General features: G+C 69.0%; 49 protein-coding genes (1 of these 49 cut by a window edge). 24 read left to right on the forward strand and 25 right to left on the reverse strand.

All coding sequences use genetic code 11. The features are described from left to right. Positions 1-62 precede the first annotated feature (62 nt). The 4 genes from BW39_RS14145 to BW39_RS14160 all read right to left on the reverse strand — a co-directional run bounded on the left by BW39_RS14145 (position 63) and on the right by BW39_RS14160 (position 4,161). Complete coding sequence (locus tag BW39_RS14145; protein ID WP_013804448.1) at positions 63-878, reverse strand: carbohydrate ABC transporter permease; 816 nt, start codon at positions 876-878, stop codon at positions 63-65. Between the two features lie 75 nt (positions 879-953). Next, entirely contained in the window at positions 954-1,844 is an 891-nt protein-coding gene (locus BW39_RS14150; RefSeq protein ID WP_043822477.1) for a carbohydrate ABC transporter permease, read from the reverse strand. A 156-nt stretch (positions 1,845-2,000) separates the two neighbouring features. Then, a complete protein-coding gene (locus BW39_RS14155) occupies positions 2,001-3,080 on the reverse strand; it encodes an ABC transporter ATP-binding protein (RefSeq protein WP_043822478.1) in 1,080 nt (359 codons plus the stop codon). Position 3,081: 1 nt separating this feature from the next. Continuing rightward, positions 3,082-4,161, reverse strand: coding sequence for an ABC transporter ATP-binding protein (locus BW39_RS14160; protein WP_043822480.1), 1,080 nt, complete (start codon positions 4,159-4,161; stop codon positions 3,082-3,084). Positions 4,162-4,431: 270 nt separating this feature from the next. On the opposite strand from BW39_RS14160, the gene BW39_RS14165 reads away from it, so the two are divergent. The 3 genes from BW39_RS14165 to BW39_RS14175 all read left to right on the forward strand — a co-directional run bounded on the left by BW39_RS14165 (position 4,432) and on the right by BW39_RS14175 (position 7,940). After that, on the forward strand, positions 4,432-5,196 hold the full coding sequence (locus tag BW39_RS14165; protein WP_012202956.1) for a DeoR/GlpR family DNA-binding transcription regulator: 765 nt from the start codon (positions 4,432-4,434) through the stop codon (positions 5,194-5,196). Between the two features lie 73 nt (positions 5,197-5,269). Then, on the forward strand, positions 5,270-6,766 hold the full coding sequence (gene glpK / locus BW39_RS14170; protein WP_012202955.1) for a glycerol kinase GlpK: 1,497 nt from the start codon (positions 5,270-5,272) through the stop codon (positions 6,764-6,766). Continuing rightward, positions 6,735-7,940, forward strand: coding sequence for an esterase-like activity of phytase family protein (locus BW39_RS14175; protein WP_200871516.1), 1,206 nt, complete (start codon positions 6,735-6,737; stop codon positions 7,938-7,940). Before glpK ends, BW39_RS14175 begins: the two co-directional genes overlap by 32 nt. A gap of 7 nt (positions 7,941-7,947) precedes the next feature. Here BW39_RS14175 and BW39_RS14180 read toward each other — a convergent pair whose 3' ends face one another. Beyond that, complete coding sequence (locus BW39_RS14180; RefSeq protein WP_043822541.1) at positions 7,948-8,643, reverse strand: GntR family transcriptional regulator; 696 nt, start codon at positions 8,641-8,643, stop codon at positions 7,948-7,950. 95 nt (positions 8,644-8,738) lie between these two features. On the opposite strand from BW39_RS14180, the gene BW39_RS14185 reads away from it, so the two are divergent. From BW39_RS14185 to BW39_RS31695, 6 genes are all read left to right on the forward strand, one after another. Continuing rightward, positions 8,739-10,436, forward strand: coding sequence for a thiamine pyrophosphate-binding protein (locus BW39_RS14185; RefSeq protein ID WP_043822482.1), 1,698 nt, complete (start codon positions 8,739-8,741; stop codon positions 10,434-10,436). 65 nt (positions 10,437-10,501) lie between these two features. Beyond that, positions 10,502-11,482, forward strand: a complete 981-nt coding sequence (locus BW39_RS14190; RefSeq protein WP_043822484.1) for a tripartite tricarboxylate transporter substrate binding protein — start codon at positions 10,502-10,504, stop codon at positions 11,480-11,482. A 40-nt stretch (positions 11,483-11,522) separates the two neighbouring features. Next, a complete protein-coding gene (locus BW39_RS14195) occupies positions 11,523-12,314 on the forward strand; it encodes a VOC family protein (RefSeq protein ID WP_043822486.1) in 792 nt (263 codons plus the stop codon). Positions 12,315-12,346: 32 nt separating this feature from the next. Then, complete coding sequence (gene proC, locus BW39_RS14200) at positions 12,347-13,186, forward strand: pyrroline-5-carboxylate reductase (protein WP_043822489.1); 840 nt, start codon at positions 12,347-12,349, stop codon at positions 13,184-13,186. Between the two features lie 424 nt (positions 13,187-13,610). Next, positions 13,611-15,473 carry an IPTL-CTERM sorting domain-containing protein gene (locus BW39_RS14205; protein WP_043822491.1) on the forward strand — a complete coding sequence of 621 codons (1,863 nt, stop codon included), beginning with the start codon at positions 13,611-13,613 and terminating at the stop codon, positions 15,471-15,473. Positions 15,474-15,706: 233 nt separating this feature from the next. Further along, positions 15,707-18,553, forward strand: a complete 2,847-nt coding sequence (locus BW39_RS31695; protein WP_043822494.1) for an IPTL-CTERM sorting domain-containing protein — start codon at positions 15,707-15,709, stop codon at positions 18,551-18,553. Here BW39_RS31695 and ubiA read toward each other — a convergent pair. The 6 genes from ubiA to recG form a co-directional block, all read right to left on the reverse strand. Further along, positions 18,486-19,355 (reverse strand): 4-hydroxybenzoate octaprenyltransferase, encoded by an 870-nt coding sequence (gene ubiA / locus BW39_RS14215; RefSeq protein WP_043822543.1) that lies wholly within the window; start codon positions 19,353-19,355, stop codon positions 18,486-18,488. The genes BW39_RS31695 and ubiA overlap by 68 nt on opposite strands. A 126-nt stretch (positions 19,356-19,481) precedes the next feature. Continuing rightward, entirely contained in the window at positions 19,482-20,279 is a 798-nt protein-coding gene (locus BW39_RS14220) for a phosphatase PAP2 family protein (protein ID WP_043822497.1), read from the reverse strand. Positions 20,280-20,338: 59 nt separating this feature from the next. Beyond that, positions 20,339-20,944, reverse strand: a complete 606-nt coding sequence (locus BW39_RS14225) for a Dps family protein (protein ID WP_043822499.1) — start codon at positions 20,942-20,944, stop codon at positions 20,339-20,341. A 120-nt stretch (positions 20,945-21,064) separates the two neighbouring features. Then, entirely contained in the window at positions 21,065-22,030 is a 966-nt protein-coding gene (locus BW39_RS14230; protein WP_013804463.1) for a LysR substrate-binding domain-containing protein, read from the reverse strand. A 226-nt stretch (positions 22,031-22,256) separates the two neighbouring features. After that, positions 22,257-23,030 (reverse strand): MHYT domain-containing protein, encoded by a 774-nt coding sequence (locus BW39_RS14235; protein ID WP_013804464.1) that lies wholly within the window; start codon positions 23,028-23,030, stop codon positions 22,257-22,259. Between the two features lie 335 nt (positions 23,031-23,365). Next, on the reverse strand, positions 23,366-25,600 hold the full coding sequence (recG, locus tag BW39_RS14240; protein WP_043822500.1) for an ATP-dependent DNA helicase RecG: 2,235 nt from the start codon (positions 25,598-25,600) through the stop codon (positions 23,366-23,368). 194 nt (positions 25,601-25,794) lie between these two features. Here recG and BW39_RS14245 point away from each other — a divergent pair, with 194 nt between their 5' ends. Beyond that, positions 25,795-27,054: an HD-GYP domain-containing protein gene (locus tag BW39_RS14245; RefSeq protein ID WP_013804466.1), complete on the forward strand. Its 1,260-nt coding sequence runs from the start codon at positions 25,795-25,797 to the stop codon at positions 27,052-27,054. A 98-nt stretch (positions 27,055-27,152) separates the two neighbouring features. Further along, positions 27,153-28,250: a tRNA preQ1(34) S-adenosylmethionine ribosyltransferase-isomerase QueA gene (queA, locus tag BW39_RS14250; protein WP_013804467.1), complete on the forward strand. Its 1,098-nt coding sequence runs from the start codon at positions 27,153-27,155 to the stop codon at positions 28,248-28,250. A gap of 187 nt (positions 28,251-28,437) precedes the next feature. Here queA and BW39_RS14255 read toward each other — a convergent pair whose 3' ends face one another. The 9 genes from BW39_RS14255 to hpf all read right to left on the reverse strand — a co-directional run bounded on the left by BW39_RS14255 (position 28,438) and on the right by hpf (position 38,429). Beyond that, the gene (locus BW39_RS14255) at positions 28,438-29,196 is read right to left on the reverse strand and encodes an iron ABC transporter ATP-binding protein (RefSeq protein ID WP_043822502.1); all 759 of its coding nucleotides are present in this window, start codon (positions 29,194-29,196) and stop codon (positions 28,438-28,440) included. Then, complete coding sequence (locus BW39_RS14260; RefSeq protein ID WP_043822503.1) at positions 29,193-30,191, reverse strand: iron chelate uptake ABC transporter family permease subunit; 999 nt, start codon at positions 30,189-30,191, stop codon at positions 29,193-29,195. Before BW39_RS14260 ends, BW39_RS14255 begins: the two co-directional genes overlap by 4 nt. Then, positions 30,188-31,171, reverse strand: coding sequence for an ABC transporter permease (locus tag BW39_RS14265; RefSeq protein WP_043780677.1), 984 nt, complete (start codon positions 31,169-31,171; stop codon positions 30,188-30,190). Before BW39_RS14265 ends, BW39_RS14260 begins: the two co-directional genes overlap by 4 nt. Before the next feature lie 46 nt (positions 31,172-31,217). Next, a complete protein-coding gene (locus tag BW39_RS14270) occupies positions 31,218-32,228 on the reverse strand; it encodes a siderophore ABC transporter substrate-binding protein (protein WP_043822504.1) in 1,011 nt (336 codons plus the stop codon). A gap of 14 nt (positions 32,229-32,242) precedes the next feature. Further along, entirely contained in the window at positions 32,243-34,009 is a 1,767-nt protein-coding gene (locus tag BW39_RS14275) for an enterochelin esterase domain-containing protein (protein WP_043822506.1), read from the reverse strand. Between the two features lie 4 nt (positions 34,010-34,013). Next, the gene (locus BW39_RS14280) at positions 34,014-36,203 is read right to left on the reverse strand and encodes a TonB-dependent receptor (RefSeq protein WP_043822508.1); all 2,190 of its coding nucleotides are present in this window, start codon (positions 36,201-36,203) and stop codon (positions 34,014-34,016) included. Positions 36,204-36,443: 240 nt separating this feature from the next. Next, positions 36,444-37,400 (reverse strand): HPr(Ser) kinase/phosphatase, encoded by a 957-nt coding sequence (gene hprK, locus BW39_RS14285; protein WP_012202934.1) that lies wholly within the window; start codon positions 37,398-37,400, stop codon positions 36,444-36,446. Between the two features lie 40 nt (positions 37,401-37,440). Next, entirely contained in the window at positions 37,441-37,914 is a 474-nt protein-coding gene (locus BW39_RS14290; RefSeq protein ID WP_013804474.1) for a PTS sugar transporter subunit IIA, read from the reverse strand. A gap of 155 nt (positions 37,915-38,069) precedes the next feature. Further along, positions 38,070-38,429, reverse strand: coding sequence for a ribosome hibernation-promoting factor, HPF/YfiA family (gene hpf, locus BW39_RS14295; RefSeq protein WP_012202932.1), 360 nt, complete (start codon positions 38,427-38,429; stop codon positions 38,070-38,072). Between the two features lie 364 nt (positions 38,430-38,793). Here hpf and BW39_RS14300 point away from each other — a divergent pair, with 364 nt between their 5' ends. Both BW39_RS14300 and BW39_RS14305 read left to right on the forward strand, forming a co-directional pair. Continuing rightward, complete coding sequence (locus tag BW39_RS14300; protein ID WP_012202931.1) at positions 38,794-39,717, forward strand: phosphoribosylaminoimidazolesuccinocarboxamide synthase; 924 nt, start codon at positions 38,794-38,796, stop codon at positions 39,715-39,717. A 159-nt stretch (positions 39,718-39,876) separates the two neighbouring features. Further along, entirely contained in the window at positions 39,877-40,461 is a 585-nt protein-coding gene (locus BW39_RS14305; RefSeq protein WP_012202930.1) for a DJ-1/PfpI family protein, read from the forward strand. Positions 40,462-40,490: 29 nt separating this feature from the next. Here BW39_RS14305 and BW39_RS14310 read toward each other — a convergent pair whose 3' ends face one another. Next, a complete protein-coding gene (locus tag BW39_RS14310; protein ID WP_012202929.1) occupies positions 40,491-41,351 on the reverse strand; it encodes a DMT family transporter in 861 nt (286 codons plus the stop codon). A 94-nt stretch (positions 41,352-41,445) separates the two neighbouring features. Between BW39_RS14310 and BW39_RS14315 the strand changes: the two genes are divergently transcribed. Next, entirely contained in the window at positions 41,446-42,342 is an 897-nt protein-coding gene (locus BW39_RS14315) for a LysR family transcriptional regulator (RefSeq protein WP_043822509.1), read from the forward strand. A 3-nt stretch (positions 42,343-42,345) separates the two neighbouring features. On the opposite strand, the gene BW39_RS14320 is transcribed toward BW39_RS14315, so the two are convergent. Then, a complete protein-coding gene (locus BW39_RS14320) occupies positions 42,346-43,257 on the reverse strand; it encodes a LysR substrate-binding domain-containing protein (RefSeq protein WP_043822511.1) in 912 nt (303 codons plus the stop codon). A gap of 96 nt (positions 43,258-43,353) precedes the next feature. Here BW39_RS14320 and BW39_RS14325 point away from each other — a divergent pair, with 96 nt between their 5' ends. Continuing rightward, positions 43,354-44,160 (forward strand): aminotransferase class IV family protein, encoded by an 807-nt coding sequence (locus BW39_RS14325; RefSeq protein WP_043822544.1) that lies wholly within the window; start codon positions 43,354-43,356, stop codon positions 44,158-44,160. Between the two features lie 63 nt (positions 44,161-44,223). On the opposite strand, the gene trxA is transcribed toward BW39_RS14325, so the two are convergent. After that, positions 44,224-45,180 (reverse strand): thioredoxin, encoded by a 957-nt coding sequence (trxA, locus tag BW39_RS14330; RefSeq protein WP_043822514.1) that lies wholly within the window; start codon positions 45,178-45,180, stop codon positions 44,224-44,226. Positions 45,181-45,455: 275 nt separating this feature from the next. Here trxA and BW39_RS14335 point away from each other — a divergent pair, with 275 nt between their 5' ends. From BW39_RS14335 to BW39_RS14355, 5 genes are all read left to right on the forward strand, one after another. Beyond that, the gene (locus tag BW39_RS14335; protein WP_043822516.1) at positions 45,456-46,442 is read left to right on the forward strand and encodes an ABC transporter ATP-binding protein; all 987 of its coding nucleotides are present in this window, start codon (positions 45,456-45,458) and stop codon (positions 46,440-46,442) included. Continuing rightward, positions 46,439-47,827, forward strand: coding sequence for a hypothetical protein (locus tag BW39_RS14340; RefSeq protein ID WP_043822519.1), 1,389 nt, complete (start codon positions 46,439-46,441; stop codon positions 47,825-47,827). The genes BW39_RS14335 and BW39_RS14340 overlap by 4 nt, the downstream gene beginning before the upstream one ends. An 83-nt stretch (positions 47,828-47,910) precedes the next feature. After that, the gene (gene purE / locus BW39_RS14345) at positions 47,911-48,408 is read left to right on the forward strand and encodes a 5-(carboxyamino)imidazole ribonucleotide mutase (protein WP_012202922.1); all 498 of its coding nucleotides are present in this window, start codon (positions 47,911-47,913) and stop codon (positions 48,406-48,408) included. Next, complete coding sequence (locus BW39_RS14350) at positions 48,405-49,568, forward strand: 5-(carboxyamino)imidazole ribonucleotide synthase (RefSeq protein WP_043822521.1); 1,164 nt, start codon at positions 48,405-48,407, stop codon at positions 49,566-49,568. Before purE ends, BW39_RS14350 begins: the two co-directional genes overlap by 4 nt. 11 nt (positions 49,569-49,579) lie before the next feature. Continuing rightward, positions 49,580-50,578: an L-threonylcarbamoyladenylate synthase gene (locus BW39_RS14355; RefSeq protein ID WP_043822523.1), complete on the forward strand. Its 999-nt coding sequence runs from the start codon at positions 49,580-49,582 to the stop codon at positions 50,576-50,578. A 15-nt stretch (positions 50,579-50,593) separates the two neighbouring features. Here the strand turns inward: BW39_RS14355 and BW39_RS14360 are convergent, their stop codons facing one another. After that, positions 50,594-51,490, reverse strand: coding sequence for a MurR/RpiR family transcriptional regulator (locus tag BW39_RS14360; protein WP_034389901.1), 897 nt, complete (start codon positions 51,488-51,490; stop codon positions 50,594-50,596). A gap of 100 nt (positions 51,491-51,590) precedes the next feature. On the opposite strand from BW39_RS14360, the gene BW39_RS14365 reads away from it, so the two are divergent. Genes BW39_RS14365 through BW39_RS14380 form a run of 4 tightly spaced genes read left to right on the forward strand, consistent with a single transcriptional unit; the run spans position 51,591 to position 56,451 of the window. Continuing rightward, positions 51,591-53,564 carry a bifunctional 5-dehydro-2-deoxygluconokinase/5-dehydro-2-deoxyphosphogluconate aldolase gene (locus BW39_RS14365; RefSeq protein WP_043822524.1) on the forward strand — a complete coding sequence of 658 codons (1,974 nt, stop codon included), beginning with the start codon at positions 51,591-51,593 and terminating at the stop codon, positions 53,562-53,564. Next, a complete protein-coding gene (gene iolB / locus BW39_RS14370; protein WP_043822526.1) occupies positions 53,561-54,364 on the forward strand; it encodes a 5-deoxy-glucuronate isomerase in 804 nt (267 codons plus the stop codon). Before BW39_RS14365 ends, iolB begins: the two co-directional genes overlap by 4 nt. A gap of 44 nt (positions 54,365-54,408) precedes the next feature. Then, positions 54,409-55,428, forward strand: a complete 1,020-nt coding sequence (locus BW39_RS14375; protein WP_081816209.1) for a Bug family tripartite tricarboxylate transporter substrate binding protein — start codon at positions 54,409-54,411, stop codon at positions 55,426-55,428. 42 nt (positions 55,429-55,470) lie between these two features. Next, positions 55,471-56,451, forward strand: a complete 981-nt coding sequence (locus BW39_RS14380; protein ID WP_043822529.1) for a tripartite tricarboxylate transporter substrate binding protein — start codon at positions 55,471-55,473, stop codon at positions 56,449-56,451. Between the two features lie 13 nt (positions 56,452-56,464). Here BW39_RS14380 and BW39_RS14385 read toward each other — a convergent pair whose 3' ends face one another. After that, on the reverse strand, positions 56,465-56,872 hold the end of the coding sequence (locus tag BW39_RS14385; RefSeq protein WP_043822545.1) for a LysR family transcriptional regulator. It continues 567 nt past the right edge of the window; the window shows 408 of its 975 coding nt (coding positions 568-975); its start codon lies off the right edge, out of view; its stop codon occupies positions 56,465-56,467.

Here is a 56,872-nt window from a genome sequence, read left to right on the forward strand (position 1 = left end):
TCCCCCTCCCCCGCGGAAGCGGGTAGAGAGGGGGAAGCGGCGTAAGCCGCTCAGGGGGTGCCTCAAACCCTTCCCATGGCGAACCCCTTGGCGATGTAATGCCGCACGAACCAGATCACGATGGCGCCCGGCACGATGGTCAGCACGCCGGCCGCCGCCAGCGTCGCCCAGTCCATGCCCGAGGCCGAGACGGTGCGCGTCATGGTCGCCACGATGGGCTTGGCGTTCACGCTAGTCAGCGTGCGCGCCAGCAGCAGCTCCACCCAGCTGAACATGAAGCAGAAGAAGGCCGCCACGCCCACGCCGGCCTTGATCAGCGGCAGGAAGATGGTGAGGAAAAAGCGCGGGAAGGAGTAGCCGTCGATATAGGCCGTCTCGTCGATCTCGCGCGGGATGCCGCTCATGAAGCCCTCCAGGATCCAGACGGCCAGCGGCACGTTGAACAGCAGGTGGGCCAGGGCCACGGCGATGTGCGTGTCCATCAGGCCTACCGTGGTGTAGAGCTGGAAGAAGGGCAGCAGAAAGACGGCCGGCGGCGTCATGCGGTTGGTCAGCAGCCAGAAGAACACATGCTTGTCGCCCAGGAACTGGTAGCGCGAGAACGCATAGGCCGCCGGCAGCGCCACCGTGAGCGAGATCACGGTGTTGATGGCCACGTAGATCAGGCTGTTGATGTAGCCCGAATACCAGGAGGCGTCGGTGAAGATGGTTTGGTAGTTGGCCCAGGTGAAATGCTGGGGCCACAGCGAGAAGCTCGACAGGATCTCCTCGTTGGTCTTGAAGCTCATGTTGACCATCCAGTAGATGGGCAGCACGGCGAACAGCAGGTAGGCGACGAGGAACAGCGTGCGCTTGTGGAAACGGCGGTCTTCAGTCATGTCCGGCCTCCCGCAGGGCCGCCCCAAGGGAGGCCGAGCCCCCTCGGGGGGCAGTGAACGAAGGGAGCGTGGGGGTCATTCTCTTGCCCCTTCCTTGTCTGCCGTGCCCACGCGCTGCATCCAGTTGTAGAGGATGAAGCACAGCAGCAGGATGATGAGGAAATAGATCAGCGAGAAGGCAGCCGCCGGCCCCAGGTCGAACTGGCCCACGGCCTTTTGCGTGAGGTACTGCGACAGGAAGGTGGTCGCATTGCCAGGGCCTCCGCCCGTGAGCACGAAGGGCTCGGTGTAGATCATGAAGCTGTCCATGAAGCGCAGCAGCACGGCGATCATCAGCACGCCGCGCATCTTGGGCAGCTGGATGTAGCGGAACACCGCGAACTTGCTTGCGCCGTCGATGCGCGCGGCCTGGTAGTAGGCGTCGGGAATGGAGCGCAGGCCCGCGTAGCACAGCAGGGCCACCAGCGGCGTCCAGTGCCAGACATCCATGACCAGCACGGTGAGCCAGGCATGGGTGGCATTGCCCGTGTAGTTGTAGTCCACGCCCAGCGCGTTGAGCGCCGCGCCCAGCAGTCCGATGTCGGCGCGGCCGTAGATCTGCCAGATGGTGCCGACCACGTTCCACGGAATCAGCAGCGACAGCGAGACCACGACCAGCACGGCCGAGGCCTTCCAGCCCTGGGCCGGCATGGACAGGGCCAGGGCGATGCCCAGCGGGATCTCCACCAGCAGCACGGCCAGCGAAAAGCCGATCTGGCGCAGCAGGGCCGAGTGCAGTTCCTCGTCGCGCATGACCTGGGCAAACCATTCCGTGCCCACGAACACGCGCCGGTCGGGACTGATGATGTCCTGCACCGAGTAGTTCACCACCGTCATCAGCGGGATGATGGCCGAGAAGGCCACGCAGATGATGACCGGCAGGATCAGCAGCCAGGCCTTCTGGTTGACGGGCTTGATTGAACTCATCTCAGGCACCCCTCAAGCTAATGCACAAACCGCGGCCTACGAGACCGGAGCTACCCAGCTCAGGGACACCGAGCAAGGGCCGCCCCGCCGCAAGGGTGTCGTCCCCCTCCCGCGTCGCGAGAGAGGGGGAAGCGGCGCAGCCGCTCAGGGGGTGCCTCATACCAACTCCTCGTTGACGTAGTAGCAGGTGTGGGGGCCCTGCAGCTGTACCCATACCGTTTCACCCACGGCGGGCAGGAAGGCATCGGCGCCGCAGCGCAGCTTGAGCAGCCGCTCGCCCAGGCGCGCCACCAGCAGCTGGTGCGTGCCCACGTCCTGCACGCGCTCCACCGTGCAGGCCACGGCGCCGGGCGCGTCGGCCGAGGCCAGTGCCAGGTACTCGGGGCGTATGCCCAGGCTCAGCGGCAGGCCGGGCGCCACGCCGGCCAGCGCTTCGGGCAGGGGCAGGTACTGGCCCTCGGCCAGCAGCCGGCCGCCGTCCTGCTGCAGCGGCACGAAGTTCATGCCCGGCGAGCCGATGAAGTGGCCGACGAAGGCGTGGCTGGGCCGCTCGAAAAGCTGGGCGGGCGTGCCCACCTGCACGGCGCGCCCGCGCGTCATGACCACAACGTGCTCGGCAAAGGTCAGGGCCTCCACCTGGTCGTGCGTCACATAGATCAGCGTGAGCCGCAGTTCATGGTGGATCTGCTTGAGCTTGCGGCGCAGCTGCCACTTGAGCTGGGGGTCGATCACCGTGAGCGGCTCGTCGAACAGCACGGCCGACACATCGGGCCGCACCAGGCCCCGGCCCAGCGAGATCTTCTGCTTGGCATCGGCCGACAGGCCGGCCGCGCGCTGGTCGAGCTGGCCGCTCATCTCCAGCATCTCGGCGATCTGGCCGACCCGCGCGCGGATGCGCTCCTCGGGCATGCGGCGGTTCTTCAGCGGAAAGGCCAGGTTCTCGGCCACGGTCATGGTGTCGTAGATCACCGGGAACTGGAACACCTGGGCGATGTTGCGTTCCTGAGGCGTGGCGCGCGTCATGTCGCGGCCGTCGAACAGCACCTTGCCCTGCGAGGGGACCAGCAGGCCCGACATGATGTTGAGCATGGTGGTCTTGCCGCAGCCCGAGGGGCCGAGCAGCGCATAGGCGCCGCCGTCCTCGAAGACCATGCTCAGCGGCAGCAGCGCGTAGTCGCTGTCCTGCTGCGGGTTCGGCTTGTAGGAGTGGGCCAGATCGAGTTCTATGCGGGCCATCTCATCGTCCTCCGGGCCGCGCCGGCGCCAGCAGCAGCGCGCCGTCCGTGCCGAACACGTAGGCATGGGCCGGGTCCAGGTGCAGCGTGACCGCGCTGCCCAGGTCCAGGTGGTGCACGCCCGTGACCTGGGCCACCAGCTCGCCCCAGGGCGTGGTGGCATGCACGAAGGTGTCGGAGCCCGAAATCTCGGCCAGCTCCACCACGCCCTGCAGTGCCAGATCGCCGGGCCGGGACTGCAGGCGCAGGGCGCTGGCGCGCAGGCCCAGGGTCAGTTGGCCGGACGCGGCCAGGTCCGCAGGCAGCGCCACGGGCAGCCGCGCGCCGCCCGGCAGTTGCAGCCCGCCCTCCACGGCACTGGCCGCGATCAGGTTCATGGGCGGATCGCTGAAGGCGCGCGCCACGCGCAGCGAATTCGGCTGATGGAAGACCTCGGCCGTGAGGCCGTACTGCAGCAGTTCGCCCTCATGCAGCACCGCCGTGTAACCACCCAGCAGCAGCGCCTCGCCGGGCTCGGTGGTGGCATAGACCACGGTGGAGTCGCCCGTGGCGAACAGCTGGGTCAGTTCCTCGCGCAGTTCCTCGCGCAGCTTGTAGTCGAGGTTGACCAGGGGCTCGTCCAGCAGCATCAGCGGAGCGCCCTTGGCCAGGGCGCGCGCCAGCGCCACACGCTGCTGCTGGCCGCCCGACAGCTCGGCCGGGTAGCGGTCCAGGAACATCTCGATGTGCAGCCGCTCGGCCAGGGCGCGCACGCGCTGCGCCACGTCGCGGTCGCCGCGCAGCTTGAGCGGCGAGGCGATGTTGTCCGCCACCGTGAGCGAGGGATAGTTGATGAACTGCTGGTAGACCATGGCCACGTTGCGCTCGCGCACGGGCATGCCGGTCACATCGACGCCATCAGCGCGCACACGGCCTTCGGTGGGCACGTCCAGGCCGGCCATGATGCGCATCAGGCTGGTCTTACCGGCCTGCGTGGCACCCAGCAGCACGGTCACCGCGCCGCTTTCCAGTTCAAGGTGCATGGGGTGCAGCCAGGTCTGGCCGCCCACGCGTTTGCTGATTCTCTCCAACACCAGTTCCACGACCGCCCTCACTGACGAGGCCGCCTCGGGGGCAGCGATTGAACAAGGAGAAACATCTCGCTCAAGGCGGCGATTGCGCGCCATCCGAAAGCAAGAACGTGATCATTTTTGTTCTTTCCAGATCGCAGCCCATCAACACATACCCTAGGTGCTGTTCTTTTTTCTTCGTTTTAAAGTTCCCCAACCCACGGCCGGCCAGGGGCAAATGCGCTATAAACCGGTCGCCCCGCCTTGTTTGCCTGAGAACGCACCAGATCTGGAATCGCCGCCGTGAACACCAATCCCCGACAACTACAGCTGCTCGACGAAGTGCGCAGCCGCCAGTCCACTTCGGTGGAGCAGCTGGCCGAGATCCTGGGCGTGACCCTGCAGACCGTGCGCCGCGACATACAGAAGCTGGCCGATGCGGGCCTGATGGTGCGCTTTCACGGCGGCGTGCGCGTGCCCAGCGCCACAGTGGAGAACCTGGGCCACACCCAGCGCCAGGTGCTGCATGCCGAAGGCAAGTCGCGCATTGCGCGCGCCGTGGCCGAGGCCATTCCCAACGGCTGCTCGCTGATCCTGAACATCGGCACCACCACCGAGGCCGTGGCCCAGGCCCTGCTCAAGCACCGGGGCCTGCGCGTGATCACCAACAACCTCAACGTGGCGGCCATCCTCAGCTCCAACGCGGACTGCGAAGTCATCGTGGCCGGCGGCGTGGTGCGCACGCGCGACCGGGGCATCGTGGGCGAGGCGGCCGTGGACTTCATACGCCAGTTCAAGGTGGACATCGCCCTGATCGGCATCTCGGCCATCGAGCCCGATGGCAGCCTGCGCGACTTCGACATGCGCGAGGTCAAGGTGGCCCAGACCATCATTGCCCAGTCGCGCGAGGTCTGGCTGGCCGCAGACCACAGCAAGTTCCACCGCCAGGCCATGGTGGAGCTGGCACGCCTGGACCAGATCGACCGCCTGTTCACCGATACCGCGCCCCCCGCTCCGTTCGATGCCCTTCTGCGCGAAGCCGAAGTGCAATGCGTTGTGGCGCAATAAGTTTTCCGCAGCCGCTGCGCCACCGCCCGCACAGGACACGCGCACCGGCCCTGCTTTTCCTGGATACCGCACCATGACCTATCTGCTTGCCCTGGACCAGGGCACCTCCAGCTCGCGCAGCATCGTCTTCGACACCCAGGGCCGCATCGTGGCCTCGGCCCAGCTGGAGCTGCCGCAGATCTATCCCCGGCCCGGCTGGGTCGAGCACGATCCGCGCGAGATCTGGCGCACCCAGCTGGCCACGGCGCGCGAGGCCCTGGCCAAGGCCGGGCTGGCGGCGGCCGACATCCGCGCCCTGGGCATCACCAACCAGCGCGAGACCACCGTGGTCTGGAACCGCGCCACGGGCCAGCCCATACACCACGCCATCGTCTGGCAGGACCGCCGCGCCGAGCCGCTGTGCGCCCAGCTGCGCGAGGCCGGCCATGCCGACACCATCCAGCGCAAGACCGGCCTGTTGATCGACGCCTATTTCTCGGGCACCAAGCTGCGCTGGATCCTGGACAACGTCAACGGCGCGCGCGCCGCCGCCGAGCGCGGCGAGCTGGCCTTCGGCACCGTGGACAGCTGGCTGATCTGGCAACTCACGGGCGGACGCCGCCATGTGACCGATGTCTCCAACGCCAGCCGCACCATGCTGTTCAACGTCCACACCAACCAGTGGGACGACGATCTGCTGGCGCTGCTGGAGATTCCGCGCGCGCTGATGCCCGAGGTGCTGCCTTCCGCCGCCGATTTCGGCCGCACGGCAGCCGAGGTGCTGGGCGGCGAGATCGCCATCGGCGGCGTGGCCGGCGACCAGCAAAGCGCCCTCTTCGGCCAGGCCTGCTTTTCCGCCGGCATGGCCAAGAACACCTATGGCACGGGCTGCTTCATGCTCATGCACACGGGCGGCGTGTTCCAGACCTCTGCCAACGGCCTGCTGACCACCGCTGCGGCACAGCCCACCGCTGCGCCGGCCTATGCGCTGGAAGGCAGCGTCTTCGTGGGCGGCGCTGTGGTCCAGTGGCTGCGCGACGGGCTGCGCGCCATCGAGCACAGCGGCCAGGTGCAGCAACTGGCCGAGAGCGTGCCCGATTCGGGCGGCGTGATGATGGTGCCGGCCTTCACCGGACTGGGCGCCCCCTACTGGAAGCCCGATGCGCGCGGCACCATCACGGGCCTGACGCGCGGCACCACCATCGCCCACATCGCGCGGGCCGCGCTTGAATCCATCGCCTTCCAGAGCGCCGCCCTGCTGCTGGCCATGAGCCGCGACGCGGTGGCCAGCGGCGGCGCGCCGGTGAGCGAACTGCGCGTGGACGGCGGCGCCTGCGTCAACAACCTGCTCATGCAGTTCCAGGCCGACCTGCTGGGCATTCCCGTCGTGCGCCCGGCCTGCGTGGAGACCACGGCCCTGGGCGCTGCCTACCTGGCGGGCCTGTCCTCGGGCGTATACCAGAGCACCGAGGAACTGTCGGCGCTGTGGAAGGCCGAGCGCCGCTTCGTGCCCACGCTGGACAAGCACCGCGCCGACGAGCTGATGGCACGCTGGGAGCATGCGGTGGCCCAGACCGCGCTGGCGGCCTGACAACGGGCTCACGGCCTTGTTCAGGGCGGCCAGCCTGGTGCTTTCCGGCCTGCTGCTGGCCGGCTGCGCCGCGCCGCCCCAGGCCCTGCCGGCCCCGCAGTCCACGGCATGCGCGCGCCTGCAATGGCTGGGCAGCACCACGATTGCGCGCGAGGAGCCCATCCATGGCGCCACCACCGGCGGCATCTCGGGTCTGGACTATGACGCCCGGCGCGGCGACTTCGTGGCCATCAGCGATGACCGCTCGGCGCGCGGCCCCGCGCGCTGGATGCGCCTGCGCATAGAGCAGCTGGACGCCGGCCAGCGTGCCGGCCCCAACCCCTGGCAGGCGCAGGTCACCGAAGTGCACCCGCTGCTGGATGCCGAGGGCCGCTGGCTGCGCCCGCGCCATGCCGCGCCCGCCACCCAGCCCGTGCCCGACCCCGAAGCCATCCGCCTGCTGCCGGACGGCGGCCTGCTGTGGACCGATGAAGGCGACCCGGGCCGGGGCTTTGGCACCTCGCTGGTGAAAGCCGATGCGCAGGGCCGCCAGCTTGCGCGCTGGTTCCATCCCTTCAAGGACGAGGCCGGCGTGCCGGGCCTGCGCGCGAATTTCGGCTTCGAAGGGCTGGCCGTGACGCCGGACGGCCAACAGGCCTGGCTGGCCCTGGAGGCGCCGCTGCGCCAGGATGGGCCGCGCGCCAGCGCCGGCTCGGCAGGCGCGCCCGTGCGCATCAGCCTGGTCAGCCTGGACGACGGCCGGCTGCTGCGCCAGATCGCCTACCAGCCCGATGCCGTGCCGGCCGCCAGCTGGGCCCTGCCCCAACGCGAGGTCAACGGCATCAGCGAGATTCTGCTGGACGGTCCCGACCATCTGCTGGTGCTGGAGCGCTCCTACAGCCCGGGCCACGGTTTTGGCGCGCGGCTATACCGCATCAGCCTGGAGGCACCTGACACGCTGGCCCTGGCCAGTTTCGCGCAAACGCCGCGACAAGTGGCCGTCAAGCAACTGGTGGCCGATCTGTCCACCGTGCAGCCCGGCCGGATGGACAACATGGAAGCCATGTCCTGGGGCCCGCCGCTGCCCGACGGCACCCGCGTGCTGGTGTTCGCCAGCGACGACAACTTCAACCCGGCGCAGGCCAACCAGATCCTGGTCACCGCCTACCGACCCTCGCCGCCCTGCGCACCCTGAAGGCGCTTCAGGGCGTGGCCTGAACCTGCTCCTGCGGCAGGTAGATGCGCGTCAGCCCGCGCGCAATGGCCTCCACGATCTGCTCGCGCCGCAGGCCGATGTGCTCGGCCATCAGGCGTTCGCTGGCCTGGGCGTCGCGCGCGCGCAGGGCCTGCAGGATTTCCAGGTGCTCGTGCTGGGTGGAGGCGCGCCCCACGCTCTCCATGTCGATCCACCGGATGAAGCGGATGCGCTCGTTCAGGCTAGCCAGCATGCGCCGCAGCTCGGCGTTGCCGGCCATGTCGGCAATGCGCAGATGGAATCCCTCGTCCAGGTCCACCAGTTGCCGGATCGGCGTATCGGAGGCCACGCGCTGGCTCTGCTGCAGGTAGGCCAGGGCCTCGTCGAGCTGGGCATCGGTGGCGCGCTCCACGGCCAGGCGCACGCATTCGCGCTCCACGGCCACGCGGGCCTCGTACAGGTCCAGCGACTCCTTCACGTCCAGTTCGCGCCGCATGTAGCCGCGGCTGGCCGGCAGCAAAAAGCCATCGGCCACCAGCCGCGTCAGTGCCTCGCGCACGGGCGTGCGGCTCACGCCCAGGCGCAGCGCCAGTTCGCTCTCGCTCAGGCGCTCGCCCGGCTTGAATTCGTAGGAGATGGCCATGTCACGCAGCGTGCTGTAGACGCTGGAGCCCCGTTCATGGCGGATGTTGGAGATTTTCATGGCGCCATTGTGCCCTTTGGCGCTGCGCATTCTTTTAAGTATACTGAAATGGATTCTTAAAAACCCCGCCCCCAACCTGCCTGGAGACTCCCGACATGACCACCGCTTTCAATGGCGCCGACGCCATGGTCCGCATGCTGCAGCTCAACGGCGTCAAGCACATCTTCGGCCTGTGCGGCGACACCAGCCTGCCCTTCTACGACGCCATGGCGCGGCTGGACCACGGCATGGACCACATCCTCACGCGGGACGAGCGCAGCGCCGGCTACATGGCCGACGCCTATGCACGCGTCACCGGCAAGGTGGGCGTGTGCGAAGGCCCCAGCGGCGGCGGTGCCACCTACCTGCTGCCCGGCCTGGCCGAGGCAAATGAGTCCTCGGTGCCCGTGCTGGGCATCACCTCGGACGTTTCCGTGGGCGCACGCGGCAAGTTCCCGCTGACCGAACTGGACCAGCAGGCGCTGTACAGGCCCCTGACCAAGTGGAATACCACCATCGACCGCGTGGACCAGATTCCGCACGCCGTGCGCAGCGCCTTTCGCGCCATGACCACGGGCCGGCCCGGCGCCACCCATATCTGCCTGCCCTATGACGTGCAAAAGCACACGCTGGATCCCGCCGATGTCTGGGCCCAGCCAGGGCATGACCACTATCCGGCCTACCGGTCCGCGCCCGATCCGGCGGCCGTGGCCGAGGCTGCCGACCGCCTGGTGGCGGCACGCTGCCCCGTGCTGATCTGCGGCGGCGGCGTGCTCATCGCGGGCGCCAGCGCCGCACTGGATGCGCTGACCACCCTGCTCAATGCGCCCGTGTGCTCCAGCGTCAGCGGCCAGGGCAGCCTGGCGGGCAGCCATCCGCTCAATGCCGGCGTGGTGGGCACCAATGGCGGCGTCGAGGCCACGCGCGCCGTGGTGGCGCAGGCGGACCTGGTGATGTTCATCGGCGCCCGGGCCGGCTCCACCACCACCGAGCACTGGCAGATGCCCTCGCGCAAGGTGACGATCGTCCACCTGGACGTGGACGCCATGACCATAGGCACCAACTACCGCACCGACGTGGCCCTGGTGGGCGACGCCCTGCTGGGCCTGCAGGCGCTGCACGCGGCCGTGCAGCAACGCATCGCCCGCCGCCCCGCCGATGCCGCAGACGGCGCCGCGCTGGCGGCCACCGCGCGCGCCACCAAGCAGGCCTTCTTCGCACCACTGGCGGCCTCGCTGGAGCGCCCCATCAAGCCCGAGCGCGTGGTGGACACGCTCAACCGCCTGCTGCCCGCGCGCGCCATCGTGGTGGCCGACCCCGGCACGCCCTGCCCCTACTTCACGGCCTATTTCGACGCGCCCCAGGCCGGCCGGCACTTCATCACCAACCGCGCGCACGGGGCGCTGGGCTTTGCCATGTCCGCCGGCTTTGGCGCCGCCATCGGCCAGCCCGATTCCGTGGTGGTCGCGGTCATGGGCGACGGCAGCTTCGGCTTCACCTGCGGCGAGCTGGAAACCATCGTGCGCCGCAATGTGCCGCTGAAGATGATCGTGTTCTCCAACAGCGTGTTCGGCTGGATCAAGGCCAGCCAGAAGTCCGGCTACGATGAACGCTACTTTTCAGTCGACTTCAACCGCACCCACCATGCCCGCGTGGCCGAGGCCTTCGGCGTCAAGGCCTGGCAGGTGCATGACCCGGCAGATCTCGAAGCCGCGCTCAAGGCCGCGCTGATGCACGACGGCCCGGCGCTGGTGGATGTGATCTCGCAAGAGCTCCAGGACACGGCCGTGCCGGTGAGCCAGTGGATGGGTTGACTCCAGGCCCCACGCACAGATTCCCGATTTCCTGCCCGCCAATGCGCTTGAAAAGGAGCCTTCCCATGCCCCATACCCCCTCACGCCGCCAGCTGCTGCTGGCCACGGCCGCCGCATGCTTGCTGGGGCCGGCCGGCACGGCATCCGCGCAGGGCGCCGCCCCGCTCAAGCTGGTCATCACCTTCCCGCCGGGGGGCAGCACCGACATCGCCGCCCGCATACTGCAGCCGCGCCTGGGCGAGGTGGCCGGCCGCCCGGTGATCGTGGAGAACCGCCCCGGCGCCGCCAGCCAGATCGCCACCCAGTACGTGGCCAAGTCCGCCCCGGACGGCAACACCCTGCTGTTCAGCTTCGACACCCATGCCATCAATCCCATCGCCAAGTCCCGGCTGCCCTACGACACCTTCAAGGACTTCACGGGCGTGTCGCTGGCGCTGCGCTTCCCGCTGGTGATCGGTGCCTCGGCCTCGGTGCCCGCCAGGGACCTGGCCGGCTTCCTGGAGCTGGCGCGGCGCAACCCGGGCAAATACAGCTACGCATCGACCGGCCTGGGGTCCATGAACCACCTGGTGATGGAGGACATCAAGCGCCGCTCGGGCACCTACGTGCTGCACGTGCCCTACGGCGGCGGCGGCCCGGCCGTGCAGGCCGTGCTGGGCAATGTGTCCGACCTCACCCTGCTCAGCTACGCGGCGCTGCGCGGCCAGATTTCGGCGGGCAAGATCAAGCCGCTGGCGGTGACCGGCCTCAAGCGCCTGCCCGAGCTGCCCGACGTGCCCACCGTGGCCGAGTCCGGCTTCCCGGGCTTCGAGGCCTATTCGTGGATCGGCGTTTTCGCACCTTCCGCCACGCCGGCAGCCACGGTGCACAAGCTCACCGAAGACTTCCAGGCCACGCTGAACACGCCCGACATCCGCAGCAAGCTCATGCAGTCGGGCTTTGAAGTCATGGCCACGGACGGACCCGCCCTCGACCGCTGGGTGCGCCAGGAATATGAGCGCTGGGGCCGCTTCGTGCGCGACAACAAGGTCCAGCTCGAAGACTGAGAATCCGGACGGCCCTCCCTTACACCACACAGGAGCATTCATGGCACTTCCGCTGGACCACATCGTCATCGCCGTGCACGACCTCGAGGCCGCCGTGGCGGACTACCGCGCGCTGGGTTTTCAGGTCGCCATCGGCGGCCGCCATCCGGGCCGCACCTCGCACAACGCACTGGTCGTGTTTGCCGACGGCGCCTACCTGGAGATCATTGCCTGGACCGCCCCGGCGCCCGAAGAGCGCTGGTACCGCACGCTGCGCGACCATGGCGAAGGGCTGGTGGACTTCGCCCTGCTGCCCCAAAGCACCGCCCAGGCCCTGGCCGAAGCACGCGGGCGGGGTCTGGATACCCTGGTCGGCCCCGTGGACGGAGGCCGCGTGCGCCCCGATGGCGCGCAACTGCTGTGGCAGACGGCGCGCCACGCCACGCCCGACCTGCCCTTCCTGTGCGGCGACGTCACGCCGCGCGCGCTGCGCGTGCCCGAGGGCAGCGTGCGCGAGCATCCCAACGGCGCACTGGGCGTGGCCTCGCTGACCGTCGCCGTGCACGACCTGGACGCCAGCCTGGACCGCTACCGGGCGCTGCTGGGCCCGGGCCTGCCGCTGCAGAGGCTGGACGACCAGGGCGCGCGGCTGGCATTGCCGGGGTTCGACCTGCTGCTGCAAGGCGCGCAGGCACTGGCGGCCACCGACGCATTGCGCCAGCGCCTTGCCACGCGCGGAGAGGGTCCTTGCGCGCTCACCCTGCGCCAGCGGCCCGGCGCCCCGGCACAGCCCCTGGACCTGGCCGCCAGCCATGGCGTGGACATGCGCTGGCACGGTGGGAACACGCTCTAAACTCTTCGTTTTCCTTCTCCACCGCCACCAGCATGAACACCGTTTCCACAGCCTCCCCTGTCATCGCCTTCATCGGTGGCGGCAACATGGCCAGCGCCATCATCGGCGGACTGATCGGCCAGGGCCAATCCGCAGACCGCATCGTCGTCGTCGAACCCTTCGAGGCTGCGCGCGACGCGCTGCGCACGAACTTCGGCATCACGGCGCATGCCGATGCCGCGGCCGCCGCCAGCGCGCTGGACGGTGCCGGCATCGTGGTCTGGGCCGTCAAGCCCCAGACCTTCAAGGAAGCCGCCCAGGCCGTGGCGCCGCACACCGCCCAGGCCCTGCACCTGAGCGTGGCCGCCGGCATTCCCACGGACTCCATCGCCCAGTGGCTGGGCACGGGCCGCATCGTGCGCGCCATGCCCAACACGCCAGCCCTGGTGGGCAAAGGCATGACGGGCCTGTTCGCCCGCGCCGAGGTCGATGCCGCAGGCAAGAGCGCCATCGAGCAGGTCGTTGCCACCACGGGCCAGTTCGTCTGGGTCGACCAGGAAGCGCACCTGGACGCCGTGACCGCCCTGTCGGGCTCGGGCCCGGCCTATGTCTTCCTGTTCCTCGAAGCCATGACACAGGCCGGCGTGGACATGGGCCTCACGGCCGAGCAGTCCTACCGCCTGGGCGTGGCCACCTTCCAGGGCGCCTCGGAACTGGCCGCCCGCTCCACCGAAAGCGCCGACGTGCTGCGCCAGCGCGTGACCAGCAAGGGCGGCACCACCCACGCCGCCATCACCCACATGCAGGCGCAACAGGTGCCCGAGCATTTCGTGGCCGCCATGCGGGCAGCGGAAACACGGGCCAAGGAGCTGGCCGCCGAATTCGGCAGGTAGGACACGCCCGCGCGCGCCCCTCTTTGTGGTGGCAAGGGGACGGTGCGCCAGATTCCTGCAAAAACCAGATAGTTCTGATGGTGGAAGCAAGCGGCACTCGGTAGAAATCGGCAATTGACCGGCAGCGCGGAAAGCCCCGCGCCGGTCATGACCTGCCACCGCAGTTTCCACCAAGCATCCGCCTCGGCGGGACGTGCATCGCCTGCCCGCCCCTGTCCATGGCTTGCCTTGGATTCGCTGCATCCAAGGAGAAAGCATGCGTTTCCACCCCCCTTCCTTGCCCAGGCGCTGCGGCAGCAAGCCGGCCCTGGCGGCATGCCTGCTCTGGGCATCGGCTGGCCTGGCCCACGCAGTACCCGGCCCCTCCCAAGGTCCTGCCCACCACCGCGCGCACTCACCAGCGCACTCACCAGCACATGCCCCAGTGCATGGCTCCGCGCAGGCCCGGCAGATACAGCACGCGCTGCAGGGCATGTCCGTGCCGTTCGAGGCCAACAGCGGCCAGTTCGACCCTGCCGTGGCCTTCACGGGCCGCACCTTCGCGGGCGCGATCCACGTCACCCGCCAGGGCCAGATCGTCTACAGCCTGGCCGCGCCCACGCAGCAGCAGGGCGTGACCTCGGCACCCCCGCCCGAGATGCCTCCCCAAGCACCTCCCAAGAAGCCGCCCAGGACGCCCGCAGGTACCAAACCCCAGGCACCGCCCCAGACCCCTCCGGCCACCCAGCCCCTGTCCGGCTGGAGCCTCACCGAAACCCTGGCCGGCGCGCTGCCGCTGTCGCCCACGGGCGGCGAGGCCGCCGCCACCCAGATCACCCGCTTCAGCGGCCCCCACAGCTACCAGCCAGCCAACTACCGCAACCTGCACCTGGGCCAGGCCTGGCCCGGCGTGCAGGTGGAGCTGGCCGTGCGCGGCGCCAATGTGGAAAAGCTCTTCCACGTGGCCCCGCAGGCCGACCCCGGGCAGATCCAGGTGCGCGTGGACGGCGCGCTGTCCCTGCGCCTGGGCAAAGGCGGCGAACTGATCGCCGCCACAGGCCATGGCGACGTGGCCTATACGGCGCCCGTGGCGTTCCAGGAAGTTGCGGGGCGGCGCGTGGAGGTGCCCGTGCAGTACGCTCTCAACAGCCGGGGCGATGGCTACGGTTTCGCACTGGGGGCGTATGACCGGGCGCTGCCGCTGGTAATCGACCCCTTCCTGCAGAGCACCTACCTGGGCGGTTCTAACTACGATGTCATTACCGCCCTGGTCGTGACCCCTTCGGGGCAGGTGCTGGTGGCCGGCAGAACCGAGTCCAGCGATTTCCCAGGCACCGCCGGCGGTGCCCAGCCCTCCAGCGGCACGAGCAACCTCTTTGTGGCACGCTTGTCCGGCGACCTGCGCACCCTGGAGCAAAGCACTTATCTGGGCGATGGAGGCATCCCCCGCAGCATGGCCATCTTGCCCTCGGGCGATGTGGTGGTGGGGGGCACCATCTGGAGCGGAAATCTTCCTGGCACGGAGAACGGAGCGCAACCGGCAAAGCCAGCAAGCGGCTCTGGCTTTGTCACCCGCCTGTCGGCCGATCTGCGCGCCGTCTCCCCCCAGGCCATCACCTTCCCGCCCCAGGCCGATCAGGTGCTTACCGCGACCGGCGACACCTTCCAGATCAGCCCGATCGCCACGGCCAATTCCGGCCTGGCCGTGAACTACACCGCCCATACGCCGGCCGTGTGCACCGTCTCGGGCACCACGGTCACCATGGTGGATGCGGGCCCCTGCATGCTGGAGGCCTGGCTGCCCAGCGTGCCCGGCCAGTGGCTGGCAGCCAACGGCATCTTCGTGACCCTGCAGATCCGCAGGCCGCAGGTGATCTCCTTCCCGGCCCAGGCCGACCAGCCCTTCACGGCCGGCGCCAGCTTCGACCTCGGCCCGCCCGCCACGGCCACTTCGAACCTGCCGGTGGACTACGCCAGCACCACGCCCGGCGTTTGCACGGTCTCGGGCGCCACGGTGACCATGGTCAGCGCAGGCATCTGCAGGGTCACAGCCAGCCAGCCGGGCAACACGCTGTGGCTGGCGGCCACTGACGTGTCGCAGGACATCGAACTGGTGGCCAGCACCGTTTCACCTCCGTCGCCACTCCCGCCGCCTCCTCCTCCCGCACCCGGCCCGGGACCCGGCGCTGCGTCCCCCGTGCCCGTGCCCACCCTGGGCCCCTGGGCCCTGGCCTGGCTGGGCACGCTGGCGGCAGGCCTTGGCGCCATCTCGCTGCGCCGCCGGGCGCGCCATAGCAGCGCTCGCTAGCAACGCACGCGTGGCCGGGCAGGAGGGGGTAGCCCCCGTGCCGGTCACGCCCCAGGAACCCGGCCCCGCCAGGCCTCCGCCTGCGGGGCTCACGCCCGGAGGCAGGCTTGCCTCGGGGCGGCCGCATTCAGGGAGACCCCATGAGCCTCTTTCTTCAGCCTGCGCCCTGGCTCCGGTGGCGCAGCACAAGCCGCACAGCCCTCCTCTGGCTCGCCATGGCAGCAGCCGCATGCATGGCCGCCAGCACCGCCCATGCAGCGCCGGGTGAGAGACCCGGTGCGGCGCAGTTGCAGCATGCGAAGCAGGCCCTGCAGGGCCTGTCCATGCCCTTCGAAGCCAACAGCGGCCAGTTCGACCCGGCCGTGGCCTTCATGGGCCGGACCTTCGCGGGCGCCGTCCATGTCACGCACCAGGGGCAGATCGTGTACGGCCTGCCCGGGCCCGACACGGGACGGCTGGCGGACTGGGCAAGAAGCAAAGCGGCCGGCGGTGCGCCCAAGAGCGCCCCCATCCTGCGGCCCGGCTGGAGTCTCACGGAAACCCTGGTCGGCGCGCTGCCGCTGTCGCCCTCGGGCGGCGAGGCAGCCGGCACCCAGATCACCCGCTTCAGCGGCCCGCACCGCTACCAGCCGGCCACCTACCGCAACCTCCACCTGGGCCAGGCCTGGACCGGCGTGCAGGTGGAGCTGGCCGTGCGCGGCACCAATGTGGAAAAGCTCTTTCACGTGGCGCCGCAGGCCGACCCCGGGCAGATCCAGGTGCGCGTGGACGGCGCGCTGTCCCTGCGCCTGGGCGAAGGCGGCGAACTGGTGGCCGCCACAGGCCATGGCGATGTGGCCTATACCGCGCCCGTGGCCTTCCAGGAAGTTGCGGGGCAGCGCGTGGAGGTGCCTGTGCAGTACGCCCTCAACAGCCAGGGCGATGGCTACGGGTTCGCACTGGGAGCGTATGACCGGGCGCTGCCGCTGGTGATCGATCCACTGCTGCAGAGCATCTATCTGGGCAGCCCCGAGAGTTCCTGGATAGAGGCCATAGCCACAGCCGCCCCTTCAGGCGACGTGCTGCTGGCCGGCACTACCCTTTCCAACCGATTCCCCGGCACTGCGGGTGGAGCGCAGCCTGCGAGCCCCCCTGGCATATTTGCATTGCATGGCTTCGTCGCCCGGCTGTCCAGTGATCTGAGCCGCCTGATACAGAGCACCTACCTGAGCGGGTCGTGGGGCAGCCAGATCCACGCACTGGCCGTCACAGCGTCGGGTGACGTGGTGGTAAGCGGCGAGACGATGACCAGCGATTTTCCCGGCACGGCCGGGGGAGCACAGCCTGTGTCGCTCAGCGTTCCTGCGGGCTTCGTCGCCCGGCTTTCCGGCGACCTGCGCACCCTGGAGCAGAGCACCTATCTGACCGGAGACGGCTGGGTGGTCGCCACTGCCCTGGCCCTTCCTGCCTCGGGGGAGGTCGTGGTGGCCGGGGACACCCTTGCCAAGGACCTGCCCCGCGCGGCCAACGGAGCCCAGCCCGCCCTCAGCGCCGATCGTGACGGCTTCGTCATGCGCCTGTCCGCCGACCTGCGCACCGTGGTGCAAAGCACCTATCTGGGCGGGACGGGAGCGGAGAGTATCTCCAATATCGCCATCGGACCTTCAGGAGAGATACTCGCCGGCGGGCAGACCCAATCCCCCGATCTGCCTGCCACGGCGCACGCAGCCCAGCCAGACATCAGCGGCGATGCCGACGGCTTCATCGCATTGCTTTCAGGCGATCTGCGCACCCTGGTGCGCAGCTCCTACCTGGGGGGGAACGGCTGGGAGACACTCTCGGCATTGGCCTTCCACCCCTCGGGAGAGATCGTTGCAGCCGGGCAAACATCGTCCTCTGGCTTTCCTGGCACGAGCGGTGGTGCGCAGCCTGCCAGCAATGGCAACTACCCCGGCTACATCACAAGGCTGTCCGCCGATCTGCGCACCCTGTTGCAGAGCACCTATCTGGGCGGCGCAAACCCAGACTGGATCGCTGCCCTGGCCATCGCTCCTTCGGGCGAGATCCTGGTGGCCGGCAACACCTCATCCGACAATTTTCCCGGCATGGCGGGCGCCATTGAGCCTGTCTACGGTGGCGGATTGCAAACCGGCTACGTGGCACGCCTGTCGGACGATCTGCGCACCTTGGAGCAAAGCACCTACCTGGGCGCAAGGGGCCTGGATGGTGTCACCGCGCTGCACATCACTGCTTCTGGCGAGCTTCTGGCCGGGGGCTACTCCGGAGCACTGTTCACGAACCCTGATGCCTTTGTCTCACTCCTGACCGTGGACCTGCGCGCCGTCTCCCCCCAGACCATCACCTTTGCGCCACAGGCCAGCCAGGTCCTCGGCAGCCCTGGCTCCACCTTCACCATAGACCCTCCCGCCATGGCCAGCTCCGGCCTGCCGGTGGACTACGGCAGCGCCACCCCGGCCATCTGCACCGTCTCGGGCACCACCGTCACAATGCTCGATGACGGCATCTGCACGCTGGTCGCCCGCCAGGCGGGCAATGCCCAGTGGCAGGCCGCCGACGCAAGCGCCGATGTCCGCATCCGCAGAGCCCAGGCCATCCGCTTCCCGGCCCAGGCCAGCCGGACCTTCGAGGCGGGAACGGTCTTTGCCATCGACCCGCCCGCCACGGCCAGCTCCGGCCTGCCGGTGGAATACGCCAGCACGACCCCAGGCATCTGCACGGTCTCGGGCAACAGGGTCACGATGGCGGGCGAAGGCATCTGCACGGTGACCGCCAGCCAGCCCGGCGATGCGCGGTGGATGCCGGCCACCGGCGTGGCGCAGGACATCGAGCTGACTGCGGTTGTGCCGCCTCCTGTAACTCCCCCCGTAATTCCCCCTGTGACACCTCCTGTGACTCCACCCGTGCCGCCGCCCGCTCCAGCGCCCATTCCCGCACTCGGCGCCTGGCCGCTGGCGCTGCTGGGTGCCATGGCGGCAGGCTTCGGTGCGCACGCACTGCGGCGGCGTGGCGTCTTCAGCGCAAGGCAAATCCCAGCGCCACGCCTGCGAACAGGGCGGCACCGATCCAGTGGCTCTTGCTGAAGGCGACGAAGCAGCCCTCGCGCGTGCGGTGGCGGATCAGGGTGAAGTGCCAGATCACCTGGGCCGCGGCCACGGCCAGGCCCAGCCAGAAAGGCCAGGCCAGGCCATAGGGCGCCAGCGCCCAGATAGTGAGCAGGCCGCAGAGCACGAAAAAGCCCATGACGGCCACCACGTCGAAGCGGCCCAGGGTGATGGCCGAGGTCTTCATGCCGATCCTGAGGTCGTCGTCGCGGTCCACCATGGCGTATTCGGTGTCATAGGCCAGCACCAGGAACATGTTGGCGAGCCACAGAATCCAGGCCGTGGCCGGCACCTGGCCCTGCACGGCGGCGAAGGCGATGACGATGCCGAAGTTGAAGGCAATGCCCAGGAAGGCCTGGGGCATGGCGAAGAAGCGTTTGGTGAACGGGTAGAGGATGGTGAACAGCACGGCGGGCACGGACCAGGCCACGGCCTCCCAGCGCGTGGTCAGCACCAGGCCCAGCGAGACCAGGGCCAGGGCCGCGCCCAGCAGCGCGGCCTCCTTGACCGAGACCTGCCCCGAGGTGATGGGCCGCTGCGTGGTGCGCTTGACGTGGCGGTCGAAGTCGCGGTCGGCGATGTCGTTGATGCAGCAGCCGGCGCTGCGCATCAGCACCGTGCCCAGCACGAAGACCACCAGCAGATGCCAGCCCGGAAACCCGCCCGCTGCCACCCACAGTGCGGCCAGCGTGGGCCAGACCAGGACCAGCCAGCCGGCCGGCCGGTTGAAGCGGACCAGGTCCAGGTAGAGCGACAGTTTGCTGCGCCGGGGCGCAGGCATGGGCGTAGAGGAGGTGGTGGGCATGGCGTCTGGGCGCCGATGGCGGCCGTGGGCCGACCATCGCACGCATCACATTCGAAAATGCCCGCATTGTCGCCGCTGGGCGGGCGGGCTCGGCGGCGCGCCTCAGCAGCGCCTGCCGGCAACGCGGGTTTGCGCCCACTCCACGGCACAGATCACCAGCGCCATCCAGGCCAGGCCCAGCAGCCAGCCGGCCAGCACATCGCTGCCATAGTGCACGCGCAGCACCACGCGGCTGGTGCCCACGCCCAGGGCGACAGCCAGGGCCGCCAGACCCACGGGCCAGCGCCAGGCCGGGCGCAGGTACGGCAGCAGCAGCCAGGCCAGCATCAGATAGAGCACGAAGGTGCCCGCGCTGTGGCCGCTGGGGAAGCTGAAGCCGCCTTCAGGCACCCAGCCACCCACGGGGCGCGGACGGCCCACGCTGGTCTTGATGGCGCGTATCCACAGGCCCACGCCAGCCGTGGCCACCACCCAGGCGGCCGCATGCAGCCAGTCGCGCCGCCACAGCAGCAGCGCCAGCACGGCGGCCGACAGCGACACCATCCAGGCCACATTGCCCAGTTGGGTGAAGGCGACCACGGGGCGCACCCAGGCATCGGTGGCATGGCCGGCCAGCCACAGGTGCAGGGCCTCGTCGAGCACCGGCCAGTCGGTGCAGGTGGCGCAGCCTGCGGGCTGGGCCAGGCCCAGCATGTCGCGCACCATCACGGCCAGTGCCAGCAAGGCCAGCACGCCGGCGGCAGCCAGGCCCAGCCATGCGGCCCGCGGCATGGGCAGGCCTGCGTGGCGCAGCCGGGCCGTGGCAGGCAGGCGCAGATAGAAAAAAAGGCCGCCCAGGGCGGCCAGTACCAGGCACAGGCCGCCCGTGGCGGCGTGTGCGTCAATCCAGGTCCAGAGCATGCGGTGGCATCACTCCCGGGCCAGGGTGGGTACGCGGGAAGACTGGGGTTTGCGCAGCATCAGTCTTCGAGCAGGGCGCGCAGCATCCAGGCGGTCTGCTCGTGCACGGTCAGGCGCTGGGTCAGCAGGTCGGCCGTGGGTTCGTCGCTGGCCTTGTCGGCCAGGGGGAACAGACTGCGCGCCGTGCGGGCCACGGCCTCGTGGCCGGCGACCAGGATGCGCACCATCTCCAGGGCCTTGGGCGGATCGTGGGGCACGTCGGCCAGGCTGGTGAGCTTGCCGAAGTCGGCATAGGAGCCCGGCGCGAAATGGCCCAGCGCACGGATGCGCTCGGCGATGGGGTCGACGGCGTTCCACAGCTCCGTGTACTGCCCCATGAACATGGTGTGCAGCGTGTTGAACATCGGGCCGGTGACGTTCCAGTGGAAATTGTGCGTGGTCAGATACAGCGTGTAGGTGTCGGCCAGCAGGGCCGACAGGCCCTTGGCGATGGCCGCGCGGTCCTTGTCGCTGATGCCGATATGGATGGCGGAGGAGCGCACGGACGCCGGTGCCACGTCGGCCAGTGCGGCCTTTGCAGGCTGCACTGCCTTGTCCGCCTTGTCGGCCTGCACGGCCTCTGGCTTCTTTGCACCGGACTTGTCTTTGCTGGCATTTTTGGCCATGGGATCCCTTTCAGCTTCGTACAAACGGAAGATGCTCCCGGCAGGTCGCCCGGGAGCCAGTTGCAACGATAACGCAAGCGCAGCGGCCCCACAGGCCCGACTCGCGCGCCGGTGCGGTCATCAGGACAGGCGTTTGACGCCGGGCAAGGCGCAGGCGTAGACGGCGTTGCGCAGGGCGGCGATGGCCTCGTAGCGCGTGAAGCTGCGGCGCCAGGCCAGGACTACGCGGCGTGTCGGCGGGGCCGAGCCGTCGTCCTCGAGGATGGGCAGGTAGCGGATATGCGGCTCGTCGGTCTTGCGGCGGCGCGCCGTGGTCTCCAGCGCATCGGCGGGCACGGACAGGCGCGGCACCAGGGTCACGCCCATGCCGGCGGCCACCATGTGCTTGATGGTCTCCAGCGACGAGCCTTCGAAGGTGCGGCGAATGCCTTCGGCATTGCTGGCATAGCGTGCGAACTCGGGACAGACCTGGAGCACATGGTCGCGGAAGCAGTGGCCCGAGCCCAGCAGCAGCATGGTCTCGTTCTTGAGATCACTGGTGGAGACATGGTCCTTCTGGGCCAGCGCATGGGTGCTGGGAACGGCGGCCATGAAGGGCTCGTCGTACAGCGGCGCCAGCGCCAGGCCGGTGTCGGGGAAGGGCTCGGCGACGATGGCGCAGTCGATCTCGCCCGTGCGCAGCATCTCCAGCAGCTTGATGGTGTAGTTCTCCTGCAGCATCAGCGGCATCTGCGGCGTGCGCATGATGGAGTTGCGCACCAGGTCCGGCAGCAGGTAGGGGCCGATGGTGTAGATCACACCCAGGGTGAGCACGCCGGACAGCGGGTCCTTGCCGCGCTTGGCGATTTCCTTAATCTCGGCGGCCTGCTCCAGCACGCTTTGCGCCTGACGGATGATCTCCTCGCCCAGCGACGTGACCGACACTTCGCCGGCACTGCGCTCGAAGAGCTTGACATCGAGCTCCTCCTCCAGCTTCTTGATCGCCACGGACAACGTGGGCTGGGACACATAACAGGCTTCGGCGGCGCGGCCAAAATGCTTTTCACGTGCCACGGCCACGATGTATTTGAGTTCGGTAAGTGTCATTGGCGAGCTGTGTCTGGGAGGGAGCCTCGGAAAATACGATGGTCTTACACCAAGAACCTGTGCCGGAACCTTTGTGCAATCAGGCCTTGCGGCCGGCTTGCCGGGGTGCTCCCCTCAAAAGTTCCTGCACAGGTTCTAGGATTTGTCCTAATTCGATTGTGCCAGTCCTCGTCCGCGCATGACCACTGCGCGCTCCCCGACCCGCCGGCTTTTTGTATTTATCCACCTAGTGCAACGGCCGGCGCATCCGGTCGCGTTGCTGCATGAGCTGGTCCATGCCTATCAATGCAGCCAGGCCTATGGCCACGATCACGGTAAAGACCGGAAGGTCCAGGGCGCTGATCACGGCAAAGCCTTGCGGCCTAGCATAACGCTGTGTCTCTGAAATGCATACGAAGTCCGCTGCGGCCATGCCGGTGTAGTGCATGGAACAGACCGCCGCGCCCATGACGGCGGCGGCCAGCGCACGCATGCCCGGCGAGCTGGTGCGAAACGACAGCCACAGCGCGGCGCTGGCAGCCGCCACGGCGATGCCCACGGACAGCAGCACGGTGGGAACGGACCAGACGATGAAGCCCGGAAAGCGCATGCCATACATGCCCAGGTAATGCATGAAGGCCACGCCCAGGCCCAGCAGGGTGCCCGCGCCCAGCACGCGCGCCCCGCTTTCGGGCCGCCGCGCGACAAAGGCCAGCGCCACCGAGGTGGCGGCAACGGCGGCGCACAGGGACAGCAGGGTTTCGACCATGGAGTAGCCCGAACCCATTCCCAGGTTCAGCGCCAGCATGCCCGTGAAATGCATGGACCACACGCCGATGCCGCCCAGCGCCGTGCCCGCCGCCAGCAGGTTCAGCCAGCTGATGCCCTCGCGTCCCCGGATGCGCTGCGCCGCAGTCAGGGCCACGAAGGAGCCCAATACGGCAATGCCATACGACAGGACCACCAGGCCCATGCGCCAGGAGGTCTCGACGATCTCATTCGCTTGAACGGCTTCATTCATGTTGGCAGCTCCTCATTCGCAGAAAAATGGGACAACACAAGAGTGATCGCGGCCGTCCTCCCCGTGGGGGAGGCTTGGCAGGCCATCCCCTCCCGGATGGAGCTACCCTGTTTTTTGTGACTCAATGTACCAAAAGGTCACAAATATTCAATGCCGTAACGGGACGGCGCTGTCACCGCCAGGACGGCATGAAGCGCTCCATTTCGATGGCTACAACGCGCGTGGGAACCATGTCTGGCGCGGGCTGCAGGCCTGCGGAAGATGCCGCTGCCAGGCCGCGCCTGGACACGTAAAAATACGTAACACAGCCACCCAGCAAAAATGGAACGAACCGATCAGGCCTTGAGGAATTCGGCCTTGCCGCCCAGCCAGCGGCCCACATGGCGCTGCGCCAGTTGCGGGTGCTGCTCCAGCATGCGCGGCGCCAGCTCGCGGGCCCAGTCGAGCAGCATGAGGTCCTGCTCCAGATCGGCGAAGCGCAGCATGGGAGCGCCGGACTGGCGCGCGCCCAGGAATTCGCCGGGGCCGCGGATCTCCAGGTCGCGCCGCGCGATCTCGAAGCCGTCATTGGTCTCGGCCATGGCACGCAGCCGGTCCTTGGCCGTCTCGCCCAGGCGCCCACTGTCCCCCACCGAATACAGCAGCACGCAGGCCGAGGCCGCCGCCCCCCGCCCCACGCGCCCGCGCAGCTGGTGCAACTGCGACAGGCCGAAGCGCTCCGCATGCTCGATGACCATGAGCGAGGCGTTGGGCACGTCCACGCCCACTTCGATCACCGTGGTGGAGACCAGCACGCCCATGACCCCGGCGGAGAACAGCTCCATCACGGCCTTCTTCTCGGCCGTGGGCATGCGCGAGTGCAGCAGGCCGACCATGACGTCGGGCAGCATCTCGCTCAGATAGGCATGGGTGGCCGTGGCGTTGGACAGGTCCAGCGCCTCGCTTTCCTCGATCAGCGGGCAGACCCAGTAGACCTGTCGCCCTTCCGCGACCTGGGCGCCTATGCGCTCGATGACCTCGTCCTTGCGGCTGTCGGCAATGAGCTTGGTGACGATGGGCGTGCGGCCCGGCGGCAGTTCGTCGATGGTGGACACATCCAGGTCGGCGTAGTAGCTCATGGCCAGGGTGCGCGGGATGGGCGTGGCGCTCATCATCAGCAGATGGGGCTCCATGCCCGAGGCCGCGAGCTTCTGGCGCAGCGCCAGCCGCTGGGCCACGCCGAAGCGGTGCTGCTCATCGATGACGGCCAGCGCCAGGTTCTTGAACTGCACCTGGTCCTGGATGACGGCGTGCGTGCCCACGACCAGGGCCGCCTCGCCGCTGTGGACCAGCTCCAGCATGGCGGTGCGCTCCTTCTTCTTCTGTGCGCCGGCCAGCCAGGCCACGCGCTTGCCCAGCGGGGCCAGCAGCGGCTCCAGCCAGCCGACCAGCTTGCCGAAATGCTGCTCGGCCAGGATTTCGGTGGGCGCCATCAGCGCGCACTGCCAGCCGGCCTCGATGCAGGCCACGGCCGACAGCGCCGCCACCACGGTCTTGCCCGATCCCACATCGCCCTGCAGCAGCCGGTGCATGGGCATGCGGCGCTCCATGTCGGCAAGGATCTCGGCCACCACGCGCTGCTGGGCGCCGGTCAGGCCAAAGGGCAATTGGTCCAGGAACTGGCGCGCCAGACCCTGGGCGCTGTCCATGGGCTGGGCGCGCAGCACGGGTGCCCTGAGCCGCGCGCGCTCGCGCTTGGCCTCGTATTGGGACAGTTGCTGGGCCAGCAGCTCCTCGGCCTTCAGGCGCTGCCAGGCCGGGTGCGAATGGTCTTCCAGCGTGGCCAGGGCCACATCGGGCGTGGGGTGGTGCAGGAACTGCAGCGCATCGCGCAGGCTGAACAGCGGCGGCAGCCCGCCGTTGCCATGGAACTGCGCCACGGGCGGATGCTCGCCCTGGGGCAGCGTATCGGAGAGATCGGCGCGCAGCATGGCGGTGGCTGCCGCGCGGCGGATGTAGGCCTGGGGCAGGCCCGCCACCGTGGGATAGACGGGCGTAAGCGCCGTGGGCAGGTCGCCGCCCGCCGCGCGAAACGCCGGGTGCAGCATCTGCCGGCCCCAGAAGCCGCCCTTGACCTCGCCGCGGATGCGCAGCCGCGCGCCCACGGACAGGGTCTTCTGGTGCGAGGGGTAGAAGCTGAAGAAGGTCAGCACGCACTCGGCCGTGCCATCGTCCACCGTGACCTTGAGCATGCGGCGCGGGCGCAGTTGCACCTCGCTGTGGGTCACCGTGGCCTCGATCTGCACCGTGTCGCCCTCGCGGGCATTGCGCAGCGCAGTGATGCGCGTCTCGTCCTCATAGCGCAGCGGCAGGTGCAGGGCCAGATCGATGTCGCGCACCAGGCCCATCTTCTGCAGCGCCTTCTGCGCGGCGCTGGCTGCGGGCTTGGCGGGCGCTGCTGGCTTGTCTCCCGCCTTGTCCGCTGCCTTGCCGCCCTTGCCTGCGGCCTTTCCCTTGCCGGCACGCGCGGCCTTGCCGCCGGGGGCGTCACGCCCCAGATCTGGGAAGGCAGAGGAGACGTTCAAGGGCATGGGCTATCCTGTTTCAGAGCATGCGCATGGACATGGGCGGGCATGCAGCATAGTGTATGAATATACAGGTGTAGGCAACACGCCACGTTCATGCCGGATGCCCTTGCCCAAAGCACCCTTGAGGCCCCGGGTCTCTGGGGAAGCCGCTACCATGCACGCTGACGTTACGTAGTGTTACCCCGCCACCGAATGCCATGTTGAAGCGTATCAATGTCCAGCATGTCACTCTGGGCATGTTCCTGCACGAGTTCTGCGGCTCCTGGATGGAGCATCCTTTTTGGCGAACCCGTTTCCTGCTCCGCTCCGAGGCCGACCTCCAGCGCCTGCGCTCCACCTCCATCCAGGAGGTCTGGATCGACGTGCGCAAGGGCCTGGACGTGGGTGTCCAGGTGCCTTGCCTGCGCTTTGACCCGCAGGACGAGCTTCGCCACCAGATCCCGGACAGCGCCCGCCCTGTCTCCGAGCAGAGCACGGCCCCCATTTCCACCGCTACCGAGCTGCGCCGCGCCGCCCAGACCTGCGTGCAGGCCAAGCAATTGCTCAGCCGCCTGTTCAGCGACGCACGGCTGGGCCGGCCCGTGGACGCCACGGCCGCCGGGCAACTGGTGGACGATGTGACGGCCTCCGTGGCGCGCAATCCCCACGCCCTGATCGGCCTGGCACGGCTGAAGACGGCCGACGACTACACCTACATGCACAGCCTGGCCGTGTGCGCGCTGATGGTGGCCCTGGCCAAGCGCATGGGCCTGGACGACCACAGCCTGCGCAAGGCCGGCATGGCCGGTCTCATGCACGATTTAGGCAAGACCGCGATCCCGGTCGCCGTGCTCAACAAGCCCGGGCCGCTGGACGATGCGGAATGGGCGCTGATGCGCGCCCACCCACGCCATGGCGAGCAGCTGCTGCGCCCGCTGGGCCTGGACGACGAGGTCATCGATGCCTGCCTGCACCATCACGAAAAGGTGGACGGCAGCGGCTACCCCGACGGACTGCAGCAGGGCGACATCGGCCTGCTGGCGCGCATGACGGCGATCTGCGATGTCTACGACGCCATCACCTCGGACCGGCCCTACAAGAAGGGCTGGCCGCCCTCGGAGGCGCTGCGGCGCATGGCCGAGTGGAGCCCCCGCCATTTCGACAAGCGGCTGTTCGAGCAGTTCGTGCAGACCGTGGGCATCTATCCGCTGGGCTCGCTGGTGCGCCTGCATTCGCAGCGCCTGGCCGTCGTGGTCGATGCCTCGCCGGGCAGCCTGCTGGCGCCGCGCGTCAAGGTGTTCTATTCGCTGCGCCAGGCCTGCCGCATCACGCCCGAGATCGAGGACCTGTCCGAGAGCCAGGGCAACGACCGCATCATCGCGCGTGAGGACCCGGTGAACTGGGACTTCCCGGATCTGGAGACGCTGTGGTTGGAGTTCGAGCGCCAGCCCCAGACACAGGCCCAGATGGCCAAGTGACCGCCGCGAAATTCCGGGGATGACCCCAGGGTTTGCGACAATGGCGGACTTCCGTTCAACGAACTTGGAACGGGCCATGTCCGGCCCTCAAGCACTGCATGTCCTCCCTGTCCCGTGTGTTTTCGCTCAGCGATTTCGACTTCGAGCTTCCTGAGAACCTGATCGCCCAGCATCCTGCCGCCCAGCGCAGCGCCTCGCGCCTGCTCGACGGCCGCGACGATGCCACCCCGCCCACCGACCGCATCTTCCACGAGCTGCCCGACCTGCTGCAGCCCGGCGACCTGCTGGTGTTCAACGACACGCGCGTGCTCAAGGCGCGCATCTTCGGCGAGAAGGCCAGCGGCGGCCGGCTGGAGCTGCTGGTCGAGCGCGTGCTCGAAGGCAACGATGTCGTGGCCCACATGCGCGTCAGCAAGAAGCCCCTGCCCGGCTCGCGCATCCACCTGTGCGGCGGCAAGAACCGCGGCGGCTTCGACGCCGTGCTGCGCGGCCGCTGGCCCGACGAGAACGGCCCGCTGTTCCACCTGAGCTTCGAAGGCCCGCGCGGCGAGACGCCCCACGAGCTGATGGAGCGCTTCGGCCACCTGCCGCTGCCGCCCTATATCGAGCGCCACCAGGACACCGGCAACGACCCCGACGCCGCCGAAGACAGCGAGCGCTACCAGACCGTCTTCGCGGCCCGCCCCGGCGCCGTGGCCGCGCCCACGGCCGCCCTGCACTTTGACGACGCCGTGCTGGCCCGCCTGGCCGAGCGCGGCATCGAGCGCGCCAGCGTCACGCTGCACGTGGGCGCCGGCACCTTCCAGCCCGTGAAGACCGAGAACCTGGCCGACCACCAGATGCACAGCGAGTGGTACGAGATCCCGCTGGCCACGCTGGCTGCGCTGGAACGCTGCCGCCAGCGCGGCGGCCGCGTCGTCGCCGTGGGCACGACCACGGTGCGCACGCTGGAGTCCTGGGCCCAGACGGGCCAGTTCTCCGGCGACACGCGCATCTTCATCACGCCCGGCTTCGAGTACCAGGTGGTCGATCTGCTGATCACCAACTTCCACCTGCCCAAGAGCACGCTGATGATGCTGGTCAGCGCCTTCGCGGGCTACGAGCAGGTGATGGCGCTGTACCGCCATGCGATTGCGCAGGAGTACCGCTTCTTCAGCTATGGCGATTCCATGCTGTTGAAAAGAAGCACCCCCTGAGCGGCTTACGCCGCTTCCCCCCGTTGCACGGCGCCTCTCTACCCGCTTCGCGAGGGAGGGGGGCATACGGGCAGCCGGCGACACCCTCGCGGCGGGGCGGCGCGGCCGGCTTAGGCCCTTCCTCGGTGTTCCTCGCTTTTGGGAAGCGCCAGTTTTATGCGCCGCGCGCCGATCTGACTCTCAAGCTTCAACCAAAGTAATGGCAGAGCCTGCGGCCCTTGACCTCGTGCACGCTGACGGGGATGCCGTAGAGGGTGCTGAGGACTTCGTCCTGCACGACCTCGGCCGGCGTGCCCGCCACGGCCAGGCGTCCGTCCTTGAGCGCAATGATGTGGTCGGCGTAGCAGGAGGCGAAGTTGATGTCGTGCAGCACCATGACCACGGTCTTGCCGCGCTCGGTGACCGCGCGGCGCAGCAGGCCCATCATGCTGACGGCGTGGGCCATGTCCAGATTGTTCAGCGGCTCGTCCAGCAGGATGAAGGGCGTGTCCTGGCACAGCACCATGGCGATGTAGGCGCGCTGGCGCTGGCCGCCTGACAGTTCGTCGAGAAAGCGCTCGGCCAGCGGCGTGAGCTGCAGGTACTCCAGCGCCTCGTCCACATGGCGCAGGTCTTCGGGGCCCAGCCGGCCCTTGCTGTGCGGAAAGCGGCCAAAGCCCACCAGGTCGCGCACCGTCAGGCGCAGCGTGCTCTGGTTGTCCTGGCGCAGGATGGCCATGATGCGCGCCAGCGCCTCGGTGGGCGTGGTGGCCACGTCGAGGCCGGCCACCCGCACCTTGCCCTCCGTGATGGGCATGAGGCGGCTGACCAGGGACAGCAGCGTGGACTTGCCCGCACCGTTGGGCCCGATGATGGCCGTCAGCGCCCGCTCGGGCACATCGAAATTGAGCTCCTGCAGCACTGCCGTGCCGCCATGGCGCTTGAGCAGATCACGCACCTCGATCATTGGGTCCCCTTGCGCATGAGCAGCACGATGAAGACGATTCCACCCAGGAACTCCACCACGATGCTCAGCACGGTATTGAATTGAAAAAGCTGCTCCAGCAGCACCTGCCCACCCATGAGCAGCACGCAGCCCCAGAGCACGGCCGCAGGCAGCACCCAGGCATGGCGGCGCGTGCCCATGGCGTGATAGGCCATGTTGCTGACCAGCAGGCCGAAGAAGATCACCGGGCCGACCAGGGCCGTGGACACGGCCACCATGCAGGCCACCACGGCGAGCAGCCGCAGCAGACGGCCCTCGTAGTCCAGGCCCAGGCTGACGGCGGCATCGCGCCCCAGCGAGATCACGTCCAGCACCCGGCGCTGGCGCCAGATCCAGGCGCTGCCCAGGGCGATCAGCAGCAGCGACGGCAGCAGCAGTTGCAGGTTCACCGCGTTGAAGTTGGCGAACATGCGGTCCTGCAGCGCCGTGAACTCATTGGGATCGAGCACGCGCATGGCCAGCCCGGCCAGGCTGCGAAAGAAGATGCCGCCCACCATGCCCACCAGCAGCATCAGATGCAGGCTGCTGGCATGGCCCACGAACAGCCAGCGCATCAGCAGCACGCTGAAGCCCATCATCAGCACGATGTTGAGCGCATAGCGCCCGACCTCGCCCATGGCGGACACGCCCGCCGCGCCCAGCATCAGCACCATGGACGCCTGCACGAACAGGTACAGCGCATCCAACCCCATGACGGAAGGCGTGAGGATGGTGTTGTGCGACACGGTCTGGAACACCACGGTGGACAGGCCGATGGCACAGGCTACCAGCGCCATGGTCAGCACCTTGGCGCCCCGGTGCTCCAGCACGAAGGCCCAGTCGGTCTTGACGCCCACGGTCATGAAGGCCAGCAGGCACAGCAGGGCCAGCGCGCCCAGCAGCGCCAGGCGCGCGCCATGGCCCCAGCTGCGCGCTGCAGGCTCATCGGAAGCCACGGATTGCGGCAGGCTGCTCATGCACGGTCCTTGCGGCGGCGCAGGATCAGCGCCAGGAACAGGGCACTGCCCAGCACGCCCAGCACGGTGCCCACGGGGATTTCATAGGGAGCGATCAGCAGCCGCCCGACCAGGTCGCACAGCACGGTCAGGCCCGCGCCGATCAGCGCCACCCACAGCACGCTGCGGCGCACGTTGTCGCCCAGAACCAGGCGCACCACGTTGGGCACGATCAAGCCCACAAAGGGCAGGCTGCCGGCCGTGACCACCACGGCCGAAGTAGCCACGGCCACCACCACCAGCCCCTGCCAGACCAGGCGCCGGTAGTTCAGGCCCAGGTTGGTGGCAAAGCTCTCGCCCAGGCCCGCCACGGTGAAACGGTCGGCCGCCAGGCAGGCCAGAGCCGTGACGCCCAGCGACAGCCACAGCAACTCGTAGCGGCCTTGGACCACCAGCGAGAAATCGCCGTTGGACCAGGACTTGAGCGCCTGCATCATGTCGAACTGCAGCGCCAGAAAGCTGGCGGCTGCCTCCAGCACGCCGGCCAGCACCAGGCCGACCAGGGGCACCATCCACGACGAACGCAGCCGGATGCGCGAGAGCACGGCCAGGAACAGCGCCGTGCCCAGCAGTGCCGCCACGGCCGAAATCCCCATCTTGGCCATCACCGGCCAGTGCGGCACCCAGAGGAACGCGGCCAGCATGCCCAGGCTGGCCGACTCCACCGTGCCCACGGTGGAAGGCTCCACGAAATGGTTGCGCGCCAGCATCTGCATGAGCAGTCCGCAGACCGCCATCGATGCGCCGGCCAGCACCAGGGCCAGCGTGCGCGGCACGCGGCTGTAGACCAGCACCTGGCTGGCCAGGTCGTCCTCGCTGCGCGACCACAGCACGCTCCAGTGCATGTCGCCCGCGCCCACCATCAGGCTGGCCAGCGACAGCGCCAGCAACAGGCCCAGCGCGAAAAGCCAGGCAAGGGCCTGGCGCGATGGGCGTGACATGGGCGCGGCGTGCGCGGTGGTGACAGGCGGGCTCAACGCTTTGAGGTCATGTGCGGGTGAAGGCATCCGACAGTTGCTGGATATTGGCCTTCAGCGCGCCCGGCCCGGCGTTGGACAGGGTGTACCAGTTGGCCGCATTCAGATAGACCACCTGCTTGCCGCGCCAGGCCTTGGTGGCGCGCACCAGCGGGTTGTCCAGCAGTTGCTGGGCGGTCTTGCCATCCTGGCCGATGGCCACGTCGCGGTCGATGACGAACAGCCAGTCGGGATTGGTCTTGAGCAGGAACTCGAAGGAGACCACCTGCCCATGGCGCGCCACCGTCAGGTTGTCGATGGCCGGCTTCACGCCGAACACATCGTGCAGCATGCCGAAGCGCGAGCCCGGACCGTAGGCACTGAGCTTGCCGCCCGAGGTCAGCAGCACCAGCCCCTTGCCGGCGTCCTGCGCCTTCCCATGCAATGCGGTGATGGCCTGCTCCACCGACCGGACCTCGGCCTCGGCCTTGTCCTGCAGGCCGTAGACGGCGCCCAGCGTGCGGATGTTGCGGTAGATGTCGGCCATCTGGTGCTGGTCGCTGACACTGAGGTCCAGCACGGGGGCGAAGCGCGACAGCTCCTTGTACTTGGCCTCGGAGCGGCCGCCCACGATGATGAGGTCGGGCGACAGCGCCTTGATGGATTCGTAGTCAGGCTCGAACAGGCTGCCGATGCGTGCATACCTGGCATCGGCATAGCGGGCCAGCAGCGGCGGCATCTTGAACTCGGGCACTCCCCGCACCTCGCCGCCCAGCGCCTGCAGCGTGTCCAGCGCCGCCAGCTCGAACACCAGCACGCGCACGGGCTTGAAGGGCACCTGGATCTCGCCCTTGGCATGCGGCACGGTCACGGTCTTGCCGGCCGCTGCCGTCTGGGCACGGGACATCTGCGCCGCCAGCGGCAGCGTGACCAGCACGCCCAGGCCCTGGCCCATCTTCGCCAGGATCCGGCGACGGGAATGATTTGCATTCATGGTGTTCATTCTTACAGTGATTGCTGTATTGCCAGGAAGTTCAAACATTGGCTTTTGCGGCATCAGGGAAGTGCAGGCGTGCCGTCCGGCATGCGCTCGCAGGCCGGCAGACCCTGGGCGAAGCGCCCGGAATTGAGCAGGGCCACCAGGCCGCAGGCCAGCGAGCCCTGCCACTGCAGATAGTCATGGCTGGTCTCGTGCTCGGCCTGGGTGACTTCGTAGCCCCTGGCGCGCAGCACATCGGCCAGGTGGCGGTTGGTTTCCAGGATGCCGTCCTGCCCGCCGCGTGCGCGCTCGTAGCGGCCTGCATCCAGATAAAAGCGCACGGGCTGGCGCGGCTCCTGGGCATAGCGGCGCTGCACCCAGCCCGGCACCTCGCCGGCCGGCGACCACCAGAACGATCCCGACATGCTCAGCACGTTGCCAAACCAGTGCGCATTGACCAGGCCCGCATAGGCCGAGGCCAGGCCGCCAAAGCTGGAGCCACCGATCACCGTGCGCGCCGCCGGCTGGCCCAGGCCCTGTTCACCCACCCAGGGCATCAGTTCCTCATCCAGAAAGCGCGCGAAGGCGGTGTTGGGCGGCAACTCCCTGCCGCGCGCCTGCGGGCTGGCGTTGTCCACCAGCACCACGGCCGTGGGCGGGATCAGACCGTCGGCCATGAGGTTGTCGATGAGGGTGGGCGTGGACACCTGCTTCGCATAGGCGTTGCCGTCGAACAGCACCAGAAGCGCCTCGGGCGCCTGGCCGCCCGCCGGGCGGTAGGTCCAGACATCGCGGCTGTTGCCCAGTACGCGGCTGGACAGGCGGTGCTGCACCAGCGCCCCCTGGGCCACGCCCGCGCGTGGCGCCACCCAGGGCTGGGGTGGGGCCTTGGGCAGCTCCAGCACGGAGGCGCCCTGGAAGGCGTCGATGAAGCCCCCCTCGGGGGGCTGCGGAAACACCTTGGGATTGAGCGGATCGCGCTGCGCCGTGGCCAGCAGGGCGCGGCGCTGCTCCATGGCCGAGCCTGCGATCAGCGGCACATCGGGCGCCAGGCGGTAACTGAGCCGCGCGTTGTCGGCCATGCGGAAGCTGGCCCACCAGACATCGCTGCCGTCGAGGTGCTGCAGCGGATCATGGTTGCCGGCCGGGCTGCCGAACAGGCGAACCCCCTGCATGCCGGCGCGCGGCTGGCCACGCCACAGGAAGGTGACCAGGGACTGGCCGCCGGGCAGCGGCTCCACCATCGGCGCGCCCTCCTCCTGCACGCGCCGCCAGAAGGCGTCTGCCGCCACGCCCGAACCCGCGCCGCGCTGGATGGCCTGCGCCAGGGCCTGCAAGCGTGGGCTTTCCAGCGCAGGCCGCTCCGGGGCCTGCACAGCCTTGGCGCCCAACGGCGCAAGACTGGAGGTCAACCGCAGCGCAAAGCGGCCGGCTGCGGATTTCACCTCGCCGGCCATCAGCGCGTCCGTTGCGATGTGGCGCGCCACCAGCCTTTGCCTGCCGGCTCCCTCCGTGACCCACATCAGCGACTGCGCACCGCCATCGGGCCGCGCCAGGCGGCGCAGGTGCCGGCCCTGGGCATCCTCCAGGTCCAGGGCCACGCCCTGCCCTTCGAATTCACCCTGGACCACGTGGCCGGCGGGCAGATCGACGCGCCAGGACTCGCGCCCCCCGGCAGCCAGGACCCCTGTGGCCGCCTGGCCCGGCGCCAGCGTGCCCGGCCGTGCGGCCAGGGCCTGCCGCGATGCGGCTGCCGTCATGACTTCACCGGCATGGACGGCTGCGCCCAGCAGGCACAGCAGCGAGGCGGCCACGCACAGGCCTTGTCGTGCAGCTTGCGCCATGGCGTCAGAAGTCCACCGTGGCCGAGACACGTACCGTGCGCGGGCCGCCCGTGGTGGCGAAGTTGTCGTTGAAGCTGCCGGCCCAGTAGGACTTGTCGAACAGGTTCTCCACCGTGGCGCGGAAGGTGACGGGTTTGGCCGCGATGCGGGTGGCATAGCGCGCGCCCACGTCCACGCGGGTCCAGCTGGGCATCTTCAGCGTGTTGGCCGAATTCACCCACTGGGCGCCCGTGTAGATCAGGCGACCGGTGACCGTGGCGCCCGGGAGCGCGGGCACGTCCCATTCGCCGCCCAGGTTGGCCGTCCAGCGCGGCACGCCGTAGACGCCGAAGCCATCGCGCGCGCCGCCCTGGGTCTTGCTCTGGATGGCCTGGGTGTAGGCCAGGCCTCCCAGCACGCGCGTGCCGCGCAGCGGCTCGCCGAACACATTCCACTCCAGGCCCCGGTTGCGCTGCTCGCCATCCATCAGCAGGCGGTTGGTCGCGGTCTCCACCACGGACGAGGGCCGCTCGATCTGGAACAGCGAGACCGTCTGCGTGAAATCACCCGTGCGCCACTTGGCGCCAATCTCGAACTGTTTGGTCTTGTAGGGCGCGAACACTTCTCCGGCATTGGCATAGGTGGCGCCGACGATGGAGCCCGCGCTCAGGCCCTGCACATGGTTGGCGTACAGCGAGACCGCATCGCCCCAGGGCTTGACCACCAGGCCCAGCGCGGGCGAGACGGCCTGCTCGTTGTAGCCCGCCATCTTCTGGTTCACGCGCTGCAGGCGTGCGCCCACGGTCAGTTGCACGGCATCGCCACCCCAGCTCAGCGTGTCGGCCAGGGCCAGGCTGCTGAGCACGTCGTCGCGCTCCTGCTTGATGGCGCCGTAGGGGCCGGCCAGCGTGATGGGCGCGGGGTTGTAGATGTTGGTGATGTAGCTGGCGCTGGTGGCCACGGCCGCGCGCCCGCCCTTCTGGTTCATCCAGTTCAGGGAGGCCACCAGCAGGTGGTTCACGCCGCCCGTGCGCAGGCGCCCGCGCACGCCGAACTCGGCCGCCGTGCTGTCGGTATAGCCGTACTGGTTGTAGGTCTGGCCCACGGCCGAGCCGTCGCCCTGGGCGCGCAGCACCACGCGCGTGCCGTTGAGCATGCCGTCGTAGGCATGCTGCGCCGTGCCTGCGGAGCCGAACAGCGTCCAGTCCGCGCCCAGGTCCACCGAGCCGCGCAGCATCAGCGCATCGCTTTGCTGCTTGGCGTGTATGCCGGGGAACAGGTTGGTCGTGGCGTCGGGTGCCGCGATGACCTGCTTGAGGTTCTGCATGCTGACCATCATCGGGCTGCCGTCGCGGATGGTGGAGCGGTAGCTGTAGGCATCCAGCCCCAGCGTGAATCCGTCGCCCTGGTAGTCCAGCGCCAGCGCGCCCAGGCCATGGCGGCGGTTCTGGCCGTCGATCTCGGTGTCGCCGCTCGAGGTGCTGCCGTTGACGCGTATGCCCAGGCGGCGCTCGGGGCCGAAGCGGCGCGAGACATCGGCCTGCAGGCCCAGCTGCGAGCCGCTGCTGAACATGGTGGTCACGCGCGTGAGATCCTGGGCCAGCGGGCGCTTGGTCACCAGGTTGATGGTGCCGCCCACGGCGCCGCCGGGCGTCATGCCGCTCATCAGCGCACCGGGGCCCTTGAGCACCTCCACGCGCTCGATCATCTCGACGGGCACGTGGCCGTCGGGCGCCAGGCCATACAGGCCGTTGAAGCCCAGCTCCGAGGCATTCACCCCCAGGCCGCGGATGGTGAAGTTCTCGTAGGCATGGCCGGTGTTGGTGGTGAAGCGCACCGAAGGATCGTTTTCCAGCACCGACATCAGCGTGGCCGCGTTCTGGTTGGCAATGCCTTCGGCCGTGTAGGAAGTGATGTTGAACGGCGTGTCCATCACATCGCGCTGGCCCAGCACGCCCAGGCCCGCCCCCTTGGCCACCTGGCCGCCCGGGGCCACCGTGGGAAGGGTCTGGGGATCGGTGGTGCCCCGCACCGTGACCTCGCCCAGCTCGGCGTCAGCAGCCCAGGCGCCCGCGGGCAGCGCCGCGGCAGTCACCATGGCGCAGACACGGGCGATGATGCCCAGGCGGTGGAGCGTGCAAACAGGGGTGCAAACAGGGGTGAAGGGGCTGACGGCGCCTGCGCGCGGCAGGCCGATGCGGGTACGGGAAGACATCCGGGAGGGCTTTCGAGACGGAAGGAAATGCGCCGCATCCAGCCCGGAGCCACTCGGGCACACTCGGACACAGGCCGGATACGGCATCTGCCCGAATTATAGAAAATGAGAATTATTCTTATTAAGAAAGCAGCAACAACGCACCGCGCGCAAACATGGGCGCACGGCCAGCAAACAATCGCGTTGAAAACAGTGGGGGCCAGGCAACAGGCGGCCCGGCCTCGGCGACGCCAGCGGCCGCTAGAAGGTGTCGCCGCGCTCCATGGCGCGGCGGTGGCGCTGCACGAATTCCTGGTAGGTGTCGATGCCGCGCAGCTGCAAGATGGCATTGCGCACGGCGGCCTCGACCAGCACGGCGATGTTGCGGCCCGCCACCACCTGGATCACCACCTTGCGCACGGGCACGCCGAGCACATCCTGCGTCAGCGGCTCGGCCGGCAGGCGCTCGTACTCGCGCTCCATGGTTTCCTTGCGCACCAGGTGTACGATGAGCTTGAGGCGCATCTTGCGGCGCACGGCCGTCTCGCCAAAGATCGCGCGGATGTCCAGCAGGCCGATGCCGCGCACCTCCAGCAGGTTCTGCAGCAGCTCGGGGCACTTGCCCTCGATCGTCGTCTGGTTGATGCGGTACAGGTCCACCGCGTCATCGGCCACCAGGCCGTTGCCGCGCGTCACCAGTTCCAGCCCCAGCTCGCTCTTGCCCAGGCCCGACTCGCCCGTGATCAGCACACCCATGCCCAGGATGTCCATGAACACGCCGTGCATGGTGGTGCGGTCGGCGAAATGCTTGGCCAGGTAGGCGCGCAGCACATCGATCACGAAGGCCGACTGCTCGCGCGTGGAGAACATGGGAATGTGGGCGCGCTCGCACATGGACAGCAGCGCCTCGGGCGCCGTCTGCCCGTCGGCCAGCACCAGTACGGGCGGCTCCAGCGTGACGATGCGTGCCACGCGGCGCTGGCAGTCCTGCGGCGTGGCATTGCTCAGATAGGCGATCTCGCGCTCGCCCAGCACCTGCAGCCGGTAGGGATGGATGTAGTTCAGGTAGCCGACGAGGTCCGCGCCGGAGCGCGCCGAGCGCACGGCCATCTCGTCGAAACGGCGCTCCGAGGCTCCCAGGCCCGCCACCCACTCCCAGCGCAGGCTGGAGCGGAACTCCTCGAACAGGACATCGGCGCTGATGGCACTGGGTCTCATGGCAAGGCCCGTGAAAAGGGGAAGGAAAAAGTCTGGAAGACTAGACCAGGGGCGCAGCGGAGGACTGCCAGCCGGCAATCATTCCATGCAGCCGGGCCGCATCGGCGCAGGACTTCAGGCGCTCACGCAGCTGGCTGTCGCTGAGAAGCTCGGCGATTTCGGACAGGATTTCCAGATGCTTCTGGGTGGCCGCCTCGGGCACCAGCAGAAAGATCAGCAGGCCCACGGGCTGCTCATCGGGGGCATCGAAACCAATGGGATTGTCCAGTTGGAACACGGCCGCCATGGGAGCGGTCAGCCCCTTGATGCGCCCATGGGGAATGGCCACGCCGTGGCCGAGCCCCGTCGAGCCCAGGCGTTCGCGTGCAAACAGGCTGTCGGTGATGAGTGCGCGGGACAGGCCATGCAGGCTCTCGAAAAGCAGACCTGCTTCTTCGAAAGCGCGCTTTTTGCTGGTGACGTCAACGCTCACGAGCACTTGAGCGGCGGGCAGGATGGAGGCAAGACGGTTCATGGTTCGGGAAACAATTATGCACCGCAGTGCCGGAAACCGTGGGGAAACCCTGACCCCCATCAAAAACCGCCCCGAAGGGCGGTGGTCGTGCGTGGCTCATCAGCCACATAAGCGCAGGTATTGTAAGCGCCCGCACAGGGCTGGCGCCTTACCTGTCACCCGACTGACGCCAAGGTCAGCCCAGCATCATCGAGTCGCTTGGCCGAACCATAGCGGCTGCCCTGCTGGCGGGTCTTGTAGCGCACCACCACGCGGTCCAGCTTGTCAGCCAGCGCATCGACGGCGGCGTAGAGATCGAAGTGAGAGGTCTCGACAAAAAGATCCTGGCCCTTGACGCGCAGCGTGCAACCGGCACGTTGGCGCTTTTCCTTCTCCTTTTGGTTATGAACGGTCAGCAAGACCTTTACATCCACCACCTGGTCAAAGTGTCGAAGAATGCGTTCGAGCTTGGCCATGACGTAACTGCGCAGCGAGGGAGTGACCTCCAGGTGATGCCCACTAATCGTCAGATTCATATCTAAACACTCCTTGCTCTGGATGAAAACAGCCCGGTCCACCGGGAGACGATCCGCAGGGACAGGTGCTTGCAGGCCGGAATGCGCATTCGTTTGCTTGCGAATCCACTATGCGCCGGGGTCTGCCCAAAAGCAACGCCGCAAGCCGATAGCGCAGGACGGTGCAGGGCCTTGGAGGCGGGTTTTGCGCGCCATGCAATTGGGCGCACAATCGGCGGGTTTGCCAGGCTGCGCCCCTGGGGTGGGGCTTGCCAAGGGCCGCCCGTCACCGTGAGGCGCCGTTGGTTAGAATCGCGCTCCTGCGCGTGCCGCTTGCAGCCATCCGGCCGCTGCAGCCTCTTTGCCAGATTGCCCCTTGCCTCACATGACCACCCAGTCCCGCCCCTCCGCCCTGCACACTTCCAACATTGCCTCGCTGCCGCTGCTCGCGCGCGGCAAGGTGCGCGACAACTATGCCGTGGGCGATGACCGCATCCTGATGGTGGCCTCGGACCGCCTGTCGGCCTTCGACGTGATCATGGGCGAGCCCATCCCCGGCAAGGGCGAGCTGCTGACGCAAATGGCGCTGTTCTGGTTCGACAAGCTCGGCCACATCTGCCCCAACCACCTGACCGGCGAAGCGCCCGAGTCCGTGGTCACGCCCGCCGAAGTGCCCCAGGTCACGGGCCGCTCCATGCTGGTCAAGCGCCTCAAGCCCGTGCTGATCGAGGCCGTGGTGCGCGGCTACCTGGCCGGCAGCGGCTGGAAGGAATACCAGGAATCGCGTTCGGTCTGCGGCGTGCCCCTGCCCGAAGGCCTGACCAACGCCGCCAAGCTGCCCGAGCCCATCTACACCCCGGCCGCCAAGGCCGAGATGGGCGACCATGACGAGAACATCACCTACGAGCGCACGGTGGAGATGGTCGGCGAGAAGCTGGCCTCCCAGATCCGCGATACGGCCATCCGCATCTACAAGGAAGCTGCGGCCATCGCCCTCGAAAAGGGCATGATCATTGCCGACACCAAGTTCGAATTCGGCCTGGACGAGAACGGCGAACTCGTGCTGATGGACGAAGTCCTCACGCCCGACAGCTCGCGCTACTGGCCCGTGGAGGGCTATGCCCAGGCCCTGGCCAATGGCGAGAACCCGCCCAGCTACGACAAGCAGTTCGTGCGCGACTGGCTGGAGCAGGCCCAGGTCAACGGCAAGCCCTGGGACAAGAAGGCCCCGGCCCCGCGCCTGCCCCAGGAAGTGACCGAGAAGACGGCCGCCAAGTACCGTGAAGCCCTGCAGCGCCTGACGGCCTGACGGCCCGCCGTAGCCCGGCCCCGCGCGCCTTTCCCCGCAAAAGAGAGCTTCGGCTCTCTTTTTCCGTTGCGGGCCTGCGTTTTTGCAGCCGGTCATGCCTGCGTCACCGACGCTGCCACAATGTTCGCTTCCTCTGACTTTTTCTGAAGGAGCAAGCACATGGCTGGCAAGAAGATTCTGATGATCTGTGGCGACTACTGCGAGGACTACGAAACCATGGTCCCCTTCCAGGCCCTGCAGGCCGTGGGACACACGGTGCATGCGGTCTGCCCCGACAAGAAGGCCGGGGAACACATCAAGACGGCCATCCATGATTTCGAGGGCGCGCAGACCTATAGCGAGAAGCCCGGCCACAACTTCACGCTCAACGCCAGCTTCGCCGACATCAAGCCCGAGCAGTACGACGCCCTGGTGATCCCCGGTGGACGCGGCCCCGAGTACCTGCGCAACTACGACGCCGTGCGCGCCGCCGTGCGCCACTTCTTCGACAACAACAAGCCCGTGGCCGCCGTCTGCCATGGCGCCCAGCTGCTGGCCGGAGCCGGCGTGCTCAAGGGCCGCACCTGCTCGGCCTACCCGGCCTGCCGTGCCGAGGTCGAGCTGGCCGGCGGCACCTATGCCGACATCGGCGTGGACCAGGCGCATACCGAAGGCAACCTGGTCAGCGCCCCCGCCTGGCCCGCACACCCGGCCTGGATCGCCCAGTTCCTGACGCTCCTGGGCACGCGCATCAGCCACGGCTGAGCACGCAGCGGACGTTGGCGCCGGGCGGCTCAACCGCCCCAGCGCACCAGCACGATGCCGCCGAAGACCAGGGCCGAGGCCAGCATGCGCACGCGGCCCAGGCGCTCGCGCATCAGCCAGGCGGCAATCCAGCCCGCAAACAGCACGCTGCTTTCACGCAGCGCAGACACCAGCCCCATGGGCGCCTGCGACAGCGCCCAGGTCGCCATCCAGCTGGCACTCAGCTGCATGGCGGCGGCCAGGGCGCACAGGCGCCAGGTGCGTGCATCGGCACGCAGCACGGCGGGGCCGCGCCGCCAGGCGACGATCAGCACCGTGGCCAGGCCATCGCCCAGCGTGAGCAAGGCCGCATAGAGCAGCGCGGAACCGGATGCGCGCGCACCCAGCCCGTCGATGACCGTATAGCAGGCAATCATGGCGCCCGTGGCCAGCGCATAGCCGCTGCCGCCATAACCGCTGGCCGCGCCGCTGCGCACCGACAGCGCCAGCACGCCCAGCGACAGGCACAGCACGCCGGCCAGCCCGGTCGCGCCCGGCCACTCACCGGCCAGCAGCGCCGCGCCCAGCGTGACGAACAGTGGCGCACTGCCCCGCGCCACGGGGTAGACCACGCCGAACTCGCCATGCTGGTAGGCGCGCGGCAGCACGAAGTGATAGACGGTGTGCACGGCCACCGAGGCCGCCAGCCACCACCACACCGATGCGTCCCACAACCCCGCCGCGCGCCAGTCCAGCCAGGGCAGCACCAGCAGCGACCACAGGCTGGCCAGCCCCGTGGTCAGCGCCATGGCGACCATCTTGTCGCCGCCCAGCTTGATGGCGCTGTTCCATCCCGCATTCATCAGCGCGGCCCCCAGGGCCGCGGCCAGCACCGCATTGCTCAATTCCATTCCATGGCCTCGCTCTTGATACGGGACGGGATGATGGATTCGCACCCAGATTAGATAAAGTCGAATCTTCGGAACATCATCTTCAGGAAACCTGATGCGACGCCTGAACCTTGACCAGCTCCAGACCCTGGTGGCCGTGGCCGACCTGGGCACGCTGGCTGCCGCCGCCCAGGCCCTTCACCTGTCGCCGCCAGCCGTCAGCCTGCATATCCAGGAGCTGGAAGCGCGCCTGGACACCCCCCTGCTGGTGCGCGGCAAGCGACAGGCGCAGCTGACGCCCGCAGGCGCTCTGCTGGTCGAAGGCGGACGCCGCCTGCTGGCCGACAGCGAGGCCCTGCTGCGCCAGGTGCGCAAGCGTGCCGAGGGCTTTGGCGCCAGCGTGCGCATAGGCGCCTCGGCCGGCGTCAGCCCCTTGCTTTTGCCCGAACTGCTGCAATGGCTGGCAGAGCACGCGCCCGGCGTGGAACTGCGCCTGGAAGTCGTGAGTTCCGCCCAGGCCATGCAGCGCCTGGCGACTGGCCACCTGGACCTGGCCCTGGTCGGGCTGCCCCAGCCCGTGCCTTCCGGCCTGGAAATGCGCGCCTGGCGCAACGACCCCATGGAGCTGTTCGCCCCGCCGCAGATGCCGCTGCCCGACCAGATCACGCCCGAATGGCTCAACGCCCAGCCCTGGATAGGCTTTGCCGCCGGCACCCAGATGCACCGCCTGCTGTCCCAATGGTTCGCCCAGGCGGGCCTGCTGCCGCAGCCCCGCATGGAAATGAGCTTTCCCGAAGGCATACGCGCCCTGGTCGCCGCCGGCCACGGCCCCACGGTCCTGCCGCGCGAGGAGCCCATGGACGCCGTCAGCCGCACGCTGCAGCAGCGCGGACTCAGCCCCGCACTGAAACGCCCGCTGGGGCTGGCCTGCCGCAGCGCCGCGCAACAAGACCCGGCCGTGCAGGCCGTGGTGCGCGGGTTGATGCGATTTGCCGATCCCGAACGGCAGTAGGCGCTACAGCCCGGCCTCCTGCAGCACCCACGCACGCAGCGCCTCGATTGCCGGCTGGCCCTGGCTGCGCCGGGGGTAGAGCAGGTGGTAGGCGTAGGCCGGGCCCAGGCCCACGGCGATGTCGAACAGGCGCACCAGGCGGCCGCGGGCCAGGTCTTCGGCCACCAGGTCCTGCTCGACCAGGCCCACGGCGCCGCCGTCCAGCACGGCCTGCACGACGTGGCTGGAGTCGGTGAAGGCGATGCAGCGGCCTGCGTCCAGGCCCTCCACGCCGGCCGCCGCCATCCACATCGGCCAGTTCGGCCAGACCTGGCCGTCCACCCTGCAATCGACATGGCACAGCGTGTGCGCCAGCAGATCAACGGGCCGGGCCAGCGGCGGGCCGGACTGCAGCAGGGCCGGGCTGCAGACGGGGATCACCCTGGCATCGAACAGGCGCACCGCCAGGGTGTGCGGATCACGGCCGGTGCCGAAGCGGATGGCGGCGTCGATGTCATCGGCGTCGAAGTCGCGCACCTGGTCGCAGATGTCGAAGCTCAGTTCGATCTGCGGATGCGCGGCGCGAAAGCGCGGCAGCCGGGGCAGCAGCCACTGCGTGGCAAAGCGCGCGCCCAGCGACAGGCGCAGCCGCGTCTCGCCCCGGGCCAGCTGGCGCGCCCGGCCGGTGGCGCGCCGCAGCAGGCCCAGCGCCTCGGCCGTGGCCTCCAGCAGCACGCTGCCTGCGGGCGTGAGCTGCATGCTGCGGCTGTTGCGCGTGAAGAGGACGAGGCCCAGCTGTTCCTCCATCTCCTTGATCTGGTGGCTGACCGCCGCCGGGGTCAGCCCCAGTTCGTCGGCCGCGCGCGTGAAGTTCAGGTGGCGCCCTGCAGCCTCGAAGCTGCGCAGGGCGCGTGTGCCGGGTGGAAGCTGGCGCATGGATCTTCAAATTTTTCTTGATGAAGTGCCGAATACTACTTGCTTCCTCTTTTGGGACTGCCATCGAACAATCAAGAAAACTTGATGGATGAACCCATGGAAACCGCCTCCTTCTTCACCAGCCTTATCGATGGGCAGCCCGCTACGGCGGCCGAACTCGCCGCCCTGGCCTTTGCCGGCCATGCCCATTTCACGGCCATGCAGGTGCGCGGCGGCAGGCTGCGCGGGCTGGACCTGCATCTGCAGCGTCTGCGCCAGGCCTCGCTGGAGCTGTACGGCCAGGCCTTGTCCGATGACCATGTCCAGGCGCAGCTGCGGGCGGCGCTTGCCGGTGGTCCGCAGGATGTGTCGCTGACCGCCACGGTGTACTCGCCTGCCGGGGAATTCACGGCCGCCGATGCGCGGCCGCGCATGCTGGTGCGCACCTCGGCACCTGCCTCGGGCCCCGCCGGGCCCTTGAGCCTGGCGCTGTTCGAGCATGAGCGCATGCTGCCCCACCTCAAGCATGTGGGCGAGGTGGCCAAGACGCACCTGCTGCGCCGCGCCGTGGCCCAGGGCTTTGACGACGCCGCCTTTGCCGACCGCCACGGCCGCATTGGCGAGGCCACCATCTGGAACCTGGCCTTCTGGGATGGAGATGCCGTGGTCTGGCCGCGCGCCCAGGTGCTGCCGGGCACGACCGAGTCCATGCTGCGGCGCCAGTTGCAGCGCCTGGGCGTGGCGCAGCGCCAGGCCGTGCTGACCCGGGCCGACCTGCCATCCCTGGCCGGCGCCGTGGTGATGAATTCGTGGTCCCCGGGCATTCCGGTCAGGCGCCTGGCCGATGTGCATCTGCCCGATGCGCCCGGCTTCGTGCAGTTGCTGCACCGCGCGCATGCGGCCGAGGAACCGGTTGCCCCCTGAGTCCTCGCCATGAAAAAAGGGAGCCGCAAGGCTCCCCGTCTCTTCACCCGTGCAGCGCCGGTCTCAGTTCAGCGCCATGCTGAGCTTGCGGCGGTAGCTGTTGACCAGTTGCGTGGCTTCGTCCTGCTCGGCGCTAGCCTTGCCCAGCAGCTCGATGCCGCCGCTGCTCTTGCCGGGGATGGCGTCCTGCTTCTTGGGCTTCGGGGGCGTGAGCAGCTCCAGGATGCCCACGTAGAGTTTGCGCGCGGCCTGGCCGTTCCAATCCTTGTCGCGCATGATGATTTCCAGCAGTTCGTCCATGCTGGCTGCCCATTGGCCTTCGGCGGCCAGGGCCCGGGCCTTGCCGAAGCGGGTGTCGAAGTCGCGCTTGTTCTGCGCAATGACGGCATCGAACTGCGCAAACTCCCAGTTGCCACGCTCGTCGTTGTGCACGAACAGCATGCACTGCAGCCACTGGTTGAGCGCCTCGAAGCGCGTGGCCTGGGGAATGCGCTTGAGCGGCTCGGCCAGCAGGGCGCCGGCCTCTTCGTAGCCGCCCGTGGCGATCAGCAGGCGCACGTAGTCGAAGCGCGCATCGTCGTTGGCCGGGTCGGCGGCCAGGGCGTCGGCCAGCTTTTGCAGGGCGGCCTGGGTGTCGCCGGCTTCCAGCAACTGGTGGGCCTCGTCGGCTTCGGCCTCGGCGGCCAGCTCGCCTTCGGAGGGCAGGTGCTTGTCGAGGAACTCGCGCAGCTTGCCTTCGGGCTGGGCGCCCATGAAGCCGTCCACGGGGCGGCCGCCCATCATCAGAATGCAGGTCGGGATGGAGCGGATGCCGAACATGCCGGCCAGTTGCTGCTCCTGGTCGGAGTCGATCTTGACCAGCTTGAAGCGGCCTTCGTAGGCCACTTCGAGCTTTTCCAGGATGGGGCCCAGCGTCTTGCACGGGCCGCACCAGGGCGCCCAGAAGTCGACGAGCACCGGCACCTGCATGGAGGCGGCGACGACTTCGGCTTCGAAATTCTCAATGGTGACATCAATCATGTGATCAGACCCTGTGGCAAGGCGCGCGGCCAGGGCGCGCGGACTGTGGCGGTTCGGAGTTCGGCGGCCGAATGCCTCCGATGCGGACCGTGTGATTCTCCAGCAATTCCAAGGCCCAGGGCGTGAACGCCATGGGCGGCAGCCACCCCAGATGGGAGCAGGCTGCGCGCATTTCAAGCCGCCCGGCCGAGGGCGCGGCGCGGCAGCGCTGGGCTATATTGGCGCGCTGTGCCGCCATTGCGGCCTGCCATCAACGCAATGAGGGAGGGCTCGCCTTGATCAAGGTTTCGCAGCTGGTGTTCGAGTACCCCGGCCACCGCGCGCTCGATGGCGTCAGCGTCCATATCGCCGCAGGCACCGTCACGGCCCTGGTGGGGCCCAACGGCGCCGGCAAATCCACGCTGATGCGCTGCATCGCCGGGCTGGACCAGCCGCTGTCGGGCCAGGTCGAGGTGCATGGCATTGCCGTGCAGGAGCAGCCCCGCGAAGTGCACCGGCACCTGGGCTATCTGTCGGATTTCTTCGGCCTCTATGACCGCCTGAGCGTGCGGCGCTGCCTGCAGTACGCGGCCCTGTCCATGGGCGTGCCCCCGTCCGAGGCGCCGCAGCGCGTGGCGCACGTGGCCGGGCAGCTGGGCCTGGCCGATCTGCTGGAGCGCCTGCCCACCGAGCTGTCTCGCGGCCAGCGCCAGCGCGTGGCCATCGGCCAGGCCATCGTCCACCAGCCGCGCGTGCTGCTGCTGGACGAGCCGGCCAGCGGCCTGGACCCCGAGGCCCGCGCCAGCCTGTCCCAGCTGATGCGGGCGCTGCAGGCCCAGGGCATGACCCTGATCGTCTCCAGCCACATCCTCAGCGAACTCGACGAGTACTGCACCCACATCCTGAGCCTGCGCGGCGGCCGCGTGGAAAGCCACGAGGCCCTGCACGGCGGCATTCAGGCGCCGGCCGCCGGCGGCGATGTGCCGCTGGCGCTGTACGCGCTGGAGCTGGCACCGCCCCCGGGTGCCTCGGCCGGGTCGCTGGCACGGCAGCTGCACCAGGTCGTTCCCGACACCCCCGTGCCGCAGCCCGATGACCAGGGCCTGGTGCATCTGCAGCTGTGGCTGCCCGCCCTGCCGCGCGAACGCGCCGATCTGCTGGCCCGTCTGGTCGGCGCCGGCCTGCCCGTGGCCAGCCTGGCGCCTGTGCGCGAGCGCCTGCAGGACCGCTACGCACGCGGCCTGCAGGCCGCAGCCCCCCTCACCCCTGCGGAGCAGCCATGACGCACAACCCCGAATTCCAGCGCCAGCTCTGGCTCAACTGGCGGCCCGCCCAACTGGGCTGGAGCCTGCTGCTCACCGCCTTGCTGCTGGCCACGCCAATGGTCCTGGTCCAGCCCGAAGACCGCCTGCATGCCCTGCTGGTCGCCGCCCTGATCGGCATGTGGATCGCCGCGGCCGGCCTGGGCAGCGTGCTGGCCGGGCGCGGCCTCAACGAAGAGGCGCACCAGCACACCTGGGACTGGCAGCGCCTGTCGGCCCTGACGCCCTGGCAGATGGCCTGGGGCAAGCTGCTGGGCGCTCCGCTGGCGGCCTGGCTGTACATGCTGTGGTGCGCGCTGGCCGTGCTGGCCACCTCGGCGGGCCAGCCGGGCGGGCTGGCCTGGGGCGTGCACGCCGTGCTGCAGGCCGTGCTGTGGGGCGTGGCCCTGCAGGCCTGGAGCATGCACTCCGTGCTCATGGGCTGGGGGCCGAAGGAGCAGCCCGCGCGCCGCATCCGCTTCGTGCTGGTGCCGCTGCTGTTCGTGATGGTACTGCCCGGACCCATCCTGGGCCGGTTGACCGAGCAGTTGGGCCGCGAAGAAGGCCGCCCTGTGCTGTGGTGGTCCGTGCCGCTGCACGGGCGCGGCGCCATCTACCTGTTCGGCGCCATCGCGCTGGGGCTGGGCCTGCTGGCCCTGTGGCGGCTGCTGTGCACGCGGCTGGATGTGCGCACCCTGCCCTGGGCCTGGCCGCTGGGCCTGTGCGTGGCGGGCCTGGCCTTTGGAGGCATGCACCTCGATGCAATGCAGTTGCAGGACCCCGGCCCGGCCTCTTTCTTCGCTTGGACCACCGGGCTGGCGCTGGCGGGCACGGCCTATGTCTGCCTGCACGGCATGGACGAGGGCCTGCGCAGCTGGCGCCAGGTGCAGTGGTGCGTGCTGCAGGGGCGCTGGCGTGGCGCGCTCGAAGCGCTGCCGCTGTGGCCCGTGAGCTGGCTGCTGGCCGTGCTGGCCTGCGCGCTGTGGCTGCTGTGGCCCGCGGGCGGCCAGCCCATGGTGCCGGGCGCGGCCCAACTGGCGGCGCTGGCCACGGCGCAGTTGCTGCGCGATGCCGCGCTGGCCACGGGCTTTTCCCTGCTGGCCGGGCGCATCAAGTCGCCGCTGGCCGCGTTTGCCGTCACCTGGCTGCTGGTCAATATCGTGCTGCCGCTGCTGGCCTTTGGCCTGGCCGGGGCCGATGCCGCCGTGCTGGCCCAGCCGCTGGCAGCCGGCCTGACAAAGCCCGTCACCAGTGGAATGTGGCTGTCGCTGGCCGTGCAGATGGGGCTGGCCCTGGCCTGGCTGGCCCATGTGTTTCGCCAGCGCGTGCTGGGTTTTGCGCGCGAGCAGCACACGGCTGTGCGGTGATTTGCAGGGGGATGCGGGCCGATCCGGACTAAAAAAGTAAAATCGCGGGTTCCACTAGGCCGGGCCGCAGGCGCCCTCACGACATGAACTCCATCCAGATCGGTGTGGTCATGGGCTCCAGCAGCGACTGGGAGACCATGCAGCACGCAGTTGCCATTCTTCAGCAATTTGGCATCGCCCATGAAGCCCAGGTCGTCTCGGCCCACCGCATGCCCGACGACATGTTCGCCTACGCCGAGGCCGCTGCCGGCCGTGGCCTGAAGGCCATCATCGCGGGTGCGGGGGGCGCTGCCCACCTGCCCGGCATGATCGCCGCCAAGACCGTGGTGCCCGTGCTCGGCGTGCCCGTAGCCAGCCGCCACCTGCAGGGCGTGGACTCGCTGCACTCCATCGTGCAGATGCCAAAGGGCGTGCCCGTGGCCACCTTCGCCATCGGCGCGGCCGGTGCGGCCAACGCGGCCCTCTTCGCCGTGGCCCTGCTGGCCAATGAGGACCCGGCCCTGCGCACCAGGCTCGAAGCCTTCCGCGCCGAGCAGACCGCCGCAGCGCGCGCGATGACGCTTCCCCCGGTGGCCGTATGAGCGCAGATGTGATCCTGCCGGGCGCCACGCTGGGCGTGCTGGGTGGCGGCCAGCTGGGCCGCATGTTCGTGCAATCGGCCCAGGCCATGGGCTATTTCACGGCCGTGCTCGACGCCGACCCGACCAGCCCTGCCGGCCTGGTCAGCCACCACCACATCCGTACCGGCTACGAAGACCCGCAGGGTCTGGCCGAACTGGCGCGCCTGTCGGCCGCCGTCACCACCGAATTCGAGAACGTGCCCGCCGCGGCGCTGAACCTGCTGGCCGCCCAGCGGCCGGTCTCGCCGGCTGGCTCCTCCGTGGCCATTGCCCAGGACCGCGCCCAGGAAAAGGCCCACTTCGTGCGCTGCGGCGTGCCCTGCGCGCCCTACGCGGTGATCGAGACGCCCGCCCAGCTGGCCGCCGTGCACGCCAGCCTGCTGCCCGGCATCCTCAAGACCGCCCGCATGGGCTACGACGGCAAGGGCCAGGTGCGCGTGAAGAACGCCGCCGAGCTGGCCACCGCCTGGGAGCAACTGGGCCGCGTGGCCTGCGTGCTGGAAAAAATGCTGCCGCTGGCCCATGAATGCTCGGTCATCGTGGCGCGCGGCCGTGACGGCTCCATGGTCAACCTGCCCGTGCAGCGCAATCTGCACCGCGAAGGCATCCTCTCCGTCACCGAGGTCTACGAAGGCAACCTGCCGCAGGCCCAGGTCGAGCAGGCGCTGGCCGCCGCACGTTCCGTGGCCGATGGCCTGGACTACGTGGGCGTGCTCTGCGTCGAATTCTTCGTGCTGCAGGACGGCATGCTCGTGGTCAACGAGATCGCGCCGCGCCCGCACAACAGCGGTCACTACAGCCAGAACGCCTGCGATGTCTCGCAGTTCGAGCTGCAGGTGCGCTGCATGACCGGCCTGCCGCTGACGCAGCCGCGCCAGCACAGCCCATCCATCATGCTGAACCTGCTGGGCGACCTGTGGTTCAAGGACGGCGAACAGGCCAAGGCGCCGGCCTGGGACCAGGTCCTGGCCCTGCCCGGCTGTCACCTGCACCTGTACGGCAAGCACGACGCCAAGCGCGGCCGCAAGATGGGCCACCTGAACGTCACCGGACCCACGCCCGAAGCGGTGCGCGCTGTGGCGCTGCAGGCCGCTGCCATCTTGGGGCTGGAGCCGTTCTGAAGGCCCGCGCGATGATTCTCGATGGAACGCTGGCGGCCTCTGTCCAGGCCGCCGCACAGGCGCTGCAGCGCGGCGAACTGCTGGGCCTGCCCACGGAAACCGTCTACGGCCTCGCGGCCGACGCCGACAACGACGCGGCCGTCGCGCAGATCTTCACCGCCAAGGGCAGGCCGCCCAACCATCCGCTCATCGTGCATGTGGCCGACAGCGGCGCCATTACGCGCTATGCGCGTGAAGTGCCGCTGTTCGCGCAGCAGCTGATCGACGCCTTCTGGCCCGGCCCGCTGACCCTGATCCTGCCGCGCCTGCCCCAGGCCGCCCGGGCCTCGACCGGCGGCCAGGACAGCGTGGGCCTGCGCTGCCCCTCCCATCCCGTCGCCCATGCCGTGCTGGCCGCCTGCCAGCAGCTGCAGCCGCCCGTCTGGGGCGTGTCGGCGCCCAGCGCCAACAAGTTCGGCCGCGTCAGCCCCACCACGGCAGCCCATGTGGCCAGCGAGTTCGGCGACACGCTGCTGGTGCTGGACGGCGGCGCCTGCGAAGTGGGGATTGAATCGACCATCGTGGACTGCACGCGCGGCGTGCCCGTGCTGCTGCGCCCCGGCGCCATCACGCGCGACGATATCGAGCGCGCCTGCGGCCAGCGCCCCCTGTCCAAGGAAGAGCTGCAGGAGAACACGCCACGCGCCTCCGGCACCCTGCTGGCCCACTACGCGCCCAACGCCCAGGTGCGCCTCATGGACGCAAAGCAGCTGCAGGCCGGGCTGGACGTGCTGGGCGCCGACGCCAGGAACCTGGCCGTCTACCACCGCACACCGCTGCGCACCGCCTCGCGCGCCGTCACGCTGCGCGCCATGCCCGCCGACGCCGCCGCCACCGCGCGCGAGCTGTTCGGCGCCCTGCGCGACTTCGATGAAGTCGGCGCCAGGCTGATCTGGATCGAGACCCCGCCCGACACGCCGGACTGGGAAGGCGTGCGCGACCGGCTGCTGCGCGCGGCGGCGGCCGGATAACACCAACACCCTCTTCTAAGGCTTGCGGGAAGGCTCGTACGCCAGCTCCATCCGGTAGGCCAGCGCCAGGAACAGCGACTGCGCCAGGGTCAGCGTGCTGGTCAGGGAGCGAAAGCCGAAGGTGGCTGCGTCCTGTGCCAGCAGGGTGACGGTGGCGCGGGATGCCAGGGGGCTGAGCTGGCTGTCGGTCAGCGCCAGCAGGCGCGCGCCGCGTGCCAGGGCCGCGTCCACCATTTCCAGCGTTTCGGGCGCATAGGGCTCGAAGGAGACGGCCAGCATCACGTCGCCGGGCGCCAGCGCGCGCAGCTCGCCCTTTTGCATGGCGCCCAGGCCGTGCAGCCAGTGCACGGGCTTTTCGGTGTGCTGCAGCGCATAGGCCAGGTAGGCGCCCACGGGGAAGGCCCGGCGCGAGGCGGCCAGCCACAGCGAGGGGGCATCCAGCATGAGGTCCACCGCCGCCTCGAACTGCTCGGGCGGCAGGCCGCGCTGCAGGGCCTGCAGGCTTTCGATGCTGCCTTCGATGACCTCGTGCGCCAGGCGCGCGCTGCTGCGTGGCTCGTTGCCCGAGGCGATCAGGCCCCGGATGCGGTCCTGGTAGTCATGCTGGGCCGAGAGCTGGCGCGCCGCATCGGCGCGGAACAGCGCCTGCAGTTCAGAGTACCCCGAGAACCCGAAATGCTTGGCAAAGCGCACCACGGCCGAAGGCTGCACGCCACATTGCTCGGCCGTGGCCTGGATGCCGTCGAAGGCCAGGCGATCGCCCTGCATTTCCACATGGCGGCCGATGGCCTTGAGCTGGCGGCTCAGGGCCTCGAAGCCTTCGCGCAGCACGGTGAGGAAGGCGGCGCGGTCGGCGTAGGGGCCGGCCAGCGAGGGGGCGCCTGCATCGCCAAGGGTTTTTCTATTTTTCATATATATGGAAAACTTTTTCTATTTCGATCTATGATCGCATGCACGCAACGATTATGGACAGGCCCGCACGCGGGTGTCCGCAACGCACAGGCCTAAGACGATGAGCATGCTGAACTTTCCCTCCGACCGGCCGCTGGACGTGGCCTGCCTGGGCCGACTGGCCGTGGACCTTTACGCGCAGCAGATCGGCTGCAGCCTGGAGGAGGCCAGCAGCTTTGCCAAGTACCTGGGCGGCTCCTCGGGCAACATGGCTTTCGGCACGGCGCGCCTGGGGCTGCGCTCGGCCATGATTTCGCGCGTGGGCGATGAACAAAATGGCCGCTTCCTGGTCGAGACGCTGCGCCGCGAGGGCTGCGACACCAGCCAGGTGCAGGTCGATGCCCAGCGCCTGACCGGCATGGTGCTGCTGGGCATCAAGGACCAGGAGACCTTCCCCCTGCTCTTCGCCCGCGAGAACTGCGCCGACATGGCCCTGGACGCCGAGGCCATCAGCGAGGCGTTCCTGGCCCGCTGCCGCTGCCTGGCCATCACGGGCACCCACCTGAGCGCACCCGGCGTGCTGGCCGCCAGCCGCAAGGCACTGGAGATGGCAGGCCGCCACGGCCTGGTGCGCGTGCTGGACATCGACTACCGGCCCGTGCTGTGGGGCCTGGCCTCGCGCGGCGACGGCGAGACGCGCTATGTGGCCAGCGCCGAGGTCAGCCGCAGGCTGCAGGCCGAGCTGGGCCAGTTCGAACTCATCATCGGCACCGAAGAGGAATGGCTGATCGCCGGCGGCGTGGAGGGCGACCTGATCGCCAGCCTGCGCCGCGTGCGCGAATGCAGCCGCGCCGTCTTCGTGGTCAAGCGCGGGCCGCTGGGCTGCTCGCTGATCGAGGGCGAGGTGCCCGATGCGATCGCCGATGCGCCCACGGTGCTGGGCGAGCGCGTGGAAGTGCTCAATGTGCTGGGCGCGGGCGATGCCTTTGCCTCGGGCCTGCTGTCCGGGCTGCTGCGCGGCAAGAGCCTGGAGGAATCTGCGGCGATTGCCAACGCCTGCGGCGCCATCGTGGTCTCGCGCCATGGCTGCGCGCCGGCCATGCCCACGCAGGCCGAGCTGGCGCACTGGTTCTCGGGCCACCGCCATCCGCGTCCCGACCAGGACCCCGAGCTGTCCCACCTGCACCGCGTCAGCCGGGCGCGGCCGCAGTGGCCCGCGCTGTGCGTGCTGGCCTATGACCACCGCAGCCAGTTCGACGATCTGGCGCGCGAGGCCGGCGCAGCGCCCGCGCGGCTGCGCCCGCTCAAGCGGCTGATCAACGAGGTGGTCGCCCAGGTCGAGCGCGATCCGGGCAACACGGGCCGCATGGGCGTGCTGATCGACGGCCGCCATCACCTGGGCGAGGCCGCGCTGCACGACGCCACGGGACGCGGCTGGTGGATAGGCCGGCCCATCGAGCTGCCGGGCTCGCGCCCGCTGCGCTTTGACGGCACGGACTCGCTGGCCTCCGAGCTGCTGCACTGGCCGCAAAGCCATACCGTCAAATGCCTGGTCTTCTACCACCCCGACGACACGCCCGCACTGCGCGCCGAGCAGGATGCCTGGCTGCAGCAGGTCTGGACCGCCACGCGCGCCAGCGGCCATGAATTGCTGCTGGAAGTGATCCCGCCAAAGGACACGCTGGCGCCCGATGACCGGGGCGAGGCCGTGCTGCGCGCCATACGCCATTTCTACGACCTGGGCCTCAAGCCCGAATGGTGGAAGGTCGGCACCATGGCGCGCGAGAACTGGGAGGCGCTGGATGCCCTGGTGAACGAACGCGACCCCTGGTGCCGGGGCGCCGTGATCCTGGGGCTGTCACAGCCCGTGGAGCAACTGGTGCAGGGCTTTGCCCAGGCGCGGGCGCCCGTGGTCAAGGGTTTCATGATCGGCCGCAGCGTCTGGGCCGGCCCGGCCCTGCAGTGGCTGCGCAACGAGCTGGACGACGCCGCGCTGCGCGATGCCGTCGCCGCCAACTTCCGCGCGCTGATCGCGGGCTGGGATGCCAGCCGCGTGGACGCGCGCCAGGACATCACCGAAGGAGCCGCGGCATGAGCCTTCTCGTCAAGGCCGCGCCCGGCCGCGTCGTCACCGACATCACGCCCGCCAGCGCGGGCTGGAAGCATATCCACTTCAAGGCCCTGCGGCTGCAGGCAGGCGAGGTGGAGGCACTGTCCACGGGACCGCTTGAATACTGCATCACCGTGCTCACCGGCCAGGTGGATGTGCAGGTCGGCAGCCAGGCGTTCAGCGCCCTGGGCAGCCGCGCCAGCGTGTTCGAAGAGAGTGCGCCCATGGCCGTCTACGTGCCGCCCGGCCAAAGCCTGCGCATCACGGCGCGCGGCCCGGCCGACATTGCCTTGAGCGCCGCACCCGCCACGGGCCGCCACGCCACGCGCGTGATCGCCCCCGAAAGCATGCGCCGCAGCGTGCGCGGCCAGGGCAGCAACACGCGCCATGTCTGCGACATCCTGCCCGAGACCGAGGCGGCCGAGTCCCTGCTGGTGGTCGAGGTCATCACGCCCGCGGGCAACTCGTCCAGCTATCCGCCGCACAAGCACGACAGCGCCGACCCCGCCGCGCCGGACGCCGAGACCGTGCTGGAGGAGACCTACTTCCACCTGCTCAACCCCAGCCAGGGCTTTGCCTTCCAGCGCGTCTACACCGATGACCGCAGCATCGACGAAGCCATGGCGGTGGAGCACCGCGACACCGTGATGGTGCCGCGCGGCTACCACCCCTGCGTGGCCCCGCACGGCTACGACCTCTACTACCTCAACACCATGGCCGGGCCCGAGCGGCGCTGGGCCTTCCGCAACGACCCCGCGCACGAATGGATGCTGCGGCCGCGCTGACGCACGGCGCAACAGACACCCATAAAAACCACCGGAGACAAAAAATGCTGTTCAACCCAATGGCCCTGCACCGCAAGGCCTGGCTTTCCTGCGCCCTGCTGACGCTGGGCATGGGCACCGCCCAGGGGCAATCCGCCCCAGCCCCGTCCTCCCAGAGTGCGCCAGCCTGGCCCACCCAGCCCGTCAAATGGGTGGTGCCCTACGCACCGGGCGGCACCACCGACGTGATCGCGCGCCAGCTGGCCGTGCAGATGGGCAAGGACCTGGGCCAGCCCGTGGTGGTGGACAACCGTCCCGGCGCGGCCAGCATCATCGGCGCCACGCTGATCGCACGCGCCCCGGCCGATGGCTACACGCTGGGCACGGCCGACTCGGGCACGCTGGCCTTCAACCCCGCCATGTATGCGCGCCTGAGCTATGACGCGGGCAAGGACTTCAGCTACATCGGCGGCCTGGGCCGCATGCCGCTGGTGCTGGCCGTGCACCCGTCCTTCCCTGCGAAGAACGTGCAGGAATTCCTGGCCATGGCGCGCAAGGAGCCGGGCGGCATCTCCTCGGCCTCGTCGGGGCCGGGCTCGCCGCTGCACGTGGCGCTGGAGCTGTTCAAGCAGCGCACGGGCACCCAGATCCTGCACGTGGCCTACAAGGGCTCGGCCCCGGCGCTGCAGGACCTCATGGCCGGCCAGATCCAGTCCATGTTCGTGGACCTGCCGCCCAGCATCTCGGCCATCCGTGCGGGCAAGCTGCGCGTGCTGGCCGTGGCCACGCCCCAGCGCCTGCCCATCCTGCCCGACGTGCCCACCATGGCCGAGGCCGGCGTGCCCGGCTTCGAAGCCTATGCCTGGCAGGGTTTCGTCGGCCCCGCCCACCTGAGCCCTGCGCTCACCGAGCGCCTGAACAAAAGCCTGGCCACCGCCCTGCGCCACCCCGAGACGCGTGCCAAGCTCGAAGAGATCGGCATACAGCCCATGGAGATGACGCCGCAGCAGTTCGCAGGCTTCGTGCGCTCGGAACAGGCGCTGTGGAGCGGCGTGATCAAGGCAGCCAACATCAAAATGGATTGAAGCGCAGACATCGCCACATAACAAAGATCCCGGAGACAAGCCATGACCCTCGCATCCCGCCGCCAATTCATCCACTCGCTGGCCGCCCTGGCCGCAACGCCGGCCCTGCCCGCCATGGCGCAGGCACCGGCCGGAGCCTGGCCCCAGCGCCCCATTGAACTCATCGTGCCCTTTGCCGCTGGCGGCGGCACCGACGTGCTGGCACGCGCGCTGGCCGAGGTGGCGCGCAAGCACCTGCCGCAGGACCTGATCGTGCTCAACCGCGCAGGCGCCAGCGGCGCCGTGGGCTGGACCGAACTGGCCAATGCCCGGCCGGATGGCTACAAGATCGGCATCATCACCGTCGAGCTGACCATGATCCCGCACATGGGGCTGACCAAGATCAGCTCCGACGCCCTGCTGCCCGTGGCCCGCCTGAATGCCGACCCCGCCACCATCGCCGTGCGTGCCGACTCGCCCTATCGCAGCATCGAGGAACTGATCGCCGCCGCGCGCAAGGACGAGGCAGCGGTGCGCATCGGCAACGCCGGCCCGGGCTCGCTGGGCCACCTGGCCGCCGCCGCGCTGCAGGACAAGGCGGGCGTGAAGTTCAACCACGCGCCCTACCGCGGCGCCAACCCTGCCGTGCTCGACCTGCTGGGCGGCCACATCGAGGCCGTGGCCGTCACGCCCGTGGAGGTGGCCACCTATGTGGCGGCCGGCAAGATCCGCCCGCTGGCCATCATGGCCGAGCAGCGCATACAGGCCGGCTGGGAAGCCGTGCCCACGCTCAAGGAGCGCGGCATCGACCTGCTCATCGGCGGCTGGCGCGGCCTGGCCGTGCCTCGCAACACGCCCGACGCCGTGGTCCAGACCCTGCGCAAGGCCATGGCCCTGACCCTCAAGGACCCCGTCTTGCGCGAAACCATGGCCAAGCAGAACATGGGCGAGGGCTACCTGGACCAGCCCGAATTCAAGGCCGTGATCGACCGCGACAACGCGGTGTTCAAGCAATTGGTGGACAAGCTGGGGATCAAGGCCTGAGGGGCAGCAGCCTTCACCGAATGAACCCCGCCGCAAACGACGCCCGCAGGAACTCCACGAACACCGCCACCGCGCGCGGCACGTGGCTGGCGTAGGGGCGTATCGCGAACAGGTGTTCGCCGAAGGCATCAACGGGCCGCCAGCCGGGCAGAACCTCGCGCAGATGGCCGGAGGCCAGGCCCGACTGGGCGCTGAAGTCGGGCACCAGGGCGATGCCCAGGCCTGCCATGGCGGCGTCGCGCAGCATTTCGCTGTTGTTGGCGGCAAAGCCGCCGGCCACGGGCACGACGGTGCGTACTGCGTCTGCACCGGCGTCTGCACCGGCGTCCGCACCGGCATAGGCGGGCACGAAGCTCCAGGCCATGGCGCCCTGGGTGCGCGGGTAGTGCAGACACTGGTGCGCGGCCAGGTCCTGCGGGGT

The organism is Delftia sp. RIT313 (assembly GCF_000632165.1).
GTDB lineage: Bacteria > Pseudomonadota > Gammaproteobacteria > Burkholderiales > Burkholderiaceae_C > Comamonas > Comamonas acidovorans.

What these genes read in the sequence shown, in the direction of transcription:
- BW39_RS14145 (WP_013804448.1), bottom strand. Translation starts at nt 878, where the DNA reads ATGACTGAAGACCGCCGTTTCCACAAGCGCACGCTGTTCCTCGTCGCC.
- BW39_RS14150 (WP_043822477.1), bottom strand. Translation starts at nt 1,844, where the DNA reads ATGAGTTCAATCAAGCCCGTCAACCAGAAGGCCTGGCTGCTGATCCTG.
- BW39_RS14155 (WP_043822478.1), bottom strand. Translation starts at nt 3,080, where the DNA reads ATGGCCCGCATAGAACTCGATCTGGCCCACTCCTACAAGCCGAACCCG.
- glpK (WP_012202955.1), top strand. Translation starts at nt 5,270, where the DNA reads ATGACCTATCTGCTTGCCCTGGACCAGGGCACCTCCAGCTCGCGCAGC.
- BW39_RS14175 (WP_200871516.1), top strand. Translation starts at nt 6,735, where the DNA reads ATGCGGTGGCCCAGACCGCGCTGGCGGCCTGACAACGGGCTCACGGCC.
- BW39_RS14180 (WP_043822541.1), bottom strand. Translation starts at nt 8,643, where the DNA reads ATGAAAATCTCCAACATCCGCCATGAACGGGGCTCCAGCGTCTACAGC.
- BW39_RS14185 (WP_043822482.1), top strand. Translation starts at nt 8,739, where the DNA reads ATGACCACCGCTTTCAATGGCGCCGACGCCATGGTCCGCATGCTGCAG.
- BW39_RS14190 (WP_043822484.1), top strand. Translation starts at nt 10,502, where the DNA reads ATGCCCCATACCCCCTCACGCCGCCAGCTGCTGCTGGCCACGGCCGCC.
- BW39_RS14195 (WP_043822486.1), top strand. Translation starts at nt 11,523, where the DNA reads ATGGCACTTCCGCTGGACCACATCGTCATCGCCGTGCACGACCTCGAG.
- proC (WP_043822489.1), top strand. Translation starts at nt 12,347, where the DNA reads ATGAACACCGTTTCCACAGCCTCCCCTGTCATCGCCTTCATCGGTGGC.
- BW39_RS31695 (WP_043822494.1), top strand. Translation starts at nt 15,707, where the DNA reads ATGGCCGCCAGCACCGCCCATGCAGCGCCGGGTGAGAGACCCGGTGCG.
- ubiA (WP_043822543.1), bottom strand. Translation starts at nt 19,355, where the DNA reads ATGCCTGCGCCCCGGCGCAGCAAACTGTCGCTCTACCTGGACCTGGTC.
- BW39_RS14220 (WP_043822497.1), bottom strand. Translation starts at nt 20,279, where the DNA reads ATGCTCTGGACCTGGATTGACGCACACGCCGCCACGGGCGGCCTGTGC.
- BW39_RS14225 (WP_043822499.1), bottom strand. Translation starts at nt 20,944, where the DNA reads ATGGCCAAAAATGCCAGCAAAGACAAGTCCGGTGCAAAGAAGCCAGAG.
- BW39_RS14230 (WP_013804463.1), bottom strand. Translation starts at nt 22,030, where the DNA reads ATGACACTTACCGAACTCAAATACATCGTGGCCGTGGCACGTGAAAAG.
- BW39_RS14235 (WP_013804464.1), bottom strand. Translation starts at nt 23,030, where the DNA reads ATGAATGAAGCCGTTCAAGCGAATGAGATCGTCGAGACCTCCTGGCGC.
- recG (WP_043822500.1), bottom strand. Translation starts at nt 25,600, where the DNA reads ATGCCCTTGAACGTCTCCTCTGCCTTCCCAGATCTGGGGCGTGACGCC.
- BW39_RS14245 (WP_013804466.1), top strand. Translation starts at nt 25,795, where the DNA reads ATGTTGAAGCGTATCAATGTCCAGCATGTCACTCTGGGCATGTTCCTG.
- queA (WP_013804467.1), top strand. Translation starts at nt 27,153, where the DNA reads ATGTCCTCCCTGTCCCGTGTGTTTTCGCTCAGCGATTTCGACTTCGAG.
- BW39_RS14255 (WP_043822502.1), bottom strand. Translation starts at nt 29,196, where the DNA reads ATGATCGAGGTGCGTGATCTGCTCAAGCGCCATGGCGGCACGGCAGTG.
- BW39_RS14260 (WP_043822503.1), bottom strand. Translation starts at nt 30,191, where the DNA reads ATGAGCAGCCTGCCGCAATCCGTGGCTTCCGATGAGCCTGCAGCGCGC.
- BW39_RS14265 (WP_043780677.1), bottom strand. Translation starts at nt 31,171, where the DNA reads ATGTCACGCCCATCGCGCCAGGCCCTTGCCTGGCTTTTCGCGCTGGGC.
- BW39_RS14270 (WP_043822504.1), bottom strand. Translation starts at nt 32,228, where the DNA reads ATGTTTGAACTTCCTGGCAATACAGCAATCACTGTAAGAATGAACACC.
- BW39_RS14275 (WP_043822506.1), bottom strand. Translation starts at nt 34,009, where the DNA reads ATGGCGCAAGCTGCACGACAAGGCCTGTGCGTGGCCGCCTCGCTGCTG.
- BW39_RS14280 (WP_043822508.1), bottom strand. Translation starts at nt 36,203, where the DNA reads ATGTCTTCCCGTACCCGCATCGGCCTGCCGCGCGCAGGCGCCGTCAGC.
- hprK (WP_012202934.1), bottom strand. Translation starts at nt 37,400, where the DNA reads ATGAGACCCAGTGCCATCAGCGCCGATGTCCTGTTCGAGGAGTTCCGC.
- BW39_RS14290 (WP_013804474.1), bottom strand. Translation starts at nt 37,914, where the DNA reads ATGAACCGTCTTGCCTCCATCCTGCCCGCCGCTCAAGTGCTCGTGAGC.
- hpf (WP_012202932.1), bottom strand. Translation starts at nt 38,429, where the DNA reads ATGAATCTGACGATTAGTGGGCATCACCTGGAGGTCACTCCCTCGCTG.
- BW39_RS14300 (WP_012202931.1), top strand. Translation starts at nt 38,794, where the DNA reads ATGACCACCCAGTCCCGCCCCTCCGCCCTGCACACTTCCAACATTGCC.
- BW39_RS14305 (WP_012202930.1), top strand. Translation starts at nt 39,877, where the DNA reads ATGGCTGGCAAGAAGATTCTGATGATCTGTGGCGACTACTGCGAGGAC.
- BW39_RS14310 (WP_012202929.1), bottom strand. Translation starts at nt 41,351, where the DNA reads ATGGAATTGAGCAATGCGGTGCTGGCCGCGGCCCTGGGGGCCGCGCTG.
- BW39_RS14315 (WP_043822509.1), top strand. Translation starts at nt 41,446, where the DNA reads ATGCGACGCCTGAACCTTGACCAGCTCCAGACCCTGGTGGCCGTGGCC.
- BW39_RS14320 (WP_043822511.1), bottom strand. Translation starts at nt 43,257, where the DNA reads ATGCGCCAGCTTCCACCCGGCACACGCGCCCTGCGCAGCTTCGAGGCT.
- BW39_RS14325 (WP_043822544.1), top strand. Translation starts at nt 43,354, where the DNA reads ATGGAAACCGCCTCCTTCTTCACCAGCCTTATCGATGGGCAGCCCGCT.
- trxA (WP_043822514.1), bottom strand. Translation starts at nt 45,180, where the DNA reads ATGATTGATGTCACCATTGAGAATTTCGAAGCCGAAGTCGTCGCCGCC.
- BW39_RS14340 (WP_043822519.1), top strand. Translation starts at nt 46,439, where the DNA reads ATGACGCACAACCCCGAATTCCAGCGCCAGCTCTGGCTCAACTGGCGG.
- purE (WP_012202922.1), top strand. Translation starts at nt 47,911, where the DNA reads ATGAACTCCATCCAGATCGGTGTGGTCATGGGCTCCAGCAGCGACTGG.
- BW39_RS14350 (WP_043822521.1), top strand. Translation starts at nt 48,405, where the DNA reads ATGAGCGCAGATGTGATCCTGCCGGGCGCCACGCTGGGCGTGCTGGGT.
- BW39_RS14355 (WP_043822523.1), top strand. Translation starts at nt 49,580, where the DNA reads ATGATTCTCGATGGAACGCTGGCGGCCTCTGTCCAGGCCGCCGCACAG.
- BW39_RS14360 (WP_034389901.1), bottom strand. Translation starts at nt 51,490, where the DNA reads ATGAAAAATAGAAAAACCCTTGGCGATGCAGGCGCCCCCTCGCTGGCC.
- BW39_RS14365 (WP_043822524.1), top strand. Translation starts at nt 51,591, where the DNA reads ATGAGCATGCTGAACTTTCCCTCCGACCGGCCGCTGGACGTGGCCTGC.
- iolB (WP_043822526.1), top strand. Translation starts at nt 53,561, where the DNA reads ATGAGCCTTCTCGTCAAGGCCGCGCCCGGCCGCGTCGTCACCGACATC.
- BW39_RS14375 (WP_081816209.1), top strand. Translation starts at nt 54,409, where the DNA reads ATGCTGTTCAACCCAATGGCCCTGCACCGCAAGGCCTGGCTTTCCTGC.
- BW39_RS14380 (WP_043822529.1), top strand. Translation starts at nt 55,471, where the DNA reads ATGACCCTCGCATCCCGCCGCCAATTCATCCACTCGCTGGCCGCCCTG.